Here is a 41,147-nt window from a genome sequence, read left to right on the forward strand (position 1 = left end):
GTGTCCGGCCATGGGGTTCTCCTTCTGGTGCAGGGTGGTGGGTGGGCTGGGGTTCAGAGCGCGGTGAGCAGGTGGTGCATGCGGTCGCGCTTGGTGGCGAGGTATCGGGCGTTCTGCTCGCGCGCCGGCACTTCGGCGCTGCGGATCGAGCGGACGCGGATTCCGTCGGCCTCCAGCGCCGCCGCCTTCACCGGGTTGTTGGTGATGAGGTCGACCTCGGTGAGGCCGAGGCGGCGGAGGATGCCGGCGGCGTCGGTGTAGAGCCGCGCGTCCACGGGCAGGCCGAGGTCGCGGTTGGCGTCCACGGTGTCCGCGCCCCGGTCCTGGAGGGCGTAGGCTCGCAGCTTGTTGAACAGGCCGATGCCGCGACCTTCGTGTCCGCGCAGATACAGCAGGGTGCCGCCGTCGCGGGCGATCGCGGTGAGGGCGGCGTCGAGCTGTTCGCCGCAGTCGCAGCGGTGGGAGCCGAACACATCCCCGGTGAGGCATTCGGAGTGGAGGCGGACTGTGGCGCTGGGGCTTCCGTCGGCCCCGGGGGCGCTGATGCGGTCGGGGCCGTCGGCGGTGAGGGTGAGGTGCTCGCCGCGCTCCGTCTGCCAGGCGCGGGCGGTGAACGTGCCGTGCGGGGTGGGCAGGTCGATGGGGTCGCTGGCGGCGATGCCGTCAGAGCAGTCGTCAGCTCCCTCGCCGCGACCGTCGGCGGCACCGTCGGGGTCGTCGGCGCCGTCGGCGCTCTGCGGCCGGCCGACGGATGCGGCGTGCCCATCGAGCTCCTCCAGCAGGCCGCTGGCGAGGATCTGCTCGATCGTGATGATCGCAAGGCCGTGCTCGGCGGCGAACGCGGCGAGGGCGGGCGCGCGCATCATGGAGCCGTCGTCGTGGACGATCTCGCCGATCACCCCGGCTGGCCGGAGCCCTGCGAGGCGGGCGAGGTCGGTGGCGGCTTCGGTGTGGCCGGGGCGTTCGCGCAGACCGCCGGGACGAGCGATCAGCGGAACGAGATGACCGGGCCGGATGAGGTCGGAAGCCTCCCCGGTGACGAGGGTGCGGGCGGTGAGGGCGCGGTCGTGCGCGCTGATGCCGGTGGTGGTGCCGTGGCGGGCGTCCACGGTGAGGGTGTAGGCGGTGAGCTTCGGGTCCTCGGAGTTCGGCACCATCAGCGGCAGGCCGAGTCGGCGTGCACGGCCCGGGGTGATGGGGGCGCAGAGGTAGCCGGAGGTGTGGCGGACCATGAAGCCGATCTGCTCCTCGGTGGCGAGTTCGGCGGCGAGGATGAGGTCGCCTTCGTTCTCGCGGTCCTCGTCGTCGAGCACAACGACGGGTCGGCCGGCGCGCAGCTGGTCGAGGGCATCGGGCAGGGGCGTGAGTCGGAGCGTCATGCGCGGGCCTCCTTCGGGGCGTCGGCGGGTGCAGCGGTGGAGCGGTCGCACGCGGATGCTGGGGCGGGCCGCGCAGCGGCGACGGCGAGGAGGCGCTGGGTGTACTTCGCGATCGCGTCGGTCTCCACGTTCACCCTCGTGCCGACGGATGCGCGCCCCAAGGTGGTGGCGCGCAGCGTCTCGGGGATCAGCGCGACCTCCGCGAAGGGCTCCGCAGCGCCCGGCACGGACACCTCAGTGATGGTGAGGGAGACGCCGTCCAACGCGATCGAACCCTTCTGGGCGATCTGTCCGGCGAGGGCCGACGGGATCTGCACCCGCAGACGGCGCCACTGCCCCTCGTCGCGGCGGTCCACGACCATCCCGACCGCATCGACGTGGCCCTGCACGATGTGCCCGTCGAGCCGGTCGCCGGCGCGGGTGCAGCGCTCCAGGTTGACCTCGTCACCGACTCTCGCACCGCCGAGCGTGGTGAGGGCGAGGGTCTCCCCCATGACGTCGGCAGTGAACAGCGCTGTGGCGGCAGGGCCCGGGTCCGCGGCGTCGGTGGTGGCAGCGGACTCTCCGGGTGCGTGCTCGGGAGCGGGCTCGGCCAGGGCGGTGAGGCAGACCCCGCTGACGGCGAGCGAGGCACCGTGCTGCAGATCCGCGATGAGGTCCGCGGGTGCCGACACGGTGAGGCGGGTGAGGGAGCCGCCGAGGTCGCGGATCTCGACGATCCGTCCCTTCGCTTCAACGATTCCAGTGAACATCAGGCGTCCTTCCGGTCGGGGGTGCCCGCGGTATCGGCCTGCGGCGCTGCAGGGCGGGGCCGGGCGTGGATGGTGACGGTGGTGCCGTGGATTTCGGGCGCATCAGCGTCGAAGTCCAGGCGGTCGGTGAGGGTCGACGGGGTCAGGCCAAGAACACTGGGCCGGCCTGCGCCGAGGAGCGTCGGCTCGATATGGACCCACAGGTCATCGATGAGGTCCGCGGCGAGTGCCGCCCCGATGAGGGTGGGGCCGCCGTCGATCAGGAGATGCTCCACGCCGTGCTCTCGGCGCAGCTGCGTGAGCGCAGCCGGCAGGTCGCGGGTGGCGAGGTGGACGAAGCGCCCGTCGGCTCCGATGACGGCGGACCCCTCAGGCACCGGGCGCTGCCCGATCACGACGCGCAGCGGCTGGTGCGCAGCGTCGCCTGCGGGGGTGCGGGCACTCAGGCGCGGGTCGTCCGCGATGAGGGTGCCGGTGCCGACGGCGATCGCATCGACATGCGCGCGCAGTCGGTGCCCGGCGGCGCGCGCTTCGTGGGAGGTGATCCACTGGCTGGTGCCGTCGGGAGCGGCGGTGAAGCCGTCGAGGGTCTGCGCGATCTTCGCAGTGACGAAGGGCCGCCGTTCGAACTGGGCACGCATCCACCGGTCGTTGAGCCGCTGCGCATCCGCGGTCAGCGAATGCGCCGCAGCCGCGTCGCCGGGGGTGCGGCCGTGGTCGGTGTGAGCGACGGCGTCGACCCAGGTGAGGGCGGTGATGCCGTCGGCCCGCAGCAGGTCCGCTCCCCCGCCGGCCCGTTCGGTGGGGTCGGCGTGGGCGAACAGGCAGGCGGTGACGCCGGCGTCGATCAGGCCCCGGGCGCACGAGGGGGTGCGGCCGCTGTGGGCGCACGGCTCCAGCGTGACGATCATGATCCCGCCGCGGGGATCGTGGCCGGCGGCGCGGGCGCGGTCGAGGGCGTCGGCTTCGGCGTGGGGCGTGCCGGCGCCGCGGTGCCAGCCCTCCACGGTGTCGCCGCTGGGCAGAATCAGGAGGGCGCCCACTCGGGGGTTGGCGCTGCGTGGTCCCTTCTGGGCGAGTCTGATCGCGCGCGAGAACGCCGCGGCCAGCTCGGTGCCTGGAAGGGATGAGAGGAGTTTCCCGCTCATCGGTTCCTTTCACGACACCGGGCGCGGGAGACGGACGCTCGCCATGAGGGCGCGCGCCAGTTGTGTTCCTCCCATCCAGACTGTGACTGTCGGCACCGGAATTCCACCGGTCAGGCCAGCTCAGCGGTCCCGCGGGTGCGGGCCGTGGAGCCGGTTAGCGGGCTGTCACCGCCAGTTCGGAATTCCACCGATTCCCGGAACAAGTGCGTCCAGTGTAACCGAGCGCATTCCGGATCACATGCGCGACCAGCCGAGAGTGGACGGCCCGATCGTGGGCGTCCAGCCGGTCTCATTGAAGAACCGCAGGGACGACACCCGCAGGGAGCGCCGCTGCACCTCGAGGCGGGGGCTGAGCGCGAGCTGCGCGATGTCGTTGAAGAACCGGGCGGGTTTGTCCGCCTTCGCTTCGCGGCCGAGGTCCTTCGCCCAGCGCTCACGGCGGATCGGCTCCCCGCCCACGTTGTAGAACCCGGAGCGGGCCTTCAGGGCCGCGGTGAAGGCGCGGCCGGCGTCCTGGTGGTGCAGCAGGGTGATGTAGTCCGACGGCTTCCCCAGCAGCACCGGGGCCCCATCGCGCACCTTGCGCAGGGTGTCCGTGGTGGCGGGGTCGCGACCGTACAGCTGGCCGAGCCGCAGGATCACCGCGGAACGGCCTCGGTTGGCGAAGTCGACCGCGGCGCGCATCTCGGTGACGCGGGCTCTGAACGCGGAGCTGCGGACGTTCAGCGCCTGGTCCTCACCGATCCAGTCATCGCCGTTGTCGGGGTACATGAACAGGGAGGACTCCTGGATCAGCTTCGAGCAGCCGGCATCAGCGGCGGCCTGAGCGATCGCCACGGACGCCTCCTGATGGAGACGGTCGTCCTCACGCCACGCGAGGGGTCGCAGCGCGGTCATGCCGACGGGGATCTTCGCGAGAGTGTTGATGACGACGTCGTGCCCGCGGAATGCGCGGGCGAGGTCGGAGGCGCTGAAGACGTCGGCGACGACGGGGCGGGCGCCGCGTCCTTCGATGATGGGGATGCCGCGCTCCCGGCGGGTCACACCGGTGACCTCGTGGCCCTCCGCAACCAGAGCTTCGACTGCTTCCTGGCCGAGCACGCCGGTGGCGCCGGTGACTGCGATCCTCACAGGAGTCTCCTCGGTTCGTCGTGGTGAGCGGGGGGGTGGAGACCAGTCTATGCGAGCCGGTCACCTGCACCTGGGGCCCATCCGTCCCGAACGACGGGCCGACGGGTGCCGCGATGTTCGATGCGTCTCACGAACACCCGCTCGGCTTCCCCATGGACCATCAGGGCGTGTAGTGTCTTTCGAGTACCGCACAGCGGGACAGGCGCCATTAGCTCAGTTGGTTAGAGCAACTGACTCTTAATCAGTGGGTCCGGGGTTCGAATCCCTGATGGCGCACACTGCATGGGAAGGCCCCGTCGGATCACCGGCGGGGCCTTCTGCATACCCGCCCCGCCCACTCGCATTGGTACGGTCGCTGCGAGGACGAAAAGCGCGGGGCCCCGTCGACCCCGGAGAACCGCCCCGGTCAGGCGCGCTGCACTGCCTCGTCGGATGTGGTGATGCGGGCGACGTGCAGAGCCAGATACGACACCTCGTCCGCTGTCAGGCTCTCGCCGAAGCGGAGGCTCACGATCGACGCGAGCTGCTCCGCCACGCGCACCGCCTCGGGATAGGCGTCGCGGATCGACTGACCGATCACGGAGGACACCTCCTCCAGCTGTTTGCCCTGCTGGATGCGGGCGAACAGGTACCGCACGTGCGTGATGAAGCGGGCTGTGTTCACCGTGGACTGCTCCAGCTCCACACCGAAGCGGCTTTCGATCACGGCGAGCATCTGCTGGATCACGCCCGTCATCCGGTAGGTGAAGGCGAGGTCCCCCTGATGCGCGAAGCTCGCGTTCACCAGGTGCAGCGCGATCGCCGTCTCCTCCGCCTCCCCCAGTGGGTCATCCACCTGGTCGTTGACGAGCCGCAGGATCGTCCGAGCCCGGTCGAGCTCCTGCGGGTAGAGGGCCCGCACTTCCGGCTCCAGCGGGTAGGCCGGTTCGTCGTCACCGGAGGCGCGGCGAGCAGCGACGCCCGCGATGTGGTCCGCGATCGCGACCACGAGGGTGACGGACTGGGCGAGCTTCTCATCGACCTGCCGCAGTGCGTTCAGGACGGCCCGGGCGATACCGGGATGCAGCTCGGCGAGCAGCTGCGCGAGATGGTCGGGGTCGCGTCCGTCGGCCGGCACGAACGTCTGGGAAATCTTCGCGGGGTCAACCGCATCGCCGGGGCGGGCCCGGAAGCCGAGCCCAGAGCCGGTGAGGATCACGGCGCGCCCCGACGGATCGCGGGAGAGCACGATGTTGTTGTTCAGCACGCGCAGAACCTTCATCGCACCCTCCCGCTGATCATGGATGTGTCAGACTCCCGACACTCTACTTCGCCACGCGGATCACCGCGTCACCGGCGCGGGCGGCGGAGCTGACGACGGGCTCCACCGAACCGAGCGACGCGGTGTTGGTGACGGTCATCAGGGTGGTGGCGGGGTGGCCGGCGCGGCGGACCGCGTCGAAGTCCACCACGGCGAGCACATCCCCGGCGTGCACGGACTCGCCCTGCGCCACGCGGACGTCGAAGCCGTCACCGCCCATGTGCACGGTGTCGATGCCGATGTGGACGAGCACCTCGACGCCGTCGGCGGTGCGGATGCCGTAGGCGTGACCGGTGGAGGCCACTGTCATCAGCTCACCGCCGACGGGCGCGGTCACCTGCACGGACCCGGCGTGCGCATCGGGTTCGATGCCGACGCCCTCACCGAGGGCGCGCGAGGAGAACACGGCGTCATCCACGTCATCCAGGGACAGGACCGCGCCGTCGAGCGGGGCGCCGATCGTCTCCGTGGGCCCGTCGGCCCGTCCGCTGGCAGCAGAACCACCGGCAGTCTGGGCGCCGACGGAGCCCTCCGCCGAAGGTTCCGAACCGGCGGCGTGGGAGCCGGCCGCAGCGGCCGCACCAGCGCCGGCGGCACCGGCTGGGAGGGGCGCGCCGGCACCGACGAGCTCACGCTCATCCGCCGTCGGGACATCGCCGCGCTCTGCGGCTTCAGCGGCGTCGCGCTCAGCGATCGCCGCAGCGCGCTGCTCCGGCGTCATGTAGTCGGTGAACACGATCAGCAGCATCGCGGTGAAGAACGCCGCGGCGATCGCGATGATGTACACGAGCGCGGGCGAGAACACCGGGATGGTCAGCAGGGAGGTGAACACGAAGGTGGAGGCGTTGACACCGCCCGGCAGGCCCACGATCAGACCGCCCACAAGGCAGCCCACGAGCATGCGCGGGTAGATCCGCTTGAACCGCAGGTGGATGCCGTACAGGGACGGCTCGGAGATGCCGCCGAACAGACCGGCCGCGAGCGCACCCGTGGAGGTCTGCCGCATCACGCGGTCGCGGTGACGGATGGAGAGGATGAGGACGCCGGCGGTGGCGCCGAAGCAGGCGAAGTTCCATGCGCCCATGGGGCCCTGGATGAAGTCGTAGCCGAGGGTGTTGATGTTCTGCAGCATGAGGGCGTTCAGCGGCCAGTGCAGGCCCAGCGGCACCAGGAACGGGTAGAGCAGCGGGATGAGGATGGCGAACACGATCGGGGCGTTGCCGTTCAGCCATGCCAGACCGGTGCCGAGGCCGGAGCCGAGCCAGATGCCGAGCGGGCCGATGAGGAACGCGGTCACCGGGATCATGATGATGAAGCTGAAGAACGGCACGAACACCATGTGCACGGAGCTCGGGATGATCCTCTGGAACAGGCGGTACACCAGGAACAGCAGCGGCACCATCATCAGCGGCACGAAGACCTGGCCGCCGTAGTCCTGCAGCTGCAGCGGGATCCCGGCGATGTTCGCCACGCAGGACTCGGTGCCGAGCGTGGCGTTGGTGGTGCAGATCGTGTCGGCGAACCGTTCGGTGCTCTTCAGGAGGATGTATTCGGGGGTCATGACGGCGGCCATGACGGCGGCGCCCACCCACGGGTCGATGTTGAGTTTGCGGGCGGCGTTGTACGCCACCATCACGGGCAGGAAGTAGAACACGCTGCGCCACATCGCATCGACGAACACCCAGGTGGCGGACTTGTCATCGGCGCGGAAGTCGACAACCCCGAGGGCGTCGAGCACGGCGGTGAACGCGATGATGAGGGAAGCGCCGAGCAGCACGCCCAGCAGGGGGCGGAAGGAGTCGGAGAGGTATTCGAAGAAGCTGTCGAGCCAGCCGAAGCGGCCGCGGGGGCCGCCGGCGCGGGCCTCGGCCTTCACCTCGGCGTCGGTCTTGGGGCGTGCGGAGGAGGAGTCGCCGAGGAAGCGGGTCTCGGGCAGACTGATGATGTCGTTGTACATGCCGCCGACGGCGCCGCCGATCACCACCTGGTACCGGTCGCCTGCCTGTGGGACGGTGCCCATCACGCCGGGGACCGTGTCGAGCACGGACGCGTCAGCCTGGGCTGCGTCCTTCAGCTGAAACCGCAGGCGGGTGGCGCAGTGGGTGAGGCTGATGATGTTGTCGGGGCCGCCCACGCCCTCGACGATCTGCGCTGCTGGTGAGCGCGTCTGCTTCGTGGACATCGATGTCCCTTCCTTCCGACGTGTGGCGAGGCACCGCGTTAAATGCGAAAAGACCCGAGACGGGCACAGTGGTGCTGTCTCAGGTCTTGCCTCGGAGGAGTAACAATCCTGCGCTGACTATAGCAGGGGCTCAGATGCCCGGCGCAGGGACGTTGGTCACCGAGCGCAGGAACGCCTGGGCGGGGGCCGACGGGCTGCTGCCGCGCCAGACGGCGCGGATGGTGCGGTCCAGTTCGTCGCCGCTGATGAAATCGGCCTCGACTTCCACGAGGGTGCCGCACTGCAGGTCCTCGAGCACCACCAGTTCGGACAGGACAGCGGGGCCGCCGCCGGCGAGGACGGCGGAGCGGACGGCCGCGTTGGAGCCGAGTTCCACGATGGACTGCAGCACGGCCTCCTCCCCCAATGCCTGCTGGAGGGTGAGTTTGGTGCCGGAGCCGTCCTCGCGGGTGACGAGGCCTTCGGCGAGGATGTCCTCACGGGTGATCTCGGTGCGCTGCGCCCATGGGTGGCTGGGCGGCACCACGATGGCGAGGCGGTCGCGGGTGATGTCCTCAGTGGACAGGCGCGGGTGGACCGACGGGGTCTCCACGAAGCCGAGGTCGGCGCTGCCGCGCTGGACGTCGTCGAACACCCGGCTGGAGTTGCGGACCACGACGGACACGGTGATGCCGGGATGGGCGGGCCGGAATGCGGCGAGCCAGCGCGGGATCATGTGGTCAGCCACGGTGTTGGAGGCGGCGATGGCGAGGCTGCCGGTGGGGGCGGCGGCGATGTCCTCGAGGGTGCGGGCGTGGTCGCGGGCGGCGTCGAGGAGCCGGCGGGCGGTCTCGGCGGCGCGCTCTCCCGCTGGGGTGAGGCGAGCGCCGCGGGGATGGCGCGTGAGCAGCTGCGCGCCGAGGGAGCTCTCCAGGGCGCTGATGGTGCGCGACGCGTTGGGCTGGGCGATGCCGACATGGCGGGCAGCGGCCCCGATGGAGCCGAGTTCGCGCACGGCGGCGAGGAGCTGGGCGGTGCGCAGGTCGGGCAGATCCGGAAGCATACGCCGATGATATGCCCCCGTGCGGGGAGCATGCCTACCGGAAGCGACGCGAGCGGCGAAGACTTGTCCCCATGTCCCGACACGCATCGACCCCCCAGACCCTGACCGCTCCAGCCCCCGCCGCCACCCAGGCGCCGGCCACCGCACCGGCACCGGATCCGGGCCCGCCCCGCGGCATCGGCGGGCTCATCCCGGGCATTGCCCTGTGCGCCGCCGGCATCGCTCTCGCGTTCGCGATCTCGACCGTGACGGGCCCGATCAGCGCACTGATGATCGCCATCGTCCTCGGCATGCTGATGCGCAACACGATCCGCGTGCCCGACCTGGTCGAACCCGGGATCGCGTTCAGTGCGAAGCACCTGCTGCGAGCCGGCATCGTGGTGCTCGGCCTGCAGCTGGCCATCGGCGACATCCTCGCCCTCGGGTGGGGCGTTCTGCTCCTCGTGGTGGCGGTGGTCGTCATCGGCCTCGCCTCCTCTCTCGCCATGGGATCCATGCTGGGGCTCAGCCGTCCGCATTCCCTTCTGATCGGCTGCGGCTTCTCCATCTGCGGCGCTGCTGCTGTGGCGGGCGCCGACGGCGTCATCCAGGACAAGAAGGAGGAGGAAGTGGTCTCCGCAGTGGCGCTGGTGGTCGTGTTCGGCACGATCATGATCCCGCTGCTGCCGCTGATGGCCTCCGCGATCGGCTTCACCACCGACCAGACCGCGATGTGGGCCGGCGCCTCCGTGCACGAGGTGGCGCAGGTCGTCGCCATCGGCGGCGCCCTCGGCGGTGCCGCCCTCGGAGCGGCCGTGATCGTGAAGCTGGCGCGTGTGCTCATGCTCGCCCCGGTGATGGCCGGCATTGCGATCGTGGAGCGCCGCCGCCTGCGCCAGCGCGGGGCCGACGCGTCCGCGACCACCATGCCGCCGGTGATGCCGATGTTCGTGGCCCTGTTCATCGTGGCTGTGATCCTGCGGTCGATCCTGCCGATGCCGCAGGGCCTGCTGGATGCGGCGAGCCTCGTGCAGACCCTGCTGCTGGGTGCCGCGATGTTCGGCCTCGGCGCCGGCGTCAAGCTCAGCATGTTCCGCCGCCTGGGCCTGCGCCCGGTGATCCTCGCCCTCGGCTCCACTGTCGCGGTGACGGTGGTGGGCGGCCTCGGCGCGGCACTGCTCGCCTGAGCGCCGCCGCCCCATGATCTCGAGCATCACACGCGGTGATCTGGTCAGTGCCGCCCAGCGTCTGCTTCGCCGTCACTTGTCACCTCATCGCCGACGAAGCCGCCGGGTGTGATGTTCGACCTACCTGCCTGTGGCCCCGGTTCCGAGTGGCGCCGGGGCCGCGAGGGCGATAGGGTGGTCTCCGTCGCTTCGGCGATGACCTGTTGCCTCAGCGGTCACCTGCTGTGAGCAGCGAAGCGCCATTAGCTCAGTTGGTTAGAGCAACTGACTCTTAATCAGTGGGTCCGGGGTTCGAATCCCTGATGGCGCACCACCACGAGAAGCCCCGTCGGAAACCCGGCGGGGCTTCGTCGTGTCACCGAGCAGGCCCATGCCCTCAAACAGGTCACCTACCGAGACCTGGAAGTAGCGAGCAGCCGCTTCAACCTCGGATGCCTTCCACGACGAGTCCCCACGAAGCTTTGCAAACATCGGATTCCGACTGACACCGATGTGCCGCGCCAGCTCCTCCGTGCGAACCCTGCGCGCCGCCATGAGCGCTTTCACCGCTGCCGAGATCTTGTCATCGGTGGTTGGCCAATATTCCTCAACTGCACTACCCATACCCCAAAGGTAGCGCCAGAGACCTCCGGCTTCTACAACAGCCCCTCTAATGGTTGCGCTCGTACTCTTTTTAGTACTACTGTGGTCCGCATGAGTACACAGGCGAGACTTGCAGACGTCCTCCTTCGTGAAGCTGGTCATGGGGGTCTGTGGGAGTGGGCGATGGATCAGCGGCGGTCGGTGACTCCGGCGCCGTGGGATGACGTTGCTCAGCGCCTGGTGCGGGAGACCGATGGCGAGGTTCAGGTCCGCGGTCAGATGTTGCGCCGGTGGGTGCAGCGGGCTGAGCAGGACAGAGCTCGCGATGGCAAGAGCTGAGGGGATCAGTGATGTCCGCGATGAGTGACGAGCAGGAGTTTCGGCAGCTTCTGATAGCTGCTGCCGCTGACCCTGCGGGTTGGTCATCTCCTGCTGGCGAAGCGCTGGCGCACTTTCTGACGCGGGTGCTGGAGCCTAAGAGTGCGACCACTGAGGGCGCGGGAGATTGCGCTGCTGAGGCGGTTTTGGTGATCTCGGGTCGCGGCGGTCTGGCGGCTTCGGCGGCTCGGATTCTGGAGATGGATGCACCGTTGGGGTTCGTGATTAAGAGTGTCAGTCTCAATGTGGACCGCGCGGCTCTTGCGGAGACGATGGGCGTGGGATCACGCCAGGTCGGCGCGGGGGTTCAGCGTGTGCAACGGTTCAGTGAACTGACCGCAGATGATGGCCCGGCGCTGGAGTCGGTGTCGATGGCGTCCGCGTGGGCACCTGCGCGGGGTGAGGGGTCACCGGAGTCGGCGGCCGTGGTGCGTGAGTTCGCCGCGGTGCTGATTCAGCGGTTTCGGGTGCGCGCTGCTGTTGTGGCGCGCTGCGTGGAGGTGGCGGCTGACACTGCTGTGGATGGTGAGCGAGGTGTGGGCGCTACGGCGTCTGTGACCCGTCGGCGGCTGCGTCGATTCCTGGAGGCCGGTGAGCACCTGCGTGAGGTTGGGCTGTCTCGTGAGCGTGCGGCCGCGATGGCGGGGCTGCTGTTCGGTACTGAGCGCCATCCTGAGTGGTCCCTCCTGAGTGAGTGCGCGCATGCGCGGCGCGCTGGTCGCGCTGTGAAGGTGTCCTCGTGGCATGAGCGTCAGGCCCGGATTGTGGCCGCTCGGCCGAGTGGCTTGGGGCGCTCGGTGGGTGTGCAGCCTGCTCTGTTCGAGACGAGTGAGCGTGCGGGGCGGGCGGTGCTGCGTCGTGTCGCGTGAACCTGTGCAGCAGAAGAGCGCCGGCCCGAGTCGGCGCGGCGCTCTTGAAGCTGCGGGAGATGAGGATCAAAAGGTTTGGCGGCCTTCCTCGATCTCCACTGACCTAGTTGTCCTCAAAACACAAACAAGGAGGTCGCTCTCATGGTACGGCCGGGAGTGAGTGAGGCGCAAGCATTGGCGTGGTCGCTGGCCGCGGGGCTGGCGGGTCGGTCGCGGGTTCGTGTGGCGCGGTTCAACGGCCGTCGTGGTCGGTGGGAGTACCCGCGGACGCGCGAAGTTGATCTGACGGCTGATGTTCCGCGGGAGCCTGCGGCGGTTCTCCTCTACAACTCGCACGGCTTCTGCCGGACGCTGGCTCTTGACGTCGATGTGGAGGGGTCTGAGGGCGCGGCGCTCACTCACCGTCTGGTTGCACTGCTCCAGCGGTGCGGTGGGTCGGTCATTGTGGACCGCTCCCCTGCCGGGCGCCATCACGTCTATCTGCCTCTGCGGGATGGGCTCAGCGCGGTGGACGCCGCTGAGCTGGCTCGCGCTGTTGCGCGTCGTTTCCCTGGGGTGGATGCACAGCCCCACGTGACCGGGGCTGAGTCGGGCTGCATCCGGCCGCCTGGCTCGGTGCACAAGCGCGGCGGTTTCCAGGAGCTGGTGACGGACCTTGATACTGCGCGCCGCGTCCTGCTGGTGCGAAACGGCTCAGACGTGCTCGGGGCGCTGAGGCGCGTTCTGAGCGAGGAGATTGCCCAGATTCGGCGAGACCAGATGGCCCTGGCGGCGCCTGCTCCGGTGGATGCGGTGGACAGTGTCGATGCGCTGCCTCTGGGAGGGCAGCGGGTGCTGTCTGAGCGAATGGCGCGCCTGGCTCAGTCGGGGGCTTTCGAAGAAGCGGGGTACCGCTCTGCATCCGAGGGCCGGATGGCGGTGATCTGCGCGGCCGCGCGCGCCGGGTTGGACTTCGGCGGGATCGTTGCGCGGATGGAGGACGGTCGGTGGCCGGGTCTGGCGGCGATGTTCCACAACGTCAGTGGCGACAGGCATTCCCGCCTCGGAAAGGAGCTGGTGAAGGCTCAAAAAATTGTGGCTGCTACGCCGCGGCCGACGTCTGTCCGTCAGTGCAACACAAGCGCGGCGTTCAATGTCACGAGGGGGGCAGGCACTGGTCGTTCAGCGCGTGAAATTGAGATTGATGAGCATCGGTTCATTCGGCGTTGGCGTGCGGTGCTGGCTGAGGTGGAGCGGTCGGAGTTTGCTGGTGCCCGGGGGGTGCATGTGCGTTTGCTGTTGCGGGCGCTTGCGGCGGCTGCTCATCAGGTTGGCTCGCGTCATGTGTCGTTTGGGGTGCGGTCGTTGTCGGTGTCGATGCCGGTTGATGCGTCCACGGTGGCTCGGCTTCTGGAGGCTCTGAGGGAGTCGGCGGACCCGTGGATTGTGCAGGTGAAGGCGGCTGAGGGCGTCGAGGCGGATGTGTACGAGCTGCGTATCCCTGAGCGGCATCGAGCGTTGGCTGAGCGTGTGGAGCTGCCTGCTGGAAAGGTTCATGCGCTGCGGCCCGTGTTCGTGGAGCTGGGTGCTGCTGCGGCGCTGGTGTTCGAGGCGATTGAGCGTGGGGCGTCGTCGGTGCTGGAGGCGTCGCGTCGGTCGGGTATCTCGCGTTCGACCGCGCACGAGGTGGTCGGCATGATGCGGTCCTGGGGCCTGGTTGAGATCGAGCGAGGACGGCTGGTTGCCCGACCGGACCGGCTGGATGTGGTTGCTGAGCGTGTAGGGGCTGTCGCGGTGGTGGCTGAGGTGATTCGTCGGCATCGTTATGAGCGAGCTCTGTGGCGGGCGTGGCTGTCCGGCGCGCGTGGTCAGGAGACACAGGCGTGGTGGGTGCATGTGTTGGAGGCGGGGCCACCTGATCGGTGGGCGGTGGCGTAGCTGTCGTGGCGCGCGGGCTTGTGGGGACATGAGTCAGCGTGCCGATGCGGCAAGGAGCGTGTCATGTGGAGGTTGAAGCAGAAGCGGGTCATCATCCCGGCGGTGGTGGTCCTGGTGATGATCGTGGCTATCGTGGGGCTGTCTGTGCTGGGCCGGAACAGCACGGTGCCTGCGGAGGAGCGGGTGGATGTGCGGCCCTCGGCCACACCGTCAGCGGGGCCGGTTCCGACGAAGAAGGGGAGTGACCCACAGACCTCTGACGTGACCTCGCTGGTTCCTCTGCCGCAGACCGATGACCCGGCGGAGATGGCTGCCAATGTGACGCGGATGCTGGGGTCCACGGACGCCGAGCGGTTTGAGCAGGATGACTACGCGCGGGTGTTGGCTGAGGTCTCCCCTAGTGATGCGCCAGGTATTCCTCAGGCGCAGTGGGCTGATGCGACGACGATGTTGGCGCTGTCGTGGGAGCCGTGGGAGGAGCGTCAAAAGCTTGGTGTGGCTGATGAGTTTGAGCCGACCCGGACCAAGGTCGCCAGCGATGATGGCTACGTCCAGGAGCGCTTCTTTGGTGGCGAGGAGCCGTCTAGTGAGGAGCAAAAGAAACTGGCGAAGTGGCTGGAGGGTCAGGAGACCACGGTGGTGACCGTGCAGGGCAATCTTCAGCGGCAGGCGACGGCGAAGGATGGGTCGCGTCGGCAGTGGGACGAAGGACCGGTGGAGTGGGTCGTGGTGCTGTCGTGTGAGAAGGGCGCAAGAACGTGCACTGTGCTGTCGGTGGAGATGACGGGGAAGGTGAAGTCCAATGGCAATGGCTGACGTGCTGCTTCCGGCTGCGCCCGATTCGGCGCAATCTACGGGGATCAAAGACTGCCTGTTGTCAGCTGACCCTGTCGCGTGCGGGGCAGTTGAGACGGCGAAGACGGCGGCGAAAATCTCGGCTAATGACAATGTGCAGCTTGCGAGCGAGGTGCTGGAGAAGGGGCCAACTCAAGCCGTCACCGACCGAGCAACGGCTGCCGCGGAGTCGAAGTTTCAAGAAGCGCTGTGGGACCTCGCGCAATCGATCGTCGATGGGACTCAGTACTTCTTCCGTCTCATCATGAACCTGCTGATCCACACGACTGAACCTCAGGTGGACGGGCAGTTCATCTACGACATGGGCGGGCGCATCTTCTTCATCGCGCTGCCACTGATCATCCTGTTCGCCATGCTCCGAATCTGCGTGGAGTCGTTTCGAGCACGGAGCCTCGCCGGAGCTCGGGGTGCAGCGTTCGGGGCCGCCGGTTCACTGATCGGGACACTGGCGCTGTTGCCCCTGACCCATCTGGGAGTTCGTGCGCTCGATAGCGTGGCCACGGGGTTGCTGAATGCCACGTTGACGGACGTGGACTCCTTCGTGGACCGGATCATGGGCGCTGTGGTCTCCGTGGGGACCGTCATTGGAAATCTCTCCGCGGGGCAAGATGTAAGTGGGCCGGTGAAGGGGTGGGAGGTACCCGCGGCCGGAATGCTCGTGACGGCGATCATCGCGATCATCTCCGCGCTGCTTGTGCTGATGTCGTGCGTGATCATCGGACTCGCCCTGGTGACCCGTAACGCGCTGCTGTATGTCGTCATCGTGGTCGGGCCCATCTGTCTAGCCGGTCTCTCATGGGGACCGACTCGACGGTGGGCGTCCACGTGGACCGGGTGGCTGGTGGCGTTGCTGTTCACGAAGCTTGCTATCGCGGTTGTGATGGGACTGGGAGTTCTCGCAATCATCGAGCCTGGCGTTGAGGGAGGATCGTTTGTGCTGCCGGACCTGGCCACGATGCTCTCGGGCATCATGATGCTGGTCATTGCCGCGTTCATGCCGGTCGCGTGCTTCGCCTTCTTCGGATGGATGGGTGAGGCGTCTGTGGCGGCGATTAGCCAGGCCGGACAGGCCGCTCAGTCGCGCCTTAGTCGCGTCCCGTCATCGGCGGTCGATGTGTCTCAGTCCGCTGCAAGTCGAGCGCGGTCGGCGCTGCGTGATGGTGACGGTGGCACCGTGTCCAGCGGGACCGGTGGAGGCGGTGAAGCTGGCGTGTCCGGGACTGTTGGCGGTTCAGGGGCCGGTGCTGCCGGTCAGGCTGCTGGTGGTGAGGTCGCGGCCGGTGGGGCGGCCGCCGCTGGTACCGGCGTAGGCTTGGCGGCTGTGGGCGCTGTTGAGGCGGGTAAGGCCGCTGTGGGCGCGGTGCAGGAGACAGCGAAGGAAACTCAGTCTCAGGTCCGGGAAGGCGTCGACGAGGGCACGAGCGCGGGTGCGCCCGCGGGTGACGGCTCCAGTTCTTCGGAAAAATCTCCTGACGGCTCCGGGCACTCAGCAGCCGCTACTTCGGACCAAGACCCTGACTACTCAACTGCCTCTGACGCTGCGGCATCGTCTGGATCGGATGCCGTGGTTCCGCATGATGACTCGATGATGGCGGATGAACCATCACTGGCGGTAGAGGATTCCACGGCCGGGAATGGCTCGGTCCTGCCTACGTCGGTAGCGGTGAGCGAGGAAAGCACCGCTCAGGATGGAGGGGCGAAGCATGACTGATCCTCTGGTTCCCCGTGGTGACGCTCTTCCGGCGGGGTCTCGCGACCTACTAGAGTCCATCGCGGGCACCGCGGCGAATGCCGCTCTCATCTTGGCAGTGGTGGGGGTCGTCCTCGGCGCGGTGATGGCGGGAATTGGCACGGTTTCGAGCCGCCCGCAGATGAGTCAGTCCGGGTGGTTCGCGGTGGTGGGAGCTGCGTGCTCTGCGGTCGTCGCGGCCGGTTTGAGCTTGTTCGTAGCGTGGCTGGGCGATCGAGCGTTCACGTTGTGGATTAGCTGATCCGGGCAGATTGAGACCGGGGCCGTTACTGGATTTCCAGTGGCGGCCCCGTTGTCGTGCTCACGGCGCTTGTGGGGTCAGGTGCTCCGGTGCAGGGCCGGACCACGACGTGAGAGGACGCGAACCATGGTCATTGCAGAGAACTTCGATCCCGGCGTTTCCCCAACGTGGGACGCGCTGCCCAGCGGCGTCAAGACGTTTCTGACGGACGTTGCCGGAACCATCATGAATATCGGCCTGATTGCCGCGGTGATTGTGCTCATCGCCGGGGTCATCGTCTGGGGCGGTGCGTCGCTGTCGAACCGGCCGGGCGTGGCTGCGATTGGTGTGAAGGTCGTGGCGGTGTCGGGCCTGGTGGCGATTCTGTGCGCGGGGTCAAACGCGCTGATCACGTTCTTCGCGAATCAGGCTCCGTCGATCTTCTCCTGACTCACCCTGACTACTGACCTGAGGAGGACTTCATGTCTGCGGAACCTGTTCAGCGGCGGCTGACGGCTCGGTTTCCTCGGCGCTCTCAGCGTGGAGTGATTGCGGGCATCACCGGTGTGCAGCTCGGCCTGTTGGGGGCTGCTCTCGTCTGCACCGTTGCCGGTTTGTGGCTGGGGCGCGCTGGGATGGCTGTCCCTGTGATGGTTCTGCTCGGGGTGGCTCCGACGTGGTGGACGGGTCGCCCGCTGGTGAGCTGGGTGCCCTACCTCGGTAGGTGGGTGATGAGGGGCGTCACGGGGCAGCGGATGTACCGTGCCCGTCCGTTGGCTCCGCGGCCCGCGGGAGCGCTAGGGCTTCCTGGTGATGCAGCTCGGCTGCGGGTGCTCAGTGATGCTCTCAGTGGTGCCGGTCTGGTGCATGATCCGACGAATCGAACGCTGACTGCGGTCGCAAAGGTGAGCGCGGCGGATTCGTTCGTGCTGGCTGAGAGTGAGCGACAGGATTCCGTCGCGTCTGCCTACGGGAGCGTGCTGGCGGCGTTCTGCGAGGATGCCGGATCGGGTGTAGATCGGGTGCAGGTGTTGCTGCGTGCCATCTCGGATTCGGGTGAGGAGGTGCGGTCGCACTTTGCGGCCGAGGGGACGCCGGATGTGTCGCCTGCTGCGCATGAGCTGTATGGCGAGTACCTAACGGCTTCGCGTGTGCGGTCGGTGCGCCATGAGGCGTGGGTATCGATTCGGCTCAAGATGACGGCGCGTGGAGTGGCAGGGAGTGTGCGCGCCGCTGGTGGCGGGGTCACGGGCGGCGCTGAGGTGCTGCGCGAGCGGATGCAGCACCTGCGGTCGCGGCTTGGTGATGCTCAGGTCACCTTCGACGGGTGGTGCTCTTCGGGAGATATTGCCGTGCTGGCGCGTACCGCGTATGACCCGGCTTCGCTCGCTGAGCTGGAGGCTCACCCTGAGGTCGGGCGGTCACTGGCTGGTGCCGGACCGCTCGCCGTCGATGAGGCTTTCACCTACTTCCGCACAGAGTCGGGTTATCAGCGGGTGCTGTGGGTCGTGGAGTGGCCTCGGAAGCAGGCGACCGCGGGGTTCCTCCAGCGGCTGGTGATCGCGCAGATTCGCCACACCTTCACGATGGTGTATGAGCCGATCCCGACGCGGCGCGCCATTAACACCGCGCGTGCTGCCTCGACGGCGGCGGAAACATCGCGCATGTGGGAGCGAAAGTCTGGTGCTATCGACACGAAGGAGCGCCAGCGTGAGCGTCAGGCATTGGAAACGGAAGAAACAGCGCTGGAGGAGGGGCACGGCGCTATGCGGTTCGCGGGGCTGGTGACCGTCTCCGCTGATGATCTTCAAGAGCTGCGCGTAGTGACTGATCAGGCTCGCACTGCGGCTGCTCAGTCGGGGTGTGAGCTGCGGATTCTAGGTGGGGAGCAAGCGTCTGCGTTCATCGCGGGTGCGCTGCCGTTCGGACGGGGGCTGTGATCATGGAGAAGTCAAAGCGTCGAGTAGTGACAGCCAGTGCCAGACGGCTGTCACGGACTGACTGGCGTCTGATGCGCCGTCGTGAGCGTGAGCTGATTGCGGAGGATCAGAAGGCGAAGGCGGCTGAGCGAGCTCGGGTTGCTCGCGAGGAAAGGGCTGCGTGGAGGTCTGAGGACTATTTGCCTGCTGCCGGGGAAAAGGGGGCGAAGGCTCTGCGGACCTCTCGGTCGTTCCAGGCTCAGTCCCACCGCGCACATACCGGCATTCTGGGGCTCACGTACCCGTTTCTGGCTGACCCGGGTCTCGGTGCTCAGGGCATGGTGATTGGTCAAAACCTGCTGGGCGGCGGGGTGTTCAGCTTCGACCCGTTCAGTGCGTATGAAGCGGGTGTCTTGGATGACCCGAACATCATCTGCTCTGGAAAAGTGGGGTCCGGCAAGTCCACGTTGAACAAAGCTCTGACCACGCGCGGAGCGGCGTTTGGGTATCGGGCGTACTGTCCCGCTGATGTGAAGGGTGAGTGGACTGCGCCCGCCCGTGCTGTGGGTGGTGCAGCGTTTGAGATCGGCCCCGGTGGTGCGGATCGGATCAATGTGCTCGGCACCCCGATCCAGCGCCCCGCGTCGTTCAGCGAGGAGGATTGGGAGGAGACCACTCGCAACCGTCGGGCCATGCTGTTAGAGGCGATTACGGAGCGGCTGATGCCGGAGGGGCGGGAGCTGACTCCCATGGAGTCCAGCGCTCTGCTGTATGCCCTCACTCAAGTGCTGCGCCGTGATGCTCAGGAGCCGGTTCTGGGTGATGTGGTCCATGAGCTGTTCAATCCGCAGAAGGATGAACGTGATCGCGTGCCTGAGGGGTTCACGCGCATGACAGAGGTGCGGGACCACTCACAGGAGGTTGGTCACGCGCTGGCGAAGCTGACTCAGGGAGCGCTGGGAGGAGTGCTCAACGGCAAGAGCACCGTGCAGTTTGATCCGTCGCTGCCGATGCTGACCATTGATGTGTCCCGCCTGGATGGAAACCGGCTGCTGGATGTGGTGATGACGTGCACGTCCTCATGGATGGAGTCAGCGCTTCAGGATGGCACTCATCGGAGGCGGTTCATGGTGTACGACGAGGGGTGGCGGATTTTCACTCAGCACTCGTTGCTCGCTCGGTTGCAGCACAACTGGAAGATTGCGCGTGGCTGGGGCATCTCCAACGTGCTGGTGTTCCACTCCTTCGGTGACCTGGAGACTGCTGGGGATGGTGGGCAGGCTGCGCGGGCTCTTGCGCACAACCTGGTGTCTGATTCGTCCACGGTGATCTCGTTCAGGCAGTCGGGGCGTGCTGTGGGGCCGGCTCAGGAGATGTTGGACCTGACCGATACGGCTGCGGGTCTGCTGACTGATCTGCGCAAGGGGCAGGCGCTGTGGCGCATTGGGCGGCGGCAGTCGCTGGTGCAAGTGACGCGGACTGCGCGTGAGGCGGCGATTTTCGATACGGATGAGGCGATGGTGAAGCATGGCGCGGCGTGACACTCGTGGAGAGATGAGGCGGCGCGCTGGTGGCTTCGAGGTGGTGGCCCCGTTCGTTCTCGGGATCGTCGCCGCGCCGGTGGCCCTGGTGTGGGCCGCTGGGTTTGTTGCGGCGGTCGTGCAGGGGCGTCGGTACTCTGCCGGACTGGGGCAGGCAGTGCAGGCAGTGCTGAGCCCGGGGCGCGCGGGCGAGCTGCTGGGCGTGGGGCCTACCGCGCTGGTGTGGACCGTGGTTGCGGTGCTGCTAGTGCTGCTTGGTGGTCTGGTGCGGGTCGGGTGGAGAACCGTGGCCCGTCAGCGATCAGCGGCGGCCCGGGAGATCGGCCGGGAGCGAGGGCTTCCGGATCGATCTGAGGTCGCGCGCCAGTATGGCGCGCGACAGGTGCTGAACCGGCACCGTCAGATCAGGCCGGATTTTGAGGCCGGGCGGCGGCCGCGTGTTGACGATTTCGCGTTCTGGGATGGCGTGAGCCAGGGGGTGAGGACCTACACGACGTTTGAAACTCCTACGATGCTGATCGCTCCGTCGCGTGTGGGTAAATCGCAGTCGATCATCGGCCCACGAATCGCTCAGGCTCCTGGAGCTGTGCTGTCGACATCGACGAAGGCTGAGATCGTGCGGATGACATGGGAGCTGCGCGAGCAGACAGGTGGTCCCATGATGGTCTGTGACCCGGAGGGTGTAGGAGAAGAAGCTGGTCTGCCGAGCGGAGTGTCCTGGTGCTTGTGGTCTGGCTGCGAGGACGTGAGTGAGGCGCTGGCGCGGGCGCGTGTGCTCGCTTCCAGCGGCGGTGAGGGTGTCAAGAATGCGGGGTTCTGGGAGGCCACCACGAAGCGGGTCATGGCTCCCCTGCTTCACGCTGCCGCCGTCGATGGGGACGTGACGATGGCACAGTTCCAGAGCTGGTGCTTCGATCCTAAGAACGCCCTGGATGCTGTGGAGATTCTGCGGGACACGCGCGGGGCCGCGGACTTGGCCTCCATGTTGGTGTCCGTGGTGGAGATGGACGACCTGGAGACACGCGCGAACATGTGGGCTCCGGTGTCCAACGTGGGGATGGCACTGGTTGAGCGGGGCGTCCGTCGGACGTTTGGCCCTGGTGGCGATCAGTTGGACATTGACGCATTCCTGCGTGAGGCCGGAACCATCTACATCCTGGGCCAGGACGGCGGCAATGCAGCTCAGCTGATCCTGACACTCGTGGATGCTGTCTGGCGGGCGATGGTACGGCGGGCCAACGGCGCGCCGGGCGGACGGATGGAGCCGCCTGCACACATGAGTCTTGACGAGATCGGCAACATTGGTCGGCTGCCGGAGCTGCCCCGCATGATCAGTGAAGGCGGCGGCCTGGGTATCCAAACGACGGCTGGGTTCCAGTCACTGGCACAGGCAGCTCTGCGCTATGGCCAGGACGCGGCGAAGGCTATGTGGGAGTCCGCTACTCAGCGAATCGTGCTGGGTGGTGTAGACGATGACCCAGTGCTGACGTCCATGTCGCGAGCTGCGGGTACTCGAACCGTGGTTCAGGAATCGGTGTCGAGCTCACGACGAGGTGAGGGCGTTGGGCGCTCCTACTCGGAGCGAGAAGAGCAGGTGCTGGAGAAGCACCAGATTCAGACCATGCGGCGAGGGCTGGGCTGCGTGATTGAAGCGGCGAAACCTCTGATCGTCGTGAGCTTTGAGCCGTTCTTCCGTCGCTATGACAAGCAGGTGAAGCGGCTTCGTCAGCAGAAGCAAGAAGCAGCCGCTGAGCGGCTGACCGGAGTGTCCGATGACGTCCCGACGATGAGTGGTGGTGATGAGTGATGGCGCGTCAATCACGAGAGGAGTATCTACAGGAGCGCGCTCAGAAGGTTGAGCAGCTGTCGAACGACATGGCGGACCGTGTGCAGAGCCTGGCGACCGGCGAAGATGCGGTCGCGCTGGTCAGCTTCGTAGCGCGGTTCCGCTCCCGCTCCCCCAACAACGCGGCGCTGATCTACTCGCAATATCTCGGCCGAAGGGAGCGCGGGGAGTCGGTGGAGGAGCCGTCGTTGCTAGCTGGGTACAAGCAGTTTCAGGAGATGGGGCGTCAGGTGCGCCGCGGTGAGAAGGGCTACCAGATTCTGGCTCCGGTCACGGCGCGGTTCGCGTCGGCAACTCCGGATGATCCGTCATCGTGGCGGCGGCTGACTTACCGAGAGCGGCCCGCCGCGGGTGAGAAGGTCGAACAGAGGATGGTGGGCGTGAAGCCTGCCAGCGTCTTCGATATCTCTCAGACCGAGGGGCCTGACCTGCCGTCTCTGCCCACGTGGAGCCCCAACACCCAAGGTGTTGTGCCCGATGGTCTGATGGACGCGCTGAGAGCTGAAATCGAGCGAGAGGGATTCTCCCTCACCATCACGGACGGACCGTTGCCGAGCGGTGCTGAAGGACTCACGCGCTACAAGGATCAGGAAGTGACGATCAACGGTGCCCGCGGTGAAGCAGAGACGGTGGCGACCGCGCTTCATGAGCTTGGTCATGTGAAGATGCATCACCCGAAGATTGAAGGGGCTCGTGCACTGCCTCGGGGGCAGCGCGAGTTCGAAGCGGAAACCTACGCGCATGTGCTGGCGAAGCTGCACGGGTTGGACACCACTGAGTCCAGTACTGCCTACGCCGGAGGGTGGGTGCTGGGCACCACCGGTGCGGACCAGGAGACGACGGCAGAACTGAGCGCACAGGTGGTGACCCGGGTAGCAACGGCGGTGAACGCAACGCTCGACCGGCTGCCTGCCGGGGCAGTAATTGCGACCGGGGCACTGCCGTCAAAGGATGATGTGAAGCAGGAAGCAGCGTCTTCACCGGAACAGCAGCGAGTGAAGAATGCTCTGCGCATGGAGGCCCGAGCGCCCGCGCGGATTCGCGATGAAGAACCGGTTGCTCCCAGTGCAGCGGTTCGGGCGAAGGCACGCCGGTGAGGCGCGTCCGGGCTCATGCGGTAATCGGGCGGCAGCGCGCTCGGCATCGCCACCGCTACCGCGCGTACATGCAGTCACCGCTGTGGTGGGAGCGCCGCGCCCGCTGGATCGAAGAGGAACAGAACCGGTCCGGTGGACGTGTCCGGTGTGCTGTCTGTCAGGGGCCGTGGGTCGACCTGCACCACATGAGCTATGAGCGGATGGGACGTGAGCGTCACTCGGACCTGGTGGCGCTGTGTCGAGCGGACCATGACTGGGTGCACGCTGCGTACGACGCGGGCCGATGGCGCGGCATGGATTACGAAACAGTGATGTGGCGGTTGCTTGCCGTAGCGCGCCAGAAGAGAGGAGAGCCGGATGTACAGCGTTGACTTCTCGGTCGGAATGGTCGATGACGCGGGCACTCCGGCGGTGCCCGCGTCGGCTTTAAAGGGGGCGTCGGCCGCTGGCTGGGTTCGGGTACCGACCACGAAGTGGGGCGTTGATCATGACGATCTAACGGCTCGGGCGAATTTCGAGGTTCTGGAAGCTAGCTGTCCTCATGTGCTTCGAATGGTGGGTGACGAGTGGCGCTGTCTGCTGATCCACACCGATGACCAATCGCACCTGGAGTCGTCATGGTGGGAAGCTCTGCGCGAGGGGCGCGTCATCAGCGAAACAGCGACAGCGGGCCTGGTTCGTCGTTCACTGGCACGGCGAGTGGCGGACGTCGAGGGGCCTGAAGCGCTGGAGGCTCTGCCGGAAGTTCTAGTGCGGCGTGGATTGCGGAAAACAGCGCTGCGCGTCCTTACGAGGTCCCTGGAGAGTGAAACGGTGCGGGCGTACCTGACGCTGGCGGCCGTGACGTACCCTCTGCCGGTGGTGCGCGCGGTCACAGTGGAGATTCCGGCACACGACGTCGTGGTGGACCAGCTTGTGGAGGCGGTGGCGGCGCGGCCTGAGATACTAGAAACACCCTTGGGCGGTGCCGCGAATTGGGATCAATATGAGAGGTGGCTGCGCAATGGCCGATGATCAGAACCTGGATCAGTTCCGCGATCTGGAACAGGAAATCGAGCAGACTGACGATACCGAGATGGCTGAGCTTCCGCATCCGGTCGATTGGATGGCTCTGTCGGTCCACGAGTGGGGCGATGAGCTGGATCGGCTGCGCCTGTGGGTTGCTCAGATGACAACCGAGTGGGCTCTTCCGTCGTCGGTGATCCTGCCCTGCTGGGAGCAGCACCCTGATCTGGTGCAGCTGTGGAGCGCGGCCCGCGATTCCTACGACACCCTGTACCACGAGATGCAGCCAGGGACAGGACCTATCGACTTCCATCGCTACTTCTCATGGGTCAGGCAGGAGGTCGCTGCCATCACGGGGACGTTGCGGTGCACGACGGATGAGCACGTTGCACCCCGTGTCCAGAGTTGGGCACGCGAGATCGCGGAGGAGGGTGAGATGAGCCGTGAGTTCGCGGCGCAGAGCGCCCGTGTCGATCTCGCTGTACAGAACCATTTGGAAGCAGGACGGGGCGGGGGATCGATGAACGTCGTGTTCGTGGATTTCACGCGGGGCCGCTGAAATGAGCCAGAAGGTCGCTATCCCGAGCCGATGGGAAATTCAGTTTGCATGCGGCCATACCGCTGTCAGGGATTTATCGGCAACCCGTGCGGATTACCGTGAGAGCTTCGCGCGTTGGCTATCGCAACGAGATTGCTTTGATTGCTATAAGAAGCAACAGAACCAGGCGCGGCCAGGCCCAGGCGTCCACGGCTAGAGAACGGATCGGTGAGCGGCCCGAAGGAGACTCCTTCGGGCCGCTTCTTCATGTCAGAAGCGCTGCCGCTGACGGGGCTTGTCGTTGTCACTGTCGAATCGTGGGCGCCCGTTAGAGTCCTGATTCTGGCGCTGGCGGAAATGTGCCGCCCGGACCCGGTGCTCTTTCAGAGCGATTTCATGTGGCATGACGGATCGAATGCGTGCCTCGCGGGTGAGGTCGTGGTCATCGCGCTCCAGAGCACGAAGCGACTTCTCCGCGTCGGTGATCGTCCGGGCAAGGGAGTCTTCGGCGCGCTGAGCGCGCTGGTGTGCGCTCTGTGCTGCGTCGGCCCGCTGTTGCGCGGCTTCGGCCCGGCGGTGCTCTTCGGTTGCTTGCAGCCGGTCCTCGACCGCGGAGGAGGCTCGTTCGATCAGCCAGCTGCTCCGTCCCTCCGTGGGCGGGGTCTGCCCCCAGGTGGCGATGAAGGCGGCGGCCGCGTCGCTTGCGGCGCGGCGGGCAGAAGCGCGTCGGAACAGTCCAGCGCGCTGAGCCGCCTCGTGAATGCGGTCCAGATTTTCTGCTTCGGTCGTGATCGTGTTCAGCGCGCCGGTGAGTGCCTCGTCTCGTATGCGTGCGAGGGAGCGGCGTGCGGCGTCGGCTGCGGCGGCGGCCTGTGCGGCGTAGTCGGCCGCGTCGGCAGTGGTAGCTGCCGCGGTGTCGATCTCCAGTGAGGCCCTGTCCCGTCGAGCGGTATGGCGGGCACGGGCTTCCTCCAGCTCGCGGCGGGCGGCGGTGAGGTTGGCTGTGAGGCCGTGGGGGCGGCGAAGCTCGTCGGTGAGCCAGGCCGGGGAGTGCAGCGCGGCATGTTCACGTTCATGGTCCTCGCGGTGGCGCTGTTCGCGGTCCATAGTGGCTCGGTATTCGAGCTCGGAGGTGAGCTGATCCAATGTGGTCTCGGTGGCGTTGAGCTGTGCGGTGATGGCCTTGTGCTGCTCACTGAGCTCGGTGAGGGCTTTCTGAGCCGCCTCGATCTGCCGGTTGTGAGTCGCGAGGGTCAGCGCATCGGCTCCATCTCGGTGGGCGCGGTCGCGGCCCGGGGTCAGCTCGGTGGTGAGCCGGTGATGGGCCAGGTGGCGCTGGTCAGCCAGGGCGCGGGCCTCGGCCGTGAGCCGATCCCGATTCGCGGTGAGCCGGTCCATGACCCACTGAGGCTCATCCACGTCCCCCATTGGGCGATCACGCCACGGTTGGGGCTCAGGCTCACACGGCTCAGCAGGGTCACCGGCTCGCGCGGTTTCTGCGGCGACTACATGACGTAGTTGGTCGTCGGAGAGATCGTGGCGGTCGCGTTGCATCGCCTCCGTGATCTGCTCGGCAGCGCCGGTGCCATCGGGGGCTGCCACCAGAAGGCGGTTGTCGTACTTTCCGCGGGTCATCCCGACGTAGAGCTGCGCCGCGCTAGTGGTGTCAGTGAGCACGGTAACGGCCGAGCGTGTGGACACTCCCTGTGCGCCATGCACTGTGGAGGCGTACCCGAGTGACAGGTGCTCACGGGCGTACTCGTGGGTGATCGTTTCGCTGCGGTTGTCGATGCCGCCGGTGAGGGTGATGCCTGCGCCGGTGATGTTCTGGATGGTCCACTGTTCACGGTTGGCCACCGTGAATGCTGCGTCACGGTTGTTCTTGCGAGTGGTGACTACATCGCCGATGTGTGCGGTGGCGCTGTCGCGGATGGGCGCGGTGGCCGTGGTGTCAAGCTGGCCGCGATCTAGTCGGGTCTGCTGCACCTGATCGTTGATGGCCGTGACGATCTCGTTGGTATCCGCCATGACCGCGATGGACTCTCCCCGGCCGTGGGCCTCGACCCAGGCAGCCGCGGCTGCGTCCACTTGGTCCTGGTCATCACTGCATCGGGTGATGTAGCCGTGATGGGTGAGCCATGCAGCAACTTCGCGGGCTTTCGCTTCGCTTCCGACTGAGCGGAGGTCACGGGTGATCTCGGCGTAGGCCGTATCTGCGTCGCCTGCTGCGGTGCGGAAGCGGTGGATGGAGTGGAGGTCAGCCTTAGCGTCATCGGGGAGTTCACGCTGAACCAGAGCCATCGCACCGGAATGGCCCACGGGGCGGACCTGGTGCGGGTCACCGACGAGGGCGACTCGTGCCCCCGTCTCATCAGCCAGGGTGAGTAGGGCGTTCATCGAGTCCAGGTCCACCATGCCCGCCTCATCGCAGACGATGATGTCTCCTCGGGCGATGGCGCGGGTGGGAGCGTGCCAGACCTGCCCGTTGACGTCTACATCGCCATCGCTGAGGCGGCTCCAGTGAGTGCGGCCTCCCTGGTCCTCACTCCAGCGCCACCCGTGGGCGTACAGCAGCGCGTGGAGACTGGATGAGTCGTTGCCGATCTCTGCCTGCGCCACCTGTGCAGCCTTCATGGTGGGGGTCACGGTGTGCATCTGGCTGCCCTGGGCCCGGATCGTCCGCTCTGCCACGGTGAGCATGGTGGTCTTGCCTGCTCCGGCTGGCCCCTCGATAGCGACGAGAGGAGCACTGCCCGCGATGGTGCGAGCGGCCGCGATCTGCTGGCCGTCCAGCTTGATCGGCTGCTCCCCTTCCTCGGCGCGCTCGGCATCAATGCTCTCAACGGCGGCGGCGATCACGTCCACGGCCGCGGGGGTGGTGTCACCCAGCGCGGCGCGGGTGGCTGCTCGTGCGGTGATCTTCTGACGGGTCTCACCCACGTCGATGAGCCGCATCGTCTTCACGTCCTCGGCCGCCGGGCCAGGGGCAAGAGACTCGCACTGAGCCAGGGCTCGGGTTTCCACCTCACGGATCAGCTGGTTCAGCACTTCTGGCGGCTCAGTGAGCTGGAGGTGGGCCACCGCCATAGTGGCCCCGGCTCGAAGGTCAACGCGGGAGAACCGTGACTGAGACCGGACGGCCCGCTGGTCGGTCCAGCTCAGGGCATGAGCCGTGAGCCGGTCACGGTCTACTTCGGCTGCGTGAACCGGTTCCGTGGGCCGTGGTCCACGTTCGGACAGCACCGCCGGGTCAATGTCTGCGATCTCGCGGCGCACCTGGTCACGCCACTGGTCCTCATCCAGCTCATCAGGTTTTTGAGCCCGGTCCAGCGCCCATGCGCGCCTGTCCCACGACTCGATCAGGCGCGGGCTCAGCTCCTGACCTGGGTGAGCCTCCCGCCAATCGGCCTCAAGCTTCTGCTTGTTCCGCTCGATCTGCTGAGCCCGCTTGCTCATGGGCCGGACCAGATGAGCCAGCTCAGCAATCTCCCCCTCGTCGTTCAGCGAGTAGCCGTGGCGAGCCAGAGCCGAGCGCCAGCGGGCATCAGTGCGGGCCGCGAGCTCACCGCGAGCATTCACCAGTGGCTGGAGCCGAAACACGAGCTGCGAGTCCACATTGGACCACTTGCCATCAGCACCCTGAACCTTCGCATTGAGCCACAGGTGACGGTGCGCGTGGGGGTCCAGGGAGCGTGAACGCTCATGGTCCAGCTGAACCACCTCGACCTGAGCCAGACCAAGCCGCTGCCTACCGCCCTGGCCACGACGTGTCGCCAGCTGCTCACGCCAGTCCTCAACGGTGCGTTCGGTGATGCGGTCCATGAGCGCGTCGAACTCCGCACGAAGCTCGGGGTGCAGCACGCCAGCGAGCGAGTAGGTCTTCGGCGCATTGATCGTGGAGTCGTACAGCAGGTGAGCCTCGGGTGAGGTGATAGAGCGGCCGCGCTGCTCCCCGGTGAGCGGGTCGGCAGCATCAATCCACGCTTTGAGCGAGTCCTGGTCCAGGCGGTCACGCTGGAGGCCAGCCTCGGTGGCCACTATCCGCTCAACCGTGGGAGCGCCCTCGGGGCCGTAGCCCACGGCTGCATCTGCACCGGCTGAGACCTGCCGGGAGACCTCGGCAGCATCACACCCGCCCTGGAGAGCGTACGCCGTGGCATGACGGAGCCCGTGGCCATTCACGCCACGTCGCCACACCTGCACACCGCCTCGCATGAGGCCCAGCGTAGCGCACAAGACCACGTAGTGCTTACGTGCATAGCAATTCTTGCTGATGGGGTGCGGGTGTCGTTGCGGTGCGGCTTGTCGGCGTGACGGAAGGAGCGGCGATGAGCCGTGAAGAGGACGTTGAGCAGCTGGAGCTGTTCGTGGTTGAAGATGGCGGTCTGGTGATCGCGGTGGAGGGACTGGATGAGCGTGACTGAGCGTGTGGCGCCGTTGATGCTTCGGCGGACATTGATAGGAGCGTCTGCAACCGGTGCCGGTGCCGTGGCGCTGTTGGCATTCGCGATGAGCTTCGATGCGCTGACAGAGCTGGCGCGGGGCGCGGGCATCCGCTCGGAAATCGCGTGGATGTGGCCAGTGGTGGTGGATGGGTCGATGGTGGTTGCTACGGCGGCGGCGCTGGTGCTCCGCACCGCCGCGGATCGCACCGTGCGGGCCTACCCGTGGGCACAGCTCGCTCTCTTCGCTCTGATCTCGGTGATTGGCAATGGGCTCCACGCCCTCTCCAGCGGCGGGCGGGTGGACCTGCCCGCCCTCGTCGCCGTGGCCGTGTCCGGCGTGCCTCCGGTGGCACTGCTGCTGTCCACTCACCTTCTGGTGATGATGTTGCCCCGGTGGAGGTGGACCACCCCGCCCAGCCCGGGGTCGGTTGCACCACGAGTGAGCGCTGTACAGGAGCCTGCCGTGGTCGAGCCCCGACCCACCATGAGTCTGAGCCCTGAACCGAGTTCAGACGTGAGCCAGCATGAGCCCGAGAAGCAGGTGCCTGAGCCAGAACCGGCTGAGCCCACGGCTGACCGGGCTGAGCCGGTGTCCTCGCCCACTGACCCAGCAGAACCGGTCGATGAGCCCGGGCCGATTGATGAGCCGGTGGCCCTGGCTCAGTGGATTCAAGACCAGGAGGATCAGGGGAAGTCTGTCAGTGGTCAGGTGGTGGCTGATCGCCTCGGAGTGAGCCTGTCGACCGGCAAGCGCCGACTCAAAGCAGCGCGTGAGCAGCTGGCGGCTCAGGCATGAACCATGACCACGAAGCAGGAGGAACGATCATGAAGAGGGTTGCGAACTGGTGGTTCCCCACCAACCCGTCGGAAGCGGACACGACGCGGCTCCGGGCGGCTCAGCGCGTCGTGCACAGTGGCGCATCGGCTCGTCTGCATCGACTGCGAGCGGTGATTCGTCTCCACGAGCGGCGGGCTCGGAGCCAGGCTGGCAGCTCTGTGGCGGTGACAGCGCCGATGGCACATGAGATCGCGGAAGCAGCGCGTGCTGCGCGAGAAGTGAGCGGCCCGGCACGGACCGCTCAGATTGACCAGATACTGGAAATCTTGACGTCAGAGTGGGTGAGCCCTGAGCTGCCTGGATCACTGCCAGCAGACCTCTGGGAAACTGCCGAGCACCTGGCTCTAACCGCGGCATGGCGCGTGCGAGCTGACCACAGTGAGAAGAAACGCGGCCCCGAAGCGATCACACTGAGCCAGGCACTGTTGAGGGCAGCGGCAGTCTGCGAGGATGCGCAGGAGATCAACGCCGCTGAGTAGCTGACGACAGAGCTAGGAGGTCCGACGAATGAGTTCAGCACCAGACGTACCCGAACCGACACTGGAGATCATGCTCGGCGCGGCGCTCACGGGTGCCGCAGTTCTGGCCGCCATCGTCGGGATCGCCCTTCTGATGTTCAGTAGAACTCACGCGAAGACGAAGAGCTGCCTGGGGTGCTTCGCCACCATCGCAGTCATGTCCGTCCTCATCCCAGCAGCGGGCCTGATCGCAACAGTGCTGGGTGTGAAGTAGAGCCTCAAAACCTCGCGCGGGGAGCGCGCGCCGGAGAAGACGAAGCGCCCTCGCCGCCGGAGAGCGCCAGTGATTTGATCTTGTCCGGACGAAAGCCGCTCCAGTGAGTGCCGTCCGCAACGACAACCGGAGCTTGCCGGTACCCCAGGTCTTTGATGCGCTTCAACGCGCCCGGGTGCTGCGTAAGGTCTACCGTTATGAACTGCACTCCGTGCCGCATTAGTTGCCGCTCAGTGGCATCACACTGAACACAGCCAGGCTTGGAATAGACGGTTACAGTCATTGTGACAACCCCGCTTACTGCTTACCGAAAGTCTTGGGTACACGCCCGATACCTACGAACTGATGACCACTGAGCCGGGCTTTAGAGATTTTGGTTCGACCGGCGCTGATACTTGCTTCAATAGCCTGTCCATCACCGATGTACAGGGTTACGTGAGACACCTCGGCCCCCAGCCTGCCCCACGCCTCAAAAATGAGGTCACCAGGTTGAATCTCTGCGGGCGATACTGAGGTGGAGCGAAGCGCTGCCCATTGGGCACGAGCGGTACGGGGAAGTCGCTGACCCGCGCCCTGCATATAGGCGAACGTGGTCAGACCTGAGCAATCCTGCCCACCGCTGGGGCCGTTGGGGCCGTTCCAGTCGCCCGCCCCGAAGACGTACGGACTGCCGAGAGTGGACCGGGCTGCCTCGATGACCGCCGCAACGTCTCCAGGGACTGCCACACCTCCATCGGAAGCACCCGTTGATTCGCAAGTGGCCGCTCCCGGGGTTGAGCTGTCAATCTCGACGTTGACACCCGACAGCGCTGACATGATTTGGCGGGCAGCGTCTTCATGCTTCGCGTACGCGGATGGGAAAGCGCTGCGCTGCACCTGCTGGGCAGCAACCGTCGGCGCCATTCCCTCCCAGCCGGACACATCGAGCAGACCGGGGATGTGATACCCCTTCGGCCCTGCACCGCCGGGTACCTCGTCGGTGAGCGTCTTGCCCTTGTAAAACACCTCTGCGGCGTAGCTGAGGTCATTCACCTGCTCAAGAGTGCCGTACCAGCCGGGTAGTTGGCGCTGCTGGAATACTCCGGCATCGCCGTTGCTATCAGGGGTGGCTGCGGCTGGGTTGTCGCCAAGCTGGCTCTCCTGCATCGCGGTCATGAGCGCGACCAGCTGGCCTCTGGCCGGTATTTGCAGCTGCTCACCGATCTGCATGATGACAGCAGCGTTCTTCATCGCCTGTTCTGAGTAGCCACCAACGGTTGGTACGTCTCCGTCGATGTTGACGTTGAGGGCGGACCCCGAGCACATCGCTTCGTTGGACCCGTCATCGGTCGTGCCCAGCAGAGCCGTACCGACGGCCGCGATGACGCCTCCGCCAACGAGCACCGGGAGGGCACAGCATCCACCAAGGAAGCTAGCCCTGCTGATCTTGCTCATTGGGAGTCCTGCGGGATTTCAATGGCTGATGCCTTCCAGCCGTCCGTGGGCTGGTTGCGGAAGAGCACCACCGTCCAGGTGCCTAGCGAGGTGGGCACTTCCACTTCGGCGTCCACGCCGCTGACCGTGAGCACGCTCGCCGGGCCGGTGATCTCAGCATCGGGGATTCGCCGGGTCTCGGTGTACTTCCAGATCTCCTGCGCCTCGGGGGTAAGCCTCGGACCTACGGCCTTCCACCAGGTCTCCGTGTCTTTGGAGTTGTCCAGAAGCAGTGTGATCGTGTCAGTTGCGAACCGCTTGGCGGACTCTGCATCGCCTGGGGCAGCGGAGGGCGGTCCCTCGTCCGAGGGTCCGCGTGGAGCGTCGCCATTGGCCTCGACGCTTTCCCAGGGATCGGGCGTTGGTGCGGCTGCTTGTGGTGTGCTCGGCTCTGACGGCTTATCAGGGCTTCGTGTAGGGGTCGCAGACTCACTGCATCCAGCCAGGGTGGCTGCTGCCCCGATGACAAGAATGGCGCGTCGGTTGATCATGATGAGACAAGCGGAGTCGGCACGACGTTCAGGCCGCTATGGTGCCTCGCTCGACGATCTCCCGGGCGCTGCTGGTGTCCACGTGCACGTAGAGAGCGGTGGTCTCGGGTTTGGAGTGTCCCAGGAGGGTTTGGACGAGTAGGAGGTCTCGGCTGTTTCGATAGGCAGTTGTGGCGAACCGGTGCCGTAGCGAGTGACAGGTCCATGGATTCGGGAGGGCTGCGGAGACGAGTTCTCCAACGCGGATGGCGCCTATCGGGCCCTCACGTCGTGGGCTGGGGAAGAGCCAGCCGGTACTCAGCCCAGCCTGAAGCAGCTCGATGCGGAGACGTTCGGTGAGTGGAACGACTCGCTGTTTGCGCCCCTTGCCGTGCACGCGAACAGAGCTGTCGCCCTTGGGACCGATCAGGTCGCCAGAGTGGATGCGGGCGATTTCGCCGCGCCGTAGGCCAGCCTCACACGCGAAGAGAAGCATCAGGCGGACACGTGTGTCTGCGGCGTGGAGGGCGGCAAGGATGACGTCATCTGGGGCCGGTCGTGGCAACGTTCGCGTGCGCTTGATGGGCAGGAGCCCTGCCGTTGGATCGTGCTCAGCTAGACCTCGCGTGATGGCCCATCGGAAGAACTGGGAGATTGACGCACGGTGCGAGCGCCGTGTGCTCGCGGACCAATCTGAAGCAGTGAGATAGCGGATCACATCATGCTCGGTGACGTCGCTGGGCGCGGCGGTGCGTGTGGACCGAGCGAAAGTCATGACGTGGTACACCCTGAGCTTCACAGTCCCTGTCGCCCGCTCTGCTGCTCTCAGCCAGAAGCTCCATTGATCAACCGATTGAGTCCAAGCATCCATGCGCACATGCTTCACTCACACCCGCCGCCCCGCAACAGAACTTCTTTCTCCTCCTCGACGTTTCGCGCCCCTAATCCTGGACCGCGCTGGAACGGTGCTGACCGCGATAGTCTCCCCATCACCGCAACCCTTGGTGCCAGCTGGCCCACCGGATCGAAGGCAAGGGCCGCGTAGCGGGCCGCGGCAGCCTCGACTCTGACCGGAGCTCGTGGTTCGTAGCGGTACTGGAATGAGTGTCCCGTGCTTAGCGGGGGTTGCTCCAGTCGCACGACAAGCCCCCGGAGCGTCCTTGTGTGGAGCTCAGGCAAGTGATGGTTCGGCCGTCCCTCAAGGTGTGCTCGACCTCGATAACGGTCAATCCCTCGTCAGTCGTTGTCGCACCCTCTGGTGCTCGGCTGCCCAATGTGCTGAGGGCTATCACCAAGCCCACACCCAGGATGAGGGCGAGTGCACCTGCCGCAAGAGCTTTCCAATCGGTCGCGATTCGTTGGGGTTGGGGCTGCGCAGGCTCGTTGCTCACAGTTCCTTCTCCTTAGCTTGGGCGCACCGATACAAGCTGAGGCGGGTGACTTTTGGCGCGGAGCTTATGGCACACTGTTTTGGCACGCGGCCGTCTCGGAGGCCGGTTCAGTTTTGGCTCAGGCTGCGCGTGTGCCAGAAACGACCGTTTGTGCAGCACTACACTTGGGACATGTTGTGGATGCGACTTTCAGATGACAGCTTGGTGCGCGTCGATGAGCTTGTGGAACTGCGATATGACCTCACCTACGCCCCTGAGCGGGCATTGATTCATGCCGATCTCTTTGGAGTCCTTAAGCACCGAGACGGTGCTGTCCACCTCGCTAACATTCACCTGTCGCCAACGATCTACCGAAGCGGTACGCCTGCCGGGGCTAAGAAGGAGGCTGACAGAGCGCTGGCCGAGCTAGCCGACCTACTTGCATCATCCGGCCCTAACAACGGTGCACTGCTTATCGAGCTCGCACCGGTGGAGCACGAAGAGAGGCCCCTTTTTGAAGCTCCGCCTCAGTTCTGGCATACGGTTCCGCTGTTCTGAGATGTCTCGTTACTTCGGGTATGCCCGCGTTTCCACTTCTGATCAGCGGGCAGATAGCCAGATCGCCGCCCTTCATGAGGCTGGTGCCGAACAGGTGTGGGTGGACGTAGGACTGTCAAGCCGTACGTCTGATCGTCCTCAGTGGCTCGCTTGCCGGGCCGAGTTACGCTCAGGCGATGTGCTGCTTGTTCGGGCGCTGGATCGGATCGCAGGAACCGAACGGATGGCAATTGAAGTCATGCGTGAGCTGGAGGAGGAGGGGGTGCACCTGCGGAGCCTGACGGAACCGGCGATCGACACGACTACTGCACAGGGGCGGGCTCTCAGCGGCTTCCTCGCTGTCCTATCTCAGCTCCGTGTGGACCTCATTCGGGAGAACACGCGAAGGGGCCTGGCTCACGCGCGCGAACAGGGCCGGGTCGGCGGGCGACCAACGGTAATGACCCCAGAGCGCGTGGAGGCGGCCGTTGCCTTGCAGGAGCAGGGAAAGAGTCTGCGAGCAATCGCAGAGGTGTTGGGCGTGAGCGCTTCGAGCGTCGGTCGGGCGATCCGTCGTAGAGATTCGCTCAGTTAAAGCTGACGGACAGGTCCTTGCCGAGAGCATCTGCGATGCGCTGGAGCATTGGCAGCGTCGGAACCTGGCCGGATTCGATCTTGGAAATGACTGCCTGGTTGGTGCCTGCGCGCTTCGCAAGCTCAGCCTGAGTCATACCTGCGTCACGGCGCGCGTTGTAGACCAAGCGTGATGACATATCTTCCACGCGCATCTCCAGATCGGCGGCCTCGTACTCGCGCTGCTGCGCCGGAGTGAAGTCCGCCTTGATGGCGTCGATCTCATCACGATATGAGTAGGTCTTGGTCGATGCCTCAATGGTGGTACTCATGGTTTTGGCCTCCATCTTGTGGTGTCATCCAACGGGTCCTTACCTCCGCGTTGCTCGAAGTGCGCGCGCTGTCTGTGCCAATCCCGGGCAACCTCGCGTGCTCGCTGCACGTGGCGTGTCTCGCGCTGACGCTGCTTGCGGAACTGGGTCAAGGTGATGACGCGCCGCTCGGGCTCGAACGTGTACGTCACCCGCTGTTCAACGTTGCTCGCGGTAAATCTGAGCTCGTAGAGGTTCTTGTCTAGCTGGCGAGCATGGGGCATCGACAACTCGGGGCCATTGGTGGCCAGCTGATCGAGCCGACGCTCCGCCCTGCGAAGGTCACCAGGAGAGAGCTGCCGAAGCCACTTGCGCACTTCCTTCGTCATCTGCACGTCCCATGCCACGGCTCAAGTATGTCACCGATGACATATTGGTGCAACCTGCATCCCCAAGTCGGCGGCGCTGAGCACGGAAGTCCACTTCGATTAGGCGTCCTGCCGGGCGGAGACTCTTAATCAGTGGGTCCGGGGTTCGAATCCCTGATGGCGCACACTGCATGGGAAGGCCCCGTCGGATCACCGGCGGGGCCTTCTGCATACCCCCGTCAGGTCTCCACGCTCAGCCCACCAGCACCACGGCCGCATACACGGCGAACAGGCCGAGGTGCCCCCACCCGAAGCCGGCTCCGATCCGTCCGCGGAGGAATCCGGCTGCGGTGAGGACCAGCGTGATCGCCATGATCGCGATCTCCGGCCACGATGCCGCGAGCACCACCCGCTGACCCGTCAGCGCACCGATGATGAGGACCGACGGGATCGTCAGCCCCACGGTGGACACCAGGGCCCCATGGCACAGGTTCGACACCCGCTGGATCTCCCCCGCCGCACCCGCCCGGACCGACGTGATCGTCTCCGGCAGGAACACGATCGCCGCGATCAGCAGGCCCGACAGCGCCACGGGCGCCTGCGCCCGTGTCACGGCGATGTCGAGCAGCGCCGCCATCGACTGGGAGATCAGCACGATCGGCAGCGCCAGCGCGATCAGCAGCAGAGTGCGCAGAACCAGGACGCGGGCGGCACCCGTCGGCCCCTCCCCCACTGCGGCTGACGAACTCCCCGGCGCCGCATCGGCTGGGTGCGGCGCGCCTGCCGCCGCCTCCTGGAAGTCCCGCTTCCCGCGCCCCATCTGACGAACGAGGAACACCGCGTACACCCCGGTCACGAGCACTGCCACAAGGACCCCGATCCGGGCCGACAAGGCACCGTCCGTGCCGAGCGGGTGCGGCAGAACGAACGCGATCGCCGAGAACAGGAGCGTCAGCATCAGGTACTGCACCGCCCCGCGACGATTCGGCAGCATCGGGCCGTGCCGCCGGGCCCCCACCACCAGCGACAGGCCGATCACCAGATTGAGGATGATCATCGAGACCGCGACCACGGAGTCACGGGCGATCGTCTGATGGTCGCCGGGGCCGAGCATGACCGAGGAGATCAGCGTGACCTCGATCAGCGCGATCGACAGGGTGAGCACCAGGGTGCCGTATGGGTCGCCGAGCAGGTCTGCGAGCGCTTCGGCTTCAGCCACCACTCCGAAGGAGCAGACCAGGATGATCCCGACGATCACGGCGAGCGCCACTGCGAGGACCGGCGTGGATGCGGTGGCGGTCAGGGCCGGGGTGAGCGCCGCGAGGGCGCCGACGGATCCCCACCCGATCAGCAGTCGCGCAATCGCAGCAGGGGTCAGGACAGTGCGGGCAGTGCGGGGCATTCGAAGCCTGGTTCTGCGGGGCCGTCCCCGCTCGGTGCGGCACAGGCGGGGCCGTCCCCGCCGCATCGGTCACGCCGGCGATCCTATCCCCTGGGCAGGCCCCGCCCGGATGCGTCGCGGGCGACGCGGCCGGCCTCAGCTGGCTCTGAGCACGTGTTGAGGACTGTCACAAACTCGAGCCGTACGGTGATCACATGAAGATCACGAAGGACCTTGAGAAGAAGTTCAACGACCAGATCACCCTCGAATTCGAAGCCAGCATGACCTACCGTCAGCTCGCCATCGAGGCCGACCGCCAGGACCTCTCCGGCATGGGCCAGTGGCTGCGCGCCCAGGCGGATGAGGAGATCGTCCACGCCAACAAGTTCATCGACCATGTGGTTGATCGTGAGGGCCACGCGCAGATCGAGAGCATTCCCGCGCCCGAGCTCACAGAGAAGACGATGACGGCCCTGGAGATCTTCCAGGCCGCCCTCGCGCATGAGCAGAAGGTGTCCGAAGCGATCCGCGAGCTGTACCGCGAGACCGAGAAGGCCGGCGACCTCGACGCCCGCCCCCTGCTCAACTGGTTCATCGACGAGCAGCTCGAAGAGGAGGCAACCGTCGGTGAGATCGTCGGTCAGCTCGAACTCGTCGGCGAGGACGGCTCCGGTCTGCTCCGCATCGACCAGGAGCTCGGCCAGCGCACCTCCGACGGCACCGAGAACGAGGCCTGAGCACCCCTTGAGGTGCTGAGCACCCGCTGGTCACCGGGCCCCGTCGGCCCGCGTTCCCAGCACTGAACAGCAGCGCGCCCGCTGAGTCTGCACGGACTCGCGGGCGCGCTACTGTTGTGGCCATGACCCAGCCGATCCTCGACCTCTCGCGCGCTCACCGCACGGACGTCGCCCACCACACGTTCGTCCGCGTCATCACCAAGGACCAGTTCGCGCAGATGCGCTCGGTCCCCTTCCGTCTGATGACCGCGGACCTCGTCGCCATCCTCGTGCTGGACCTGCCCGACGGCATCATCCCCCTCACCCAGTCCTCCGTGGAGCGCTTCGGCGGCTGGGACGAACTGTTCGCCATCGGCATCGACAACCTCGCCGCCATGGACCTCATCGACATCGACCGCCACGGCGACGCCACCTGCTCCTTCACCGCCGTCACCGGGGAGACCGCCCTGACGGCGTCCAAGCTGCTGGTGGGGGCCGATCTCATCGAGCAGGCCGACGGGTTCCGCCCCACGGAGGACGGCTACCTCTTCGCTGCGCCGCACTCCCGACTGTTCGCCTATTCTCCGATTCGGGACGCGTCAGTGCTGCCCGCGATCCGGGCCCTGCTGCGCTTCGCCGCTCACGAGTTCAGCGGGGCCGAGCGTGAGGACCGCCTGTCCCCGCACATCTTCTGGCAGCGCGGCGAACGCATCGAGCAGCTGTCCACCCTGGAGGACGGCGGCGCCCTGTCCGTCACGTTCAGCGACGACTGCCGCAGCGTCCTCGAACGCGTCAGCGGGCAGGCGCTGTGATGGCCGCCGATCCCGCCGCGTCAGAGCCCTGCCCGTGCAGCAGCCGTGCGCCCTGGAGTGAATGCTGCGGCCCGGTCATCGCGGCGCCGTCGACCACCGGGCCCGGCGCCGCTCGGACCGCGGAAGCGCTGATGCGCTCCCGCTTCGCCGCCTTCGCCATCGGGGACGCTGCGCATCTGCTGCGCACCTGGCACCCCGAGACCCGCCCGGATGCGGCGGAGCTCGCCGCGGACCTGGCCAGCCCCGAGGCGCCGCAATGGCGCCGCCTGCTGATCCGGGACGTGGTCGGCGGCGCCGACGCCGATGACCGCGGGGTCGTGGAGTTCATCGGCATCGGGCGCGGCTCGGGTGGCCGCGTGGAACTGCATGAGCGTTCGCAGTTCGTCCGCGACGGCGGGGCGTGGCTCTACACCACCGGCGAGATCCTCGACTGAGACCCCGTCGGCCGCCCCGCGCCGCGAGCGCTGAGTCCGGTTACTTCTTCACCTGTGCAAGGAAGTCCTCCGCACCGCCCACGAGCTCCACGTGTCCGGTCTCGACGTCCGCGGTCGCCATGGCGACGATCTCTTCAGCGAATTCGGCGACGCTGTAGAGGCGGCCGGCGGCTTCACGGCGGGACTCCAGAGCACCCGGCTGGGCGCGGTTCAGCAGAGTCGCGGTCACCGTGCCTTCGATCATGTCCCCGGAGACGACCACGAAGCTGACGCCCTGGTCCTTCATCTCCGGCACCATCGCCGTCAGCGCATCCTCACCGGCGCGCTTGGACTTCGCCACCTCGTGGTACTCGGCCATGGTCTCCACATCGTTGATGAAGTGGGCCTGGTGGCTCGTCACGAACACCACGCGGGAGCCCGGCTGCATCAGCGGCAGCGCAGTCGTCAGGGCACCGACCTGGGCGTCGCGGTTCAGGCGCAGCGCGTAGTCCTCACCGAGGTTCTTCTCCATACCGCCGGAGGCGTTGAGCACCAGCAGGTCCAGGGAGCCGAACTCATCCACGGCGGACTGCATCAGCGTCTTCACGTCCTCAGGCTTGGTCAGATCGGCGCCGACGGCGATCGCCCGACCGCCCGCTTCTTCGATCTGCTGCACGACCTTGTTCGCGCGCGGCGCCTTCTCCCGGTAGTTCACCACCACGTTGAAGCCCTGGCCGGCGAGGAGCTTGGCGGTGTCGGCGCCGACGCCGCGGGAGGACCCGGTGATCACGGCGGTGAGGTTCTGCTGATCGTTCATCATCATTCCTGTTCGGTTCTCTGGAGGGGACGGGACTCGCCGGTTCTCAGACACGGCGATCCACCGCGCCGCCGGTGGCGAACGCGGTGGACCTCATGGCGCTGGTCAGACGACGACGCGCTTGTTGACGGGGCGCTGCTTGAGGCGCTTCACGCGCTCCTTCGCCTGGCGGAGCTCCTCGTTGCGCTCATCGTCCTGCTTGGACTTCACGGTGAGGAGCGCTGCGCCGACGACGACGGCGATGCCGGCGAGGGTGGCGCCGCCGACACCGGCTGCGGGGCCGGGCTTCGGCTTGCCATTGGAGTCGAGGAAGAACGCACGGCCCTTATCAACAGCCTCGTTCTTCGTGCGCTCAAGGACGTTCTTCGGGTTCACTCGGTCCAGCAGCTCGGCGACATCACCCGCGAGGTTGTTCTGGCGACGGTATGCGTCAGCGCGCATGTCCGCGAGGGACTCCTTGTTCTTGTCAGCCACGTTCACTCTCCATCGTCGGATCTGGGCTCATTCACCCTCCAGGGTACCGCGCGGCACCCTGGCAGAACCTTGGCCGCGACGCAGCCACCCGCGACCCGCCCCGTGACGAGCCGCGACTCGCGCTCTGGCGAGCCGGACCCGGCACCCTGACGAGCCGAGCCCTGCACCGTCGACACCTGAGACCCGCGCCGGACGCGGCCCGGGTTAGGCTGTGGGCCGCGCGCGAGTGGCGGAATTGGTAGACGCGCTGGATTTAGGTTCCAGTGTCTGAGGACGTAGGGGTTCAAGTCCCCTCTCGCGCACCACCGATCTGCGGCCGCCCCAGAGGCGGCGGGTAGAGTTGGCAGGGATTGAGACCCCGCCCACTTCCCGAACGAGGACCCCGCATGACACGCACCGCTGTTGGCACCGAATCCGCCTGGTTCGACCGCGACGAGCTCGAGTATCTGCGCAGCCGCCTGCCGATCCTCTACGTGGACATCATCCCCGTGCGCCAGGACGCCAGCGGCGCCATCACCGAAGTCGGACTGCTGCTGCGAGCCGACGGCGGCGGCCACATCGTCCGCTCCATCGTCTCCGGCCGCGTCCTCGTGCGCGAAACCCTGCGCGACGCCATCATACGGCACGTGGAGAAGGACCTCGGCTCGATGAGCTTCCCGAAGATCCCCACGTCCATCACCCCGATGACGGTCGCGGAGTACTTCCCCACCGACGGACCCGATGTCCTCTTCCACGACCCGCGCCAGCACGCCGTGTCCATGGTGTACGTGGTGCCGGTGGAAGGCGAATGCGAACCGCAG

Annotated in this window: 36 protein-coding genes, 3 tRNA genes and 1 riboswitch; of the genes, 23 read left to right on the forward strand and 16 right to left on the reverse strand. The window is 66.5% G+C overall.

Features of this window, described 5'->3' with window-relative positions; genetic code table 11:
* Positions 1-53 precede the first annotated feature (53 nt).
* From ribB to MHY20_RS08865, 4 genes are all read right to left on the reverse strand, one after another.
* Complete coding sequence (gene ribB / locus MHY20_RS08850) at positions 54-1,379, reverse strand: 3,4-dihydroxy-2-butanone-4-phosphate synthase (protein WP_239376253.1); 1,326 nt, start codon at positions 1,377-1,379, stop codon at positions 54-56.
* Positions 1,376-2,131: a riboflavin synthase gene (locus tag MHY20_RS08855; protein ID WP_239376255.1), complete on the reverse strand. Its 756-nt coding sequence runs from the start codon at positions 2,129-2,131 to the stop codon at positions 1,376-1,378. The genes ribB and MHY20_RS08855 overlap by 4 nt, the downstream gene beginning before the upstream one ends.
* On the reverse strand, positions 2,131-3,279 hold the full coding sequence (locus MHY20_RS08860; RefSeq protein WP_239376257.1) for a dihydrofolate reductase family protein: 1,149 nt from the start codon (positions 3,277-3,279) through the stop codon (positions 2,131-2,133). Before MHY20_RS08860 ends, MHY20_RS08855 begins: the two co-directional genes overlap by 1 nt.
* A 59-nt stretch (positions 3,280-3,338) precedes the next feature.
* Positions 3,339-3,485: riboswitch (FMN riboswitch) on the reverse strand.
* A 28-nt stretch (positions 3,486-3,513) separates the two neighbouring features.
* Complete coding sequence (locus tag MHY20_RS08865) at positions 3,514-4,410, reverse strand: NAD-dependent epimerase/dehydratase family protein (RefSeq protein ID WP_239376259.1); 897 nt, start codon at positions 4,408-4,410, stop codon at positions 3,514-3,516.
* Between the two features lie 202 nt (positions 4,411-4,612).
* Here MHY20_RS08865 and MHY20_RS08870 point away from each other — a divergent pair.
* Positions 4,613-4,686: transfer RNA gene (locus tag MHY20_RS08870), tRNA-Lys, on the forward strand.
* Positions 4,687-4,816: 130 nt separating this feature from the next.
* On the opposite strand, the gene MHY20_RS08875 is transcribed toward MHY20_RS08870, so the two are convergent.
* The 3 genes from MHY20_RS08875 to MHY20_RS08885 form a co-directional block, all read right to left on the reverse strand.
* Positions 4,817-5,671 carry a PRD domain-containing protein gene (locus tag MHY20_RS08875; RefSeq protein WP_239376261.1) on the reverse strand — a complete coding sequence of 285 codons (855 nt, stop codon included), beginning with the start codon at positions 5,669-5,671 and terminating at the stop codon, positions 4,817-4,819.
* Positions 5,672-5,714: 43 nt separating this feature from the next.
* Complete coding sequence (locus MHY20_RS08880) at positions 5,715-7,892, reverse strand: glucose PTS transporter subunit IIA (RefSeq protein ID WP_239376263.1); 2,178 nt, start codon at positions 7,890-7,892, stop codon at positions 5,715-5,717.
* Positions 7,893-8,022: 130 nt separating this feature from the next.
* On the reverse strand, positions 8,023-8,934 hold the full coding sequence (locus tag MHY20_RS08885; protein WP_239376265.1) for a LysR family transcriptional regulator: 912 nt from the start codon (positions 8,932-8,934) through the stop codon (positions 8,023-8,025).
* A 71-nt stretch (positions 8,935-9,005) separates the two neighbouring features.
* Between MHY20_RS08885 and MHY20_RS08890 the strand changes: the two genes are divergently transcribed.
* The 13 genes from MHY20_RS08890 (at position 9,006) to MHY20_RS08950 (ending at position 24,638) form a co-directional block, all read left to right on the forward strand.
* Positions 9,006-10,100: a putative sulfate exporter family transporter gene (locus tag MHY20_RS08890; RefSeq protein WP_239376267.1), complete on the forward strand. Its 1,095-nt coding sequence runs from the start codon at positions 9,006-9,008 to the stop codon at positions 10,098-10,100.
* A 236-nt stretch (positions 10,101-10,336) separates the two neighbouring features.
* Positions 10,337-10,413 (forward strand) — tRNA-Lys (locus MHY20_RS08895).
* A 628-nt stretch (positions 10,414-11,041) separates the two neighbouring features.
* Complete coding sequence (locus MHY20_RS08900; protein WP_239376269.1) at positions 11,042-11,929, forward strand: hypothetical protein; 888 nt, start codon at positions 11,042-11,044, stop codon at positions 11,927-11,929.
* Positions 11,930-12,544: 615 nt separating this feature from the next.
* Positions 12,545-13,846 (forward strand): helix-turn-helix domain-containing protein, encoded by a 1,302-nt coding sequence (locus MHY20_RS08905; RefSeq protein ID WP_239376271.1) that lies wholly within the window; start codon positions 12,545-12,547, stop codon positions 13,844-13,846.
* A gap of 63 nt (positions 13,847-13,909) precedes the next feature.
* Positions 13,910-14,662 carry a hypothetical protein gene (locus tag MHY20_RS08910; RefSeq protein WP_239376273.1) on the forward strand — a complete coding sequence of 251 codons (753 nt, stop codon included), beginning with the start codon at positions 13,910-13,912 and terminating at the stop codon, positions 14,660-14,662.
* Positions 14,649-16,412 (forward strand): type IV secretion system protein, encoded by a 1,764-nt coding sequence (locus MHY20_RS08915; protein WP_239376275.1) that lies wholly within the window; start codon positions 14,649-14,651, stop codon positions 16,410-16,412. Before MHY20_RS08910 ends, MHY20_RS08915 begins: the two co-directional genes overlap by 14 nt.
* A gap of 406 nt (positions 16,413-16,818) precedes the next feature.
* Positions 16,819-17,121: a hypothetical protein gene (locus tag MHY20_RS08920; protein WP_239376276.1), complete on the forward strand. Its 303-nt coding sequence runs from the start codon at positions 16,819-16,821 to the stop codon at positions 17,119-17,121.
* Positions 17,122-17,153: 32 nt separating this feature from the next.
* Positions 17,154-18,611, forward strand: a complete 1,458-nt coding sequence (locus MHY20_RS08925) for an SCO6880 family protein (RefSeq protein ID WP_343217747.1) — start codon at positions 17,154-17,156, stop codon at positions 18,609-18,611.
* A gap of 317 nt (positions 18,612-18,928) precedes the next feature.
* Positions 18,929-20,131 carry an ATP-binding protein gene (locus MHY20_RS08930; RefSeq protein ID WP_239376278.1) on the forward strand — a complete coding sequence of 401 codons (1,203 nt, stop codon included), beginning with the start codon at positions 18,929-18,931 and terminating at the stop codon, positions 20,129-20,131.
* Entirely contained in the window at positions 20,118-21,938 is a 1,821-nt protein-coding gene (locus MHY20_RS08935; RefSeq protein ID WP_239376279.1) for a type IV secretory system conjugative DNA transfer family protein, read from the forward strand. Before MHY20_RS08930 ends, MHY20_RS08935 begins: the two co-directional genes overlap by 14 nt.
* Positions 21,938-23,074, forward strand: coding sequence for an ArdC-like ssDNA-binding domain-containing protein (locus MHY20_RS08940; protein WP_239376280.1), 1,137 nt, complete (start codon positions 21,938-21,940; stop codon positions 23,072-23,074). Before MHY20_RS08935 ends, MHY20_RS08940 begins: the two co-directional genes overlap by 1 nt.
* 357 nt (positions 23,075-23,431) lie before the next feature.
* On the forward strand, positions 23,432-24,088 hold the full coding sequence (locus MHY20_RS08945; RefSeq protein WP_239376281.1) for a hypothetical protein: 657 nt from the start codon (positions 23,432-23,434) through the stop codon (positions 24,086-24,088).
* A complete protein-coding gene (locus tag MHY20_RS08950) occupies positions 24,078-24,638 on the forward strand; it encodes a hypothetical protein (protein ID WP_239376282.1) in 561 nt (186 codons plus the stop codon). Before MHY20_RS08945 ends, MHY20_RS08950 begins: the two co-directional genes overlap by 11 nt.
* 249 nt (positions 24,639-24,887) lie before the next feature.
* On the opposite strand, the gene MHY20_RS08955 is transcribed toward MHY20_RS08950, so the two are convergent.
* Positions 24,888-28,655, reverse strand: a complete 3,768-nt coding sequence (locus tag MHY20_RS08955) for an AAA family ATPase (RefSeq protein ID WP_239376284.1) — start codon at positions 28,653-28,655, stop codon at positions 24,888-24,890.
* Between the two features lie 372 nt (positions 28,656-29,027).
* On the opposite strand from MHY20_RS08955, the gene MHY20_RS08960 reads away from it, so the two are divergent.
* Entirely contained in the window at positions 29,028-29,858 is an 831-nt protein-coding gene (locus MHY20_RS08960; RefSeq protein ID WP_239376286.1) for a DUF2637 domain-containing protein, read from the forward strand.
* A gap of 549 nt (positions 29,859-30,407) precedes the next feature.
* Entirely contained in the window at positions 30,408-30,632 is a 225-nt protein-coding gene (locus tag MHY20_RS08965) for a hypothetical protein (protein ID WP_239376288.1), read from the forward strand.
* A 4-nt stretch (positions 30,633-30,636) separates the two neighbouring features.
* Here the strand turns inward: MHY20_RS08965 and nrdH are convergent, their stop codons facing one another.
* Genes nrdH through MHY20_RS08980 form a run of 3 tightly spaced genes read right to left on the reverse strand, consistent with a single transcriptional unit; the run spans position 30,637 to position 32,596 of the window.
* Positions 30,637-30,915 carry a glutaredoxin-like protein NrdH gene (nrdH, locus tag MHY20_RS08970; protein ID WP_239376290.1) on the reverse strand — a complete coding sequence of 93 codons (279 nt, stop codon included), beginning with the start codon at positions 30,913-30,915 and terminating at the stop codon, positions 30,637-30,639.
* Positions 30,916-30,929: 14 nt separating this feature from the next.
* On the reverse strand, positions 30,930-32,066 hold the full coding sequence (locus MHY20_RS08975; RefSeq protein WP_239376292.1) for a C40 family peptidase: 1,137 nt from the start codon (positions 32,064-32,066) through the stop codon (positions 30,930-30,932).
* Complete coding sequence (locus tag MHY20_RS08980) at positions 32,063-32,596, reverse strand: hypothetical protein (protein WP_239376294.1); 534 nt, start codon at positions 32,594-32,596, stop codon at positions 32,063-32,065. The genes MHY20_RS08975 and MHY20_RS08980 overlap by 4 nt, the downstream gene beginning before the upstream one ends.
* Before the next feature lie 1,541 nt (positions 32,597-34,137).
* Between MHY20_RS08980 and MHY20_RS08985 the strand changes: the two genes are divergently transcribed.
* Together MHY20_RS08985 and MHY20_RS08990 are read left to right on the forward strand one after the other, a co-directional pair.
* Positions 34,138-34,503 (forward strand): hypothetical protein, encoded by a 366-nt coding sequence (locus MHY20_RS08985; RefSeq protein ID WP_239376296.1) that lies wholly within the window; start codon positions 34,138-34,140, stop codon positions 34,501-34,503.
* A 1-nt stretch (position 34,504) separates the two neighbouring features.
* A complete protein-coding gene (locus tag MHY20_RS08990; RefSeq protein ID WP_239376298.1) occupies positions 34,505-35,077 on the forward strand; it encodes a recombinase family protein in 573 nt (190 codons plus the stop codon).
* On the opposite strand, the gene MHY20_RS08995 is transcribed toward MHY20_RS08990, so the two are convergent.
* The 3 genes from MHY20_RS08995 to MHY20_RS09005 form a co-directional block, all read right to left on the reverse strand.
* Positions 35,070-35,387: a helix-turn-helix transcriptional regulator gene (locus tag MHY20_RS08995; protein ID WP_239376300.1), complete on the reverse strand. Its 318-nt coding sequence runs from the start codon at positions 35,385-35,387 to the stop codon at positions 35,070-35,072. The two genes, MHY20_RS08990 and MHY20_RS08995, sit on opposite strands and share 8 nt — an antisense overlap.
* A complete protein-coding gene (locus tag MHY20_RS09000; protein WP_239376302.1) occupies positions 35,384-35,773 on the reverse strand; it encodes a type II toxin-antitoxin system RelE/ParE family toxin in 390 nt (129 codons plus the stop codon). The genes MHY20_RS08995 and MHY20_RS09000 overlap by 4 nt, the downstream gene beginning before the upstream one ends.
* A 214-nt stretch (positions 35,774-35,987) precedes the next feature.
* Complete coding sequence (locus tag MHY20_RS09005) at positions 35,988-37,136, reverse strand: calcium:proton antiporter (RefSeq protein WP_239376303.1); 1,149 nt, start codon at positions 37,134-37,136, stop codon at positions 35,988-35,990.
* A 194-nt stretch (positions 37,137-37,330) separates the two neighbouring features.
* Between MHY20_RS09005 and MHY20_RS09010 the strand changes: the two genes are divergently transcribed.
* The 3 genes from MHY20_RS09010 to MHY20_RS09020 all read left to right on the forward strand — a co-directional run bounded on the left by MHY20_RS09010 (position 37,331) and on the right by MHY20_RS09020 (position 39,077).
* Positions 37,331-37,852, forward strand: a complete 522-nt coding sequence (locus tag MHY20_RS09010; protein ID WP_239376304.1) for a ferritin — start codon at positions 37,331-37,333, stop codon at positions 37,850-37,852.
* Positions 37,853-37,974: 122 nt separating this feature from the next.
* The gene (locus MHY20_RS09015; RefSeq protein ID WP_239376305.1) at positions 37,975-38,643 is read left to right on the forward strand and encodes a hypothetical protein; all 669 of its coding nucleotides are present in this window, start codon (positions 37,975-37,977) and stop codon (positions 38,641-38,643) included.
* Entirely contained in the window at positions 38,643-39,077 is a 435-nt protein-coding gene (locus MHY20_RS09020; RefSeq protein WP_239376306.1) for a YchJ family metal-binding protein, read from the forward strand. Before MHY20_RS09015 ends, MHY20_RS09020 begins: the two co-directional genes overlap by 1 nt.
* Before the next feature lie 40 nt (positions 39,078-39,117).
* Here the strand turns inward: MHY20_RS09020 and MHY20_RS09025 are convergent, their stop codons facing one another.
* On the reverse strand, positions 39,118-39,873 hold the full coding sequence (locus MHY20_RS09025) for an SDR family oxidoreductase (protein ID WP_183373808.1): 756 nt from the start codon (positions 39,871-39,873) through the stop codon (positions 39,118-39,120).
* A 105-nt stretch (positions 39,874-39,978) separates the two neighbouring features.
* Positions 39,979-40,347, reverse strand: a complete 369-nt coding sequence (locus MHY20_RS09030) for a DUF3618 domain-containing protein (protein ID WP_239376307.1) — start codon at positions 40,345-40,347, stop codon at positions 39,979-39,981.
* Positions 40,348-40,567: 220 nt separating this feature from the next.
* Between MHY20_RS09030 and MHY20_RS09035 the strand changes: the two genes are divergently transcribed.
* A tRNA-Leu gene (locus MHY20_RS09035) sits at positions 40,568-40,652 on the forward strand.
* An 81-nt stretch (positions 40,653-40,733) separates the two neighbouring features.
* On the forward strand, positions 40,734-41,147 hold a 414-nt coding region (locus tag MHY20_RS09040; protein WP_239376308.1), incomplete at its 3' end, for a DUF4916 domain-containing protein.

Origin of the sequence: Helcobacillus sp. ACRRO (genome assembly GCF_022347125.1) — a bacterium.
GTDB classification, from domain to species: domain Bacteria; phylum Actinomycetota; class Actinomycetes; order Actinomycetales; family Dermabacteraceae; genus Helcobacillus; species Helcobacillus massiliensis.

What these genes read in the sequence shown, in the direction of transcription:
- MHY20_RS08910 (WP_239376273.1), top strand. Translation starts at nt 13,910, where the DNA reads ATGTGGAGGTTGAAGCAGAAGCGGGTCATCATCCCGGCGGTGGTGGTC.
- MHY20_RS08995 (WP_239376300.1), bottom strand. Translation starts at nt 35,387, where the DNA reads ATGAGTACCACCATTGAGGCATCGACCAAGACCTACTCATATCGTGAT.
- nrdH (WP_239376290.1), bottom strand. Translation starts at nt 30,915, where the DNA reads ATGACTGTAACCGTCTATTCCAAGCCTGGCTGTGTTCAGTGTGATGCC.
- MHY20_RS08965 (WP_239376288.1), top strand. Translation starts at nt 30,408, where the DNA reads ATGAGTTCAGCACCAGACGTACCCGAACCGACACTGGAGATCATGCTC.
- MHY20_RS08930 (WP_239376278.1), top strand. Translation starts at nt 18,929, where the DNA reads ATGGTGATTGGTCAAAACCTGCTGGGCGGCGGGGTGTTCAGCTTCGAC.
- MHY20_RS08950 (WP_239376282.1), top strand. Translation starts at nt 24,078, where the DNA reads ATGGCCGATGATCAGAACCTGGATCAGTTCCGCGATCTGGAACAGGAA.
- MHY20_RS08940 (WP_239376280.1), top strand. Translation starts at nt 21,938, where the DNA reads ATGGCGCGTCAATCACGAGAGGAGTATCTACAGGAGCGCGCTCAGAAG.
- MHY20_RS08885 (WP_239376265.1), bottom strand. Translation starts at nt 8,934, where the DNA reads ATGCTTCCGGATCTGCCCGACCTGCGCACCGCCCAGCTCCTCGCCGCC.
- MHY20_RS08980 (WP_239376294.1), bottom strand. Translation starts at nt 32,596, where the DNA reads ATGATCAACCGACGCGCCATTCTTGTCATCGGGGCAGCAGCCACCCTG.
- MHY20_RS09020 (WP_239376306.1), top strand. Translation starts at nt 38,643, where the DNA reads ATGGCCGCCGATCCCGCCGCGTCAGAGCCCTGCCCGTGCAGCAGCCGT.
- MHY20_RS08960 (WP_239376286.1), top strand. Translation starts at nt 29,028, where the DNA reads ATGAGCGTGACTGAGCGTGTGGCGCCGTTGATGCTTCGGCGGACATTG.
- MHY20_RS09025 (WP_183373808.1), bottom strand. Translation starts at nt 39,873, where the DNA reads ATGAACGATCAGCAGAACCTCACCGCCGTGATCACCGGGTCCTCCCGC.
- MHY20_RS08925 (WP_343217747.1), top strand. Translation starts at nt 17,154, where the DNA reads ATGTCTGCGGAACCTGTTCAGCGGCGGCTGACGGCTCGGTTTCCTCGG.
- MHY20_RS08920 (WP_239376276.1), top strand. Translation starts at nt 16,819, where the DNA reads ATGGTCATTGCAGAGAACTTCGATCCCGGCGTTTCCCCAACGTGGGAC.
- MHY20_RS08975 (WP_239376292.1), bottom strand. Translation starts at nt 32,066, where the DNA reads ATGAGCAAGATCAGCAGGGCTAGCTTCCTTGGTGGATGCTGTGCCCTC.
- MHY20_RS08890 (WP_239376267.1), top strand. Translation starts at nt 9,006, where the DNA reads ATGTCCCGACACGCATCGACCCCCCAGACCCTGACCGCTCCAGCCCCC.
- MHY20_RS08855 (WP_239376255.1), bottom strand. Translation starts at nt 2,131, where the DNA reads ATGTTCACTGGAATCGTTGAAGCGAAGGGACGGATCGTCGAGATCCGC.
- MHY20_RS08900 (WP_239376269.1), top strand. Translation starts at nt 11,042, where the DNA reads ATGAGTGACGAGCAGGAGTTTCGGCAGCTTCTGATAGCTGCTGCCGCT.
- ribB (WP_239376253.1), bottom strand. Translation starts at nt 1,379, where the DNA reads ATGACGCTCCGACTCACGCCCCTGCCCGATGCCCTCGACCAGCTGCGC.
- MHY20_RS08990 (WP_239376298.1), top strand. Translation starts at nt 34,505, where the DNA reads ATGTCTCGTTACTTCGGGTATGCCCGCGTTTCCACTTCTGATCAGCGG.
- MHY20_RS09010 (WP_239376304.1), top strand. Translation starts at nt 37,331, where the DNA reads ATGAAGATCACGAAGGACCTTGAGAAGAAGTTCAACGACCAGATCACC.
- MHY20_RS08945 (WP_239376281.1), top strand. Translation starts at nt 23,432, where the DNA reads ATGTACAGCGTTGACTTCTCGGTCGGAATGGTCGATGACGCGGGCACT.
- MHY20_RS08875 (WP_239376261.1), bottom strand. Translation starts at nt 5,671, where the DNA reads ATGAAGGTTCTGCGCGTGCTGAACAACAACATCGTGCTCTCCCGCGAT.
- MHY20_RS08860 (WP_239376257.1), bottom strand. Translation starts at nt 3,279, where the DNA reads ATGAGCGGGAAACTCCTCTCATCCCTTCCAGGCACCGAGCTGGCCGCG.
- MHY20_RS08880 (WP_239376263.1), bottom strand. Translation starts at nt 7,892, where the DNA reads ATGTCCACGAAGCAGACGCGCTCACCAGCAGCGCAGATCGTCGAGGGC.
- MHY20_RS09015 (WP_239376305.1), top strand. Translation starts at nt 37,975, where the DNA reads ATGACCCAGCCGATCCTCGACCTCTCGCGCGCTCACCGCACGGACGTC.
- MHY20_RS09005 (WP_239376303.1), bottom strand. Translation starts at nt 37,136, where the DNA reads ATGCCCCGCACTGCCCGCACTGTCCTGACCCCTGCTGCGATTGCGCGA.
- MHY20_RS08915 (WP_239376275.1), top strand. Translation starts at nt 14,649, where the DNA reads ATGGCAATGGCTGACGTGCTGCTTCCGGCTGCGCCCGATTCGGCGCAA.
- MHY20_RS08935 (WP_239376279.1), top strand. Translation starts at nt 20,118, where the DNA reads ATGGCGCGGCGTGACACTCGTGGAGAGATGAGGCGGCGCGCTGGTGGC.
- MHY20_RS08985 (WP_239376296.1), top strand. Translation starts at nt 34,138, where the DNA reads ATGTTGTGGATGCGACTTTCAGATGACAGCTTGGTGCGCGTCGATGAG.